This window comes from Streptomyces sp. MMCC 100 (assembly GCF_041538145.2).
Classification (GTDB): domain Bacteria; phylum Actinomycetota; class Actinomycetes; order Streptomycetales; family Streptomycetaceae; genus Streptomyces.
The window spans coordinates 2830568-2888238 of the sequence record NZ_JBGORK020000001.1 but is presented as its reverse complement, the minus strand read 5'-3'; the positions used below and the strand labels follow the sequence as shown (position 1 = coordinate 2888238).

At 70.4% G+C, this 57671-nt stretch carries 40 protein-coding genes and 1 pseudogene (2 of these 41 running past the window's edge); 10 read left to right on the top strand and 31 right to left on the bottom strand.

The annotated features are described in order from the left end of the window. A protein-coding gene (locus tag ABS735_RS13260) for a SpoIIE family protein phosphatase (protein ID WP_373905862.1) crosses the window boundary here: on the bottom strand, positions 1–678 show its start. 1413 nt of this gene lie to the left of the window's left edge; the window shows 678 of its 2091 coding nt (coding positions 1–678); its start codon is at positions 676–678; its stop codon lies beyond the left edge, outside the window. A gap of 117 nt (positions 679–795) precedes the next feature. Between ABS735_RS13260 and ABS735_RS13255 the strand changes: the two genes are divergently transcribed. Continuing rightward, a complete protein-coding gene (locus ABS735_RS13255; protein ID WP_373905863.1) occupies positions 796–2217 on the top strand; it encodes a lipase maturation factor family protein in 1422 nt (473 codons plus the stop codon). A 51-nt stretch (positions 2218–2268) separates the two neighbouring features. On the opposite strand, the gene ABS735_RS13250 is transcribed toward ABS735_RS13255, so the two are convergent. From ABS735_RS13250 to ABS735_RS13230, 5 genes are all read right to left on the bottom strand, one after another. Continuing rightward, positions 2269–5292, bottom strand: a complete 3024-nt coding sequence (locus tag ABS735_RS13250) for an alpha-mannosidase (protein WP_373905864.1) — start codon at positions 5290–5292, stop codon at positions 2269–2271. A gap of 63 nt (positions 5293–5355) precedes the next feature. After that, positions 5356–6648 (bottom strand): glycoside hydrolase 5 family protein, encoded by a 1293-nt coding sequence (locus tag ABS735_RS13245; RefSeq protein ID WP_373905865.1) that lies wholly within the window; start codon positions 6646–6648, stop codon positions 5356–5358. Between the two features lie 31 nt (positions 6649–6679). After that, positions 6680–7600 carry a carbohydrate ABC transporter permease gene (locus ABS735_RS13240; RefSeq protein ID WP_373905866.1) on the bottom strand — a complete coding sequence of 307 codons (921 nt, stop codon included), beginning with the start codon at positions 7598–7600 and terminating at the stop codon, positions 6680–6682. Then, positions 7597–8529 carry a carbohydrate ABC transporter permease gene (locus tag ABS735_RS13235; protein WP_373905867.1) on the bottom strand — a complete coding sequence of 311 codons (933 nt, stop codon included), beginning with the start codon at positions 8527–8529 and terminating at the stop codon, positions 7597–7599. Before ABS735_RS13235 ends, ABS735_RS13240 begins: the two co-directional genes overlap by 4 nt. Before the next feature lie 6 nt (positions 8530–8535). Next, positions 8536–9828 (bottom strand): ABC transporter substrate-binding protein, encoded by a 1293-nt coding sequence (locus ABS735_RS13230; RefSeq protein ID WP_373905868.1) that lies wholly within the window; start codon positions 9826–9828, stop codon positions 8536–8538. Positions 9829–10043: 215 nt separating this feature from the next. On the opposite strand from ABS735_RS13230, the gene ABS735_RS13225 reads away from it, so the two are divergent. Together ABS735_RS13225 and ABS735_RS13220 are read left to right on the top strand one after the other, a co-directional pair. After that, positions 10044–11090 (top strand): LacI family DNA-binding transcriptional regulator, encoded by a 1047-nt coding sequence (locus tag ABS735_RS13225; protein ID WP_373905869.1) that lies wholly within the window; start codon positions 10044–10046, stop codon positions 11088–11090. A gap of 149 nt (positions 11091–11239) precedes the next feature. Continuing rightward, on the top strand, positions 11240–12583 hold the full coding sequence (locus ABS735_RS13220; protein WP_373905870.1) for an amidase: 1344 nt from the start codon (positions 11240–11242) through the stop codon (positions 12581–12583). A gap of 6 nt (positions 12584–12589) precedes the next feature. On the opposite strand, the gene ABS735_RS13215 is transcribed toward ABS735_RS13220, so the two are convergent. Both ABS735_RS13215 and ABS735_RS13210 read right to left on the bottom strand, forming a co-directional pair. Continuing rightward, positions 12590–13072: a GNAT family N-acetyltransferase gene (locus ABS735_RS13215; protein WP_373905871.1), complete on the bottom strand. Its 483-nt coding sequence runs from the start codon at positions 13070–13072 to the stop codon at positions 12590–12592. 55 nt (positions 13073–13127) lie between these two features. Beyond that, positions 13128–13304 (bottom strand): hypothetical protein, encoded by a 177-nt coding sequence (locus tag ABS735_RS13210; protein WP_115740673.1) that lies wholly within the window; start codon positions 13302–13304, stop codon positions 13128–13130. A gap of 476 nt (positions 13305–13780) precedes the next feature. Between ABS735_RS13210 and ABS735_RS13205 the strand changes: the two genes are divergently transcribed. Continuing rightward, entirely contained in the window at positions 13781–14224 is a 444-nt protein-coding gene (locus ABS735_RS13205) for a hypothetical protein (RefSeq protein WP_373905872.1), read from the top strand. A gap of 7 nt (positions 14225–14231) precedes the next feature. On the opposite strand, the gene ABS735_RS13200 is transcribed toward ABS735_RS13205, so the two are convergent. The 8 genes from ABS735_RS13200 to ABS735_RS13165 form a co-directional block, all read right to left on the bottom strand. After that, positions 14232–15779 (bottom strand): SDR family NAD(P)-dependent oxidoreductase, encoded by a 1548-nt coding sequence (locus ABS735_RS13200; protein WP_373905873.1) that lies wholly within the window; start codon positions 15777–15779, stop codon positions 14232–14234. Positions 15780–15882: 103 nt separating this feature from the next. Then, positions 15883–17226, bottom strand: a complete 1344-nt coding sequence (locus ABS735_RS13195) for a WS/DGAT/MGAT family O-acyltransferase (RefSeq protein ID WP_373905874.1) — start codon at positions 17224–17226, stop codon at positions 15883–15885. Positions 17227–17391: 165 nt separating this feature from the next. Continuing rightward, positions 17392–19713 (bottom strand): GH92 family glycosyl hydrolase, encoded by a 2322-nt coding sequence (locus ABS735_RS13190; protein ID WP_373905875.1) that lies wholly within the window; start codon positions 19711–19713, stop codon positions 17392–17394. Between the two features lie 53 nt (positions 19714–19766). Further along, positions 19767–22157, bottom strand: a complete 2391-nt coding sequence (locus ABS735_RS13185; protein ID WP_373905876.1) for an RICIN domain-containing protein — start codon at positions 22155–22157, stop codon at positions 19767–19769. 86 nt (positions 22158–22243) lie between these two features. Further along, positions 22244–24859, bottom strand: coding sequence for a PA14 domain-containing protein (locus ABS735_RS13180; RefSeq protein ID WP_373905877.1), 2616 nt, complete (start codon positions 24857–24859; stop codon positions 22244–22246). A 188-nt stretch (positions 24860–25047) separates the two neighbouring features. Continuing rightward, positions 25048–26268 carry a glucose-1-phosphate adenylyltransferase gene (gene glgC, locus ABS735_RS13175; protein WP_373905878.1) on the bottom strand — a complete coding sequence of 407 codons (1221 nt, stop codon included), beginning with the start codon at positions 26266–26268 and terminating at the stop codon, positions 25048–25050. 47 nt (positions 26269–26315) lie between these two features. Then, positions 26316–27479 carry a glycogen synthase gene (gene glgA / locus ABS735_RS13170; RefSeq protein ID WP_373905879.1) on the bottom strand — a complete coding sequence of 388 codons (1164 nt, stop codon included), beginning with the start codon at positions 27477–27479 and terminating at the stop codon, positions 26316–26318. Positions 27480–27516: 37 nt separating this feature from the next. Then, positions 27517–28416: a (2Fe-2S)-binding protein gene (locus tag ABS735_RS13165; RefSeq protein ID WP_373905880.1), complete on the bottom strand. Its 900-nt coding sequence runs from the start codon at positions 28414–28416 to the stop codon at positions 27517–27519. Positions 28417–28644: 228 nt separating this feature from the next. On the opposite strand from ABS735_RS13165, the gene ABS735_RS13160 reads away from it, so the two are divergent. After that, positions 28645–29856 carry a DMT family transporter gene (locus tag ABS735_RS13160; protein WP_373905881.1) on the top strand — a complete coding sequence of 404 codons (1212 nt, stop codon included), beginning with the start codon at positions 28645–28647 and terminating at the stop codon, positions 29854–29856. Here the strand turns inward: ABS735_RS13160 and ABS735_RS13155 are convergent. Next, a complete protein-coding gene (locus tag ABS735_RS13155; protein ID WP_373905882.1) occupies positions 29846–31138 on the bottom strand; it encodes a transglycosylase family protein in 1293 nt (430 codons plus the stop codon). The genes ABS735_RS13160 and ABS735_RS13155 overlap by 11 nt on opposite strands. A gap of 398 nt (positions 31139–31536) precedes the next feature. Between ABS735_RS13155 and gndA the strand changes: the two genes are divergently transcribed. Continuing rightward, a complete protein-coding gene (gene gndA / locus ABS735_RS13150) occupies positions 31537–32973 on the top strand; it encodes an NADP-dependent phosphogluconate dehydrogenase (RefSeq protein ID WP_373905883.1) in 1437 nt (478 codons plus the stop codon). A gap of 482 nt (positions 32974–33455) precedes the next feature. On the opposite strand, the gene ABS735_RS13145 is transcribed toward gndA, so the two are convergent. From ABS735_RS13145 to panD, 3 genes are read right to left on the bottom strand one after another with little or no spacing between them, the layout of a single operon-like run. Continuing rightward, the gene (locus tag ABS735_RS13145) at positions 33456–34157 is read right to left on the bottom strand and encodes an aspartate/glutamate racemase family protein (RefSeq protein WP_373906213.1); all 702 of its coding nucleotides are present in this window, start codon (positions 34155–34157) and stop codon (positions 33456–33458) included. A gap of 54 nt (positions 34158–34211) precedes the next feature. Beyond that, positions 34212–34556, bottom strand: a complete 345-nt coding sequence (locus ABS735_RS13140; protein ID WP_373905884.1) for a GNAT family N-acetyltransferase — start codon at positions 34554–34556, stop codon at positions 34212–34214. A 49-nt stretch (positions 34557–34605) separates the two neighbouring features. Next, positions 34606–35025, bottom strand: a complete 420-nt coding sequence (gene panD, locus ABS735_RS13135; protein ID WP_373905885.1) for an aspartate 1-decarboxylase — start codon at positions 35023–35025, stop codon at positions 34606–34608. 658 nt (positions 35026–35683) lie between these two features. Here panD and ABS735_RS13130 point away from each other — a divergent pair. Further along, the gene (locus tag ABS735_RS13130; RefSeq protein ID WP_373905886.1) at positions 35684–36817 is read left to right on the top strand and encodes an SAVED domain-containing protein; all 1134 of its coding nucleotides are present in this window, start codon (positions 35684–35686) and stop codon (positions 36815–36817) included. Positions 36818–37018: 201 nt separating this feature from the next. On the opposite strand, the gene ABS735_RS13125 is transcribed toward ABS735_RS13130, so the two are convergent. The 4 genes from ABS735_RS13125 to ABS735_RS13110 form a co-directional block, all read right to left on the bottom strand. Beyond that, complete coding sequence (locus tag ABS735_RS13125; RefSeq protein ID WP_373905887.1) at positions 37019–38758, bottom strand: ThiF family adenylyltransferase; 1740 nt, start codon at positions 38756–38758, stop codon at positions 37019–37021. Continuing rightward, a complete protein-coding gene (locus ABS735_RS13120; protein WP_373905888.1) occupies positions 38755–39759 on the bottom strand; it encodes an SMODS domain-containing nucleotidyltransferase in 1005 nt (334 codons plus the stop codon). Before ABS735_RS13120 ends, ABS735_RS13125 begins: the two co-directional genes overlap by 4 nt. 646 nt (positions 39760–40405) lie before the next feature. Next, positions 40406–40924 (bottom strand): ImmA/IrrE family metallo-endopeptidase, encoded by a 519-nt coding sequence (locus tag ABS735_RS13115; protein WP_263549473.1) that lies wholly within the window; start codon positions 40922–40924, stop codon positions 40406–40408. Further along, positions 40911–41228 carry a helix-turn-helix domain-containing protein gene (locus ABS735_RS13110; protein ID WP_263549472.1) on the bottom strand — a complete coding sequence of 106 codons (318 nt, stop codon included), beginning with the start codon at positions 41226–41228 and terminating at the stop codon, positions 40911–40913. Before ABS735_RS13110 ends, ABS735_RS13115 begins: the two co-directional genes overlap by 14 nt. A gap of 1033 nt (positions 41229–42261) precedes the next feature. Here ABS735_RS13110 and ABS735_RS13105 point away from each other — a divergent pair. Next, positions 42262–43650 (top strand): hypothetical protein, encoded by a 1389-nt coding sequence (locus tag ABS735_RS13105; RefSeq protein WP_373905889.1) that lies wholly within the window; start codon positions 42262–42264, stop codon positions 43648–43650. A 435-nt stretch (positions 43651–44085) separates the two neighbouring features. Here ABS735_RS13105 and ABS735_RS13100 read toward each other — a convergent pair whose 3' ends face one another. The 4 genes from ABS735_RS13100 to ABS735_RS13085 all read right to left on the bottom strand — a co-directional run bounded on the left by ABS735_RS13100 (position 44086) and on the right by ABS735_RS13085 (position 50327). Beyond that, positions 44086–44745, bottom strand: a complete 660-nt coding sequence (locus tag ABS735_RS13100) for a nucleotidyl transferase AbiEii/AbiGii toxin family protein (protein ID WP_373905890.1) — start codon at positions 44743–44745, stop codon at positions 44086–44088. After that, positions 44742–45104 (bottom strand): hypothetical protein, encoded by a 363-nt coding sequence (locus ABS735_RS13095; protein WP_373905891.1) that lies wholly within the window; start codon positions 45102–45104, stop codon positions 44742–44744. The genes ABS735_RS13100 and ABS735_RS13095 overlap by 4 nt, the downstream gene beginning before the upstream one ends. 554 nt (positions 45105–45658) lie before the next feature. Then, positions 45659–47359: a subtype B tannase gene (locus ABS735_RS13090; protein ID WP_373905892.1), complete on the bottom strand. Its 1701-nt coding sequence runs from the start codon at positions 47357–47359 to the stop codon at positions 45659–45661. 274 nt (positions 47360–47633) lie between these two features. After that, entirely contained in the window at positions 47634–50327 is a 2694-nt protein-coding gene (locus tag ABS735_RS13085) for a SpoIIE family protein phosphatase (protein WP_373906214.1), read from the bottom strand. Between the two features lie 468 nt (positions 50328–50795). On the opposite strand from ABS735_RS13085, the pseudogene ABS735_RS13080 reads away from it, so the two are divergent. Beyond that, positions 50796–51683, top strand: a pseudogene (locus tag ABS735_RS13080) (LysR family transcriptional regulator); the annotation flags it as partial. Here the strand turns inward: ABS735_RS13080 and ABS735_RS13075 are convergent. Together ABS735_RS13075 and ABS735_RS13070 are read right to left on the bottom strand one after the other, a co-directional pair. Then, entirely contained in the window at positions 51681–53030 is a 1350-nt protein-coding gene (locus tag ABS735_RS13075) for an MFS transporter (RefSeq protein WP_373905893.1), read from the bottom strand. The pseudogene ABS735_RS13080 and the gene ABS735_RS13075 overlap by 3 nt on opposite strands. 45 nt (positions 53031–53075) lie before the next feature. Continuing rightward, complete coding sequence (locus ABS735_RS13070; RefSeq protein ID WP_373905894.1) at positions 53076–53855, bottom strand: GntR family transcriptional regulator; 780 nt, start codon at positions 53853–53855, stop codon at positions 53076–53078. Positions 53856–54322: 467 nt separating this feature from the next. On the opposite strand from ABS735_RS13070, the gene ABS735_RS13065 reads away from it, so the two are divergent. Beyond that, positions 54323–56239, top strand: coding sequence for a TolB family protein (locus tag ABS735_RS13065; RefSeq protein WP_373905895.1), 1917 nt, complete (start codon positions 54323–54325; stop codon positions 56237–56239). Positions 56240–56333: 94 nt separating this feature from the next. On the opposite strand, the gene ABS735_RS13060 is transcribed toward ABS735_RS13065, so the two are convergent. Continuing rightward, positions 56334–57671: the 3' portion of a TolB family protein gene (locus ABS735_RS13060; RefSeq protein WP_373905896.1), read on the bottom strand. Its footprint extends 657 nt past the window's final position; the window shows 1338 of its 1995 coding nt (coding positions 658–1995); the start codon falls outside the window, past its right edge; the stop codon is at positions 56334–56336.

Here is a 57671-nt window from a genome sequence, read left to right as displayed (position 1 = left end):
GTACGGCTCGTCGATCCGGGTGACCCGGGTGCCGGGGATGAAGCTGTTCTCGGGGCCGTCGGCGACCAGCCGGATGCGGCCGGCCTCGACCAGACCCATCACCAGGCTGGTGGCGCCCAGCCGGGTGAGCCCGTGGGTGTCGCGCAGCACCTCGATGACGTCGTCCACGGTGCGGGCGTGCGCGAGGGCGGCCGTGGCGAGCTGGACGACGTTGGTGAGCCGCCGGCGGGCCTCGTCATGCGCCGCCTGCTCGCGGTTGGCCGCGATGTCGGCCATCTCCTGGGTGGCGTCGCGGACGATGCCGATGATCCGGCGGGGGCGGCCGGTCTCGTCGCGGCGGATGTAGCCCTGGGTGTGGGTCCAGCGCAGGGTGCCGTCGCGGCGGCGCAGCCGGAAGTAGGTGCCGTAGTTCTCGCTGCCGTCCTTCATCGCCCGGGCGACGATGGTGTCCATGCGGCTTCTCTCCGCCGTGGGCACGCGCAGCGCCAGGGACTCGGGGCGCCCGTCGTACTCCTCCGGGCGCAGGTCGAACACCTCGTGGGCCTGGGCGTCCATGTGGAACAGCCCGGCGTCCAGGTCCCAGTCGAAGCTGCCCATGCGGTTGAGCGCCAGAATCGGGTCCGGTTGGGCGGGCCAGTCGTCCGGGAGTGACGGGGCGCTCGCTCCCCGATCAGACATGGACCCCACCTTGCCAGGATTTGTCGGAATCTTCGACTCCTGGTCCCCCGTGCCGGGCAGGAGGAGGGCCGGGCCGCCGGAACGGGTACACGGAGCGGGTACGAGAGGAGCCCGGCCGTGGAGTGGTTCACCGCACCCGACTACTGGCTGGGCCGGCTGGTCTTCCAGCGGGCCCTGGCCGCCGTGTACCTGGTCGCGTTCCTGACGGCCGCCCTGCAGTTCCGGGCGCTGCTCGGCGAGCGCGGTCTGACGCCCGTGCCCCGCTTCGTCGAGCGGGTGCCTTTCAAGCGGGCGCCGAGCCTGTTCCAGTGGCGCTACTCGGACCGGCTCTTCGCCGGCTGCGCCTGGGCGGGCTGCGCGGTCTCGGCGGCGCTGGTGGCGGGGCTGGACTCGCTGCTGCCGCTGTGGGGCGCGATGCTGCTGTGGCTGGTGCCGTGGGCGCTGTACCTGTCGATCGTCAACGTCGGACAGACCTGGTACTCGTTCGGCTGGGAGTCGCTGCTGCTGGAGACCGGCTTCGTCGCCGTGTTCCTCGGCAACGACGAGGTCGCCCCGCCGATCGTGGTCCTGTTCCTGCTGCGCTGGCTGCTGTTCCGGGTGGAGTTCGGGGCGGGACTGATCAAGATACGGGGCGACGAGTGCTGGCGGAAGCTGACCTGTCTGGACCACCACCACGAGACCCAGCCGATGCCGGGCCCGCTGAGCTGGTTCTTCCACCACCTCCCGCGGCCCCTGCACCGCGTCGAGGTCGCCGCGAACCACGTCACGCAGCTGGTGGTGCCCTTCCTCTTGTTCGCCCCGCACCCCGTGTCGACGGTCGCCGCGGCGCTGATGATCGCGACCCAGCTGTGGCTGGTGCTCTCGGGCAACTTCTCCTGGCTCAACTGGATCACCATCGTGCTGGCCCTGTCGGTGGTCCGGTTCCCGTCCGATCCGCCGTCCGTGGCGGCCACACCGCTCTGGTACGAGGTGGTGGTCCTGGCGGTGGCGGTGCTGCTGGTGTTCCTGAGTCACCGGCCGGTGCGCAACATGATCTCCCGCCGCCAGGTGATGAACCGCTCCTTCGACTCGCTCCACCTGGTCAACACCTACGGCGCCTTCGGCTCCGTCAGCCGGGTCCGGTACGAGGTGGTGATCGAGGGCACCGCCGACGAGGTGGCCCGCAAGGACGGGGACTGGCGGGAGTACGAGTTCAAGGGCAAACCCGGTGATCCACGCCGCTGGCCGCGCCAGTTCGCGCCGTACCATCTGCGCCTGGACTGGCTGATGTGGTTCGCCGCGCTGTCGCCCTCCTACGCCGGGCCGTGGTTCAGCACCTTCGTGGAACGGCTGCTGGAGAACGACCGGGCCACGCTGAGACTGCTGCGCCGCTCCCCGTTCCCGCCCGACGCGCCGCCCCGCTTCGTGCGCGCCCGGCTCTTCCGGTACCGGTACACGACGTGGCGGGAGCTGCGGGAGACGGGCGCGTGCTGGGAGCGGACGTATGTGCGGGAGTACCTGCCGCCGACCCGGCTGACCGGGGCGCCGGAGCGGTCGTAGCCGCACGGGCCCGGCTCACCGCTTCCGCGTGAGCCGGGCCCGCCGAAGGTGCTACGCGCGCTTCAGCCGCAGGGTCATCAGCTGGAACGGACGCAGCCGTACGGTGATCCGGTCGCCGTCCAGCCCTGGGGCTTCCGCATCTGCCAGCGGGCGTTCCAGCAGGTCGGTCACCTGCACGTCCGTGGCCGTGAACCCGGTGGTGAGGGTGGCGTGGGCCCGGCCGCCGTGCGCCTCGTGGAAGCGGACCACGACGTCGCCGCTGCCGTCGTCGGCGAGCTTGACGGCGGTGACGACGACCGCGTCCCGGTCGACCGTGACGAGCGGCGCGACGTTCCCGTCGCCGCCCGTGAGGTGTCGCTCGGGCAGGTTGATCCGCCAGCCCTCGCGCACGGCGTCGCCGATGCCCGCGCCGGGCACCAGCGCGTGCCGGAACCGGTGCACGCCCTGGTCGGTCTCGGGGTCGGGGAAGCGCGGGGCGCGCAGGAGGGAGACCCGCACGGTGGTCGTCGTACCGGCGTCGCCGTCGGTGCGGACGGTGCGGGTGACGTCGTGGCCGTACGTCGAGTCGTTGACGAGTGCGACGCCCCACCCGGGTTCCTCCAGGTGGACGAAGCGGTGGTTGCAGGCCTCGAACTTGGCGGCCTCCCAGCTGGTGTTGGTGTGGGTCGGCCGGTGGAAGTGGCCGAACTGGGTCTCCGACGCGTACCGCTCGGCGTGCACGTCGAGCGGGAAGGCGAGCTTGAGGAACTTCTCCGTCTCGTGCCAGTCGACCTCGGTGTCCACCTCGAGACGCCGCTCCCCCGGCGCCAGGGTCAGCACCTGGGTGACCCGGGAGGAGCCGAAGGAGCGGACGATCCGCACCGAGGTGCCGTCGTCGCCGGGAGCGACCTCGTCGGCGCCGGTGAGGTCGGTGACCGTGTGGCGGTAGAACTCGTCGACGTCCCAGGCGTCCCACATGTTCGGGAAGTCGGGGTGGAGCTGGAGCAGGTTCCCCGCGCCGCCCGGCGCGATGGTCTCGCGGTCGGCGGCGATGTCGTACGCCGAGACGACCAGGCCGCGGCCGTCGATCTCGACGCGCAGCAGACCGTTGTCGAGGACGTGGCCGCCGCCGGGGCGGGGAGTCAGGTCCGTCCGGCCCTCCGTGGCGGGAGACGCGGCGGCGCCCGCCGGGACTCCGGCCCGGGCGTGCGGCGCGGAGTTGAACACCAGCGGGGTGTCGCCCTCGCCGGCCAGGGCGCGCTGGGCGGCGTCGATGATCGAGTTCAGTTCCCCGGCGACGCGGTCGTAGGTGGCGCGGGCCTCGCGGTGCACCCAGGCGATGGAGGAGCCGGGCAGGATGTCGTGGAACTGGTGCAGCAGGACCGTCTTCCAGATGCGGTCCAGGTCGTCGTACGGGTAGGGGAACCCGGCGCGCACGGCAGCCGTGGCCGCCCACAGCTCGGCCTCCCGCAGGAGGTGCTCGCTGCGGCGGTTGCCCTGCTTGGTCCTGGCCTGGCTGGTGAGGGTGGCGCGGTGCAGCTCGAGGTACAGCTCGCCGACCCAGACCGGCGGCTCGGGGTTCTCGGCCTCGGCCTTCTCGAAGAAGGCGTGCGGCGTCTCCCACTCGACGGTGGCCGAGCCTTCGAGGTCGCGCAGCCGGGCCGCCTTGGCGACCATCTCGCGGGTGGTGCCGCCGCCCCCGTCGCCCCAGCCGGTGGGGGCCAGGGAGTGCCGGGCGACGCCCTTGTCCTTGAAGTTCTTCGCCGCGTGGGCGATCTCGCTGCCCTTCATCGAGCAGTTGTAGGTGTCGACGGGCGGGAAGTGCGTGAAGATCCGGGTGCCGTCGATGCCCTCCCAGCGGAAGGTGTGGTGCGGGAACTTGTTCGTCTGGGACCAGGAGATCTTCTGGGTCAGCAGGTACTTGGCGCCGGCCGCCTTGATGATCTGCGGCAGTCCGGCCGCGAAGCCGAAGGTGTCCGGCAGCCACGCCTCGTCGTTCTCGACCCCGAACTCGTCGAGGAAGAACCGCTTGCCGTGCACGAACTGCCGGGCCATCGCCTCGGAGCCGGGCATGTTGGTGTCCGACTCCACCCACATGCCGCCGGCCGGCACGAACCGGCCGTCGGCGACCGCCTTCTTGACCCGCGCCCACACCTCGGGCCGGTGGTCGCGCACCCACGCCCACTGCTGGGCCTGCGACATCGCGAAGACGAAGTCCGGCTCGTCCTCCAGGAGGGCGGTCATGTTGGAGGTGGTGCGGGCCACCTTGCGTACGGTCTCGCGCAGCGGCCACAGCCAGGCCGAGTCGATGTGCGCGTGCCCGACGGCGCTGATGCGGTGCGCGGAGGGTACGGCGGGGGCGGACAGCACCTCGGTGAGGTGTGAACGGGCCTCCTCCGCGGTGCCGTTGACGTCCTGGAGGTCGATGGCGTCCAGTGCCCTGTCGACCGCGCGCAGGATCTCCCAGCGGCGCGGCGACTCCACGGGCAGCTCGGCCATCAGCTCGCCGAGCACCTCCAGGTCGAGCACCAGGTTCCACACCGTCTCGTCGAGGACGGCGAGGTCCATGCGGGCGAGGGTGTACTGCGGTTCGCTGCCCGCGGTGTCCTTGTCGCCGAGCTGCGTGGGCACGAAGGGGTGGTAGTCGAGGATGACGGGGTTGGAGGCGGCCTCGACGTGCAGGCGCACCTGTTCGCCGCCCTCGACGGGGGCGCCGATCCGCACCCACTGGTTGCGCGGGTTCAGGCCCTTCACCGGGGTGCCGTCGGGGCGGTAGACCAGGCCCTCGCACTGGAAGCCGGGCATGTTCTCGTCGAAACCGAGGTCGAGGATCGCCTCGACGGTCTTCCCGGCCCACTCCTTCGGCACGGTGCCGGTGACGCGGAACCAGCTGGTGCCCCAGGGCGCGCCCCAGCGGGCGCCGACCTCGATGGGCTCGGGTTCGGCGGCGAGTCCCTCCTCTACGGGGACGGGCTCGCCCGGTGCGTTCCACACCGCGACGTCCAGCGGCACGGACTCCGGGTAGAGGGCGGGGCGGACGCGCTCGTCGAGGACGCGCTTGAGGCGGGCTTCGACCAGGTTGCGGTCGTCATGCATGCGGGTGCTCCGGGGTCGGGGGCGGGTGGTTACCAGGGGTGGGTCACGATGACGGGGCCGACGTCAGGTACAGCTCCCCCGCGGGGCGCGGTCCGAACCGTGCGGGCCGGGGACGGCGAGGACGTCGTCGGGCGTGACGACCTCGGTGATGCCGCGCGCCGCGAGATGCCCGGTGTCGGCGGCGCGCGTGTCGAGGACGGTGGTGGGGCGGGCGCCGTCGGCGACCAGCCGGAAGAAGGCGTCGAAGACGGCACCGCCGGGGGCGCAGGCCGAGCGCGCGGCGGGGTCGGCCGGAACGGCGAGGGCCGTGGTGCGCGGGGCGGGGGCGGGGCGGGCTCCCCCTCGGGCCGCACGCGCCGCACGGGCCAGGACCCGTGCCGTGTCCTTGGGGCGGCGGTCGTTGGTGAGGAGCCCGAGCCCGTACTCCAGCTCGGGGAAGTCGGCCAGCGCCCGGGACACGTCGTGGGAGCACCACCAGGTGACGCCCCACAGGTCGGGGCAGTCCAGGGCGTTCTCGACGGTCGCCTCGGTGAAGGCGGCGGCGTGCTCGGCGGGAACCAGGGGCGCGGGGGCGCCCACCTCCTGGAGCCAGACCGGGCGGTGCGGGTCGTCGGCCCAGGCCTTGCTCAGCTCTATCAGGTAGGCGGCGTGGTGCTCGCTGGGCACGGAAGTGCGGCCGTGGCGCTGGGCGGTGCCGTTGAAGACCCAGGAGTGCACGGCCGTGACGGCGCCCCGCCGGGCGGCCTGGGCCGGAGTGAAGGGCTGGTCGTCCTGGTACCAGGTGGCGTCGTACTCGGCGTGCAGGTGCATGCGGCCCGGGGCACCCTCCTCGCAGGCGGCCAGCATCCGCTCCAGCCAGGCGTCGATCTCGGCGCTGGTGGCGCGGTCCGGGTCGGGGTGGGGTCCGGCGGAGAACTGGTTGACCTCGTTGCCGAGGGTCATGCCGAGGAAGTTGGGCCGGCCGGCCAGGGCGGCGGCGAGGGTGCGCAGGTAGACGGCCTGGCCGTCGATGACCTCCGGGTCGGTGAACAGGTTGCGCCGGTGCCAGGTGCGGGTCCAGGCCGGGACGTAGTCGAAGCTGCTCAGGTGGCCCTGGAGGCCGTCCACGTTGACGTCGAGGCCGCGTTCGCCGGCCGCGTCGACCAGGGCCACCAGGTGCTCGACCGCGCGCTCGCGGATCAGGGCGCGGTTGGGCTGGAAGTAGGGCCACAGCGGGAAGACGCGGACGTGGTCCACGTCCAGGGCGGCGATGGAGTCCAGGTCGGCGCGTACGGAGTCGAGGTCGAAGTCGAGCCAGTGGTGGAACCACCCCTCGCTCGGGGTGTAGTTGACGCCGAAGCGCACGGCAGAAGGCATGCGGTGTCCTTGTGAGGGGGAAGCGGGTGGTTCAGCCCTTGACGGCGCCCTCGCCCACGCCGCGGAAGAAGTACCGCTGGAGGCAGGCGAAGAGGACGATGAGCGGCGCCACGGCGATGATCGTGCCCGCGGCGACGAGGCGTTCGTCATTGGCGAAGGTGCCGTGCAGGTAGTTCAGGCCGATGGTGAGGGTGAATTTGGACGGGTCGCTCAGCACGATCAGGGGCCACAGGAAGTCGTCCCAGGCGCCCATGAAGGCGAAGATCGCGACGACGGCGAGGGTGCCCTTCACCGCGGGCAGCGCGATCCGGCAGAACCGCTGCCAGACGTTGGCGCCGTCGACGAAGGCCGCCTCCTCGATCTCGTAGGGGAGGTTGAGGAAGGCGTTGCGCATGAGGAGCACGTTCAGGGCGCTGACGCAGCCGGGCAGCAGCACGCCGACGAGGGTGTTGTTGAGGCCGAGCTCCCGCATGGTGGTGAACTGGGCGATGATGATGCCCTCCACCGGCACGAGCATGGCCAGGATGAACACCAGGGTGGCGACGCGCCGGCCGCGGTAGCGCAGCCGGGCCAGGGCGTAGCCGGCGAGGGCGGCGCCGACGCAGTTGGTGACGACGTTGGCCGCCGCGACCTTCAGCGAGTTCAGGGCGTAGTCCCACACCGGGATGGTCTCGGCGACCCGCTCGTAGTTGTGCAGGGTGGGATCGGAGGGCAGGAACTTCGGCGGGGAGCTGAAGATGTCCTCGGTGGGACCTTTGAGCGAGGTCGACAGCTGCCACAGGAACGGGCCGATGGTCAGGGCCAGGACGCCGAGCAGGAGCAGGTAGCGCAGGACCAGTTCCCACACGCGTATGCGGCGGCCGTGCTCGTCTGTGATCCGGGGTTCGCGTTCCCGCGTCCGGTCGGCGGCCCGGGTGCTCTCGGCGGGCCGGGTCTTCTCGGCGAGGCTCACGACTCCTCCTTCCGGTCGGCGCGCAGGACGAGCAGCATCAGGACGACGGTGACGACGAAGACGACGACGGAGATGGCGGAGGCGTAGCCGACGCGGCCGGTCAGGCCGGTGCCGGTGCGCTGGACCAGCATCACGAGCGTGGTGTCCTCGCCGGCCGGTCCGCCGCTGGGGCCCGCCATCAGGTAGACCTCCGAGAACACCTTGAAGGCGGCGACCGAGGAGAGTGCCGCGACCAGGACCATGGTGGAGCGGACGGCGGGCACCGTGACGGTGAGGAAGCGGCGGACCGCGCCCGCTCCGTCCACGGCGGCGGCCTCGTGCAGCTCGCGGGGCACGTTGGCGAGCGCCGCCAAGTAAATGATCATGTAGTAGCCGAGGCCCTTCCAGACCGTGACGGCCATCGCGCTGAGCAGGATCAGCCACTGGTCGCTGAGGAAGCCGACCGGACTGGCGCCGAGCGTCTCCAGCAGGGAGTTGACCAGACCGCGCTCGTCGAGGAGCCAGACCCAGATCAGCCCGACGACGACGATCGAGGCGACGACCGGGGTGTAGAAGGCGGAGCGGAAGAAGGTGATGCCGGGGATGTTCTTCTGCACCAGCAGCGCGAGCAGCAACGGCAGCAGGACCAACGCGGGGACGACCCCGAGGACGTACAGGGAGCTGTTGCGCAGGCCGATCCAGAACATGTCGTCGTGGAGCAGCTCGCGGAAGTTGGCGAGGCCCACGAACTCGCCCGGCACCAGCGTGCGGCGGTCGGTGAAGGAGTTGACGAGCGTGGAGACGAACGGGTACAGGATGAACGCGCCGGTGATCAGCAGGCCGGGCGCGGCGAACAGCCAGGGGCTGGCGGGCAGTTGCCGCCGCACGCGCCGGGCGCCGCCGTTCTTGCGGGCGCCCGGGGTGCCGGTGGTGAGGGTGGGACTCGCCATGACGCCTCAGCCCTGCTGCTGAAGGAGCCGGTCGCACGCCTTGACAGCGTTGTCCAGGGCTTCCTCGGGGCTCTGCTTGCCCTGGAGCGCCTTGGCGACCTCGTTGCGCAGCTCGGTCTTCATCTGCTCGCTGAACAGCACGGGCGTGTAGTTGACGGCCGTCTTCAGCGACTTGGCGGCGGCGACCCGGACGCGGGTCTCGTCGGTGCCGTCCTCCTTGGTGAAGTACGGGTCGTCCAGCGAACCGGCGGTGCTCGGGAAGATGGCGACCTGCTTGGCGAACGACATCTGGTGCGCCGCGTCGGTGACGTAGTGCGCGAAGGCGACCGCGGCGGGCTTGCGCTCGCTCTGCGAGTTCACCATCAGGCCCATCACGTACATGTTGACGTGGCCGGTGCTGGTGATCTGGTCGGTGATGCCGATGTTCTTGTAGAGGTTGGGCGCCTGCTTCTTGAAGTTGGCGAGGTCGAGCGCGCTGCCCGGGTTCATGGCGACGGCCCCGGTGAGGAACTTCTTCCCGGTGGACTCGGGGGTGGCCGTCAGCGCCTGCGGGTCGAGGGCCTTGGCGTCGTACAGCTCCTTGTAGTGGGTGAGGAGTTCGACGCCCTTGGCGTCGTTGAACGCGAAGGCGGTGCCCTCCTTGTTCATGAGCGGTACGCCGTAGCGGCCGAAGTCCTCGATGGTGGGCACGTTGGCGAGGGTGGCGACCTCGCCGTCGGTGTTGTCGGCGATCTTCAGGGCGGCGTCGAAGACCTCGTCGTACGTCTTCGGCGGCTGCTCGGGGTCGAGTCCGGCCTTCTCGAAGAGGGACTTGTTGTAGAAGAGCGGACCGGTGTTGAGGTACCAGGGGAAGGCGTACGTGCCGTCCATGCCCGGTATCCGGTGGCTGGCCCAGGCGCCCTCCAGGTACTCCTTCTCGTACTGCCCTGCCGCCTTGTCCAGGTCGAGGGCCAGGCCCGCCTTGGCGAGCGGGGCGACCAGGTCCGGGGAGACGTTGACGACGTCGGGCAGCGTGCCGCCGGCGGCGTCGGCGCTGATCTTGTCGGCGTAGCCCTCGCCGGGCTGGTCGACCCACTTGACGTGGGTGCCGGGGTACTTCTTCTCGAAGTCCGCGATCAGGCCCTCGAAGTAGTCCTTGAAGTTGGCCCGCAGGTTCCAGGTCTGGAAGGTGATGTCGCCCTCGACCTTGCCCGAGGCGTCGGTCGAGCCACCGCCGTCGTCTCCGGAGCCGCAGGCGCTGAGCGGCAGGACGAGGGCGGCTACGGCGGCGACGGCGAATGTTCTGCGCGAGGTGGGCACGGTGACACGTCTCCCTGAAGGACGTCGGCGGTGGGATGTCAGCGACCATGCCCGGCGATTCCTCGGAAAGTCAATGGATTCCGGCCAACTAAAGTGGAAGGTGCGACATTAGTGCAGGTCAGAGTAGCACAGCAGGTAACTTGCCAGGGGCTACTAATGCGCTTTAGGATCTTTCTACTCAAGCGCTTTAGCTCTGATCGAGGAAAGGAGCGCGCATGCCGGCCAAGCGGCCCGCCGCGCGCCGGCCGACGATGAAGGACATCGCGCGGCGGGCCGGGGTCTCCGAGAGCGCGGTGTCGTTCGCGCTGAACGACCGGCCGGGGGTCTCCGAGATCACCCGGGACCGGGTGCGCCGGGTGGCCGAGCAGCTCGGCTGGCGGCCCAGTACGGCGGCGCGCGCGCTGTCCGGGGAGGGTGCGGCGACGGTCGGCTTCGTGCTGGCGCGGCCCGCGCACACCCTCGGTGTCGACTCCTTCTTCCTGCAGCTGGTCTCGGGCATCCAGGAGGTGCTGGCGGGGCGGCACCTGGGGCTGCTGTTCCAGGTGGCGCAGGACGTCGGGGACGAGTGCGCGGTCTACCGGCGCTGGTGGGCCGAACACCGGGTGGACGGCGTCCTCGTGGTGGACCCGCGCACCGATGACCCGCGCCCGGACCTGCTCGACGAACTCGGCCTGCCCGCCGTGGTGATCGGAGGCGCGCCCGACGAGCGTCATCCGGGGCTGTCGACGGTGTGGGCGGACGACGCGGGCGCGATGGCCGCGCTGGTGGACGGGCTGCACGCGCTCGGGCACCGGCGGATCGTGCACATCGCCGGGCTGCCGGGCCTCGCCCACACCGAGCGCCGTATCCGCGCCCTGCGCGCGGAGGCCGGGCGGCGCGGTCTCGGCGAGGTCGAGTCGGTGACCACCGACTACTCGGACGCGGAGGGCGCGGCCGTCACCCGCCGCGTGCTGGAGGCGCCCGTTCCGCCGACCGCCCTGATCTACGACAACGACGTGATGGCCGTCGCCGGCGTCGCCGCGGCGGCCGAACTCGGCTTCTCGGTACCGGCGGACGTGTCCGTGGTGGCCTGGGAGGACTCGGCACTGTGCCGCATGGTCAAGCCGTGGCTGTCCGCCCTGTCCCGGGACAGCGTGGAGTTCGGCCGCACGGCGGCCACGGAGCTGACCGCCCTGCTCGACGGTGGCCCGGCCCGGACGGTGCGCGTGCCGGTGCCGCGCCTGATCGAGCGGGACAGCACGGGGCCGGCCCGGCCGGCCTGAACGCGGCCGGACGGGCCCGCGCTCTCGACATGCGCACCCGCCGGGCGGGCCCGCGCTCTCGACGTGCGCGCCTGGGACGGGCAGAGTGCTGTCCTGGCGTACTCACCAGTAATCCCGAACCCCCGTCACCGCACCCCTAGGAGCCCCCCGTGACCGACTGGGCCGGCCGGACCGCCACCGAGATCGCCGCCGCCGTACGGGAGAAGCGGGCCACGCCCCGCGAGGTGGTGGCGGAGCACCTGGCCCGGATCGAGCGGCTGGACGGCCGCGTCGGCGCCTTCCGCGCGGTGCGGGCCGAGGCGGCGCTCGCCGAGGCCGAGGAGGTGGGTGCCCGGGGTGATCTGGGCGAACTGCCGCTGGCCGGCGTGCCGGTGGCGGTCAAGGACAATCTCGCGGTGCGCGGGGAGTCCACGCGGGTCGGCTCGGCCGCCACGCCGCACACGCCCGCGGACGTCGACCATGTCACCGTGGCCCGGCTGCGGGCGGCCGGCGCGGTGGTCGTGGGGCTGACGAACGTGCCGGAACTGTGCGTGTTCGGCACCACCGAGGGAGTGCTCGGCACGGCCCGCAACCCGTGGGACCCGGCCCGTTCGGCGGGCGGCTCCTCGGGCGGCAGCGCGGCCGCGGTCGCCGCCGGGATGGTGCCTCTCGCGCTCGGCAACGACGGCATGGGCTCGCTGCGCATCCCCGCGGCCAACTGCGGTCTGGTCACCCTCAAGCCGGGCCCCGGTGTCGTGCCGGCCGGCATCGGTGAGGGCGACTGGTTCGGCATGTCCGAGAACGGGCCGCTGGCCACGACGGTCGCGGACGCCCGGCTGCTGCTCTCGGTCCTCGCGGACCGGGCCCTGCCGGACCGCGAGGACTCCGGCGCCCTCCGCGTCGCCGCCTCGCTGCGCAGCCCGCTGGCCGGCGTCCCCGTCTCCCGGCCGTACGCGCGGGCCGTGCGCGAGGCGGCCGGGGTCCTGATGAAGGCGGGGCACCAGGTGCGGCGGGCGGATCCGCCCTACCCGGCGTCGCTGGGCGTGACCGCCCTGACCCACTGGACGGCCGGTGCGTCGGTGGACGCGCGGGACCTCGACCGGCGGCTGCTGACCAGACGTACGCGGGTGCACGCGGCACTCGGGCGGCGCTTCGTCGGCCGGGTGGCGGACGGCGGGGGCCGGGAGCGGCTGCGCGGGCGCCTGGAGCCGTTCTTCGCCGAGTACGACGTCCTGCTCACCCCGGCGCTGGCCCGCCGCTCCCCCGCGGCCGGGCCCTGGCACGAACGGGGCTGGCTGCGCAACGTGGTGGCGAACTCCGCGTACTCGCCGTTCACGCCGCCGTGGAACCTGACCGGCTGGCCCGCGATGTCGGTGCCGTTCGGCACACTGGACTCGGGCGCGCCCTGCGCCGTACAGCTGGTGGGGCGGCCGGGCTCGGAGGCGGCGCTGCTGGAGCTGGCGGAGCGGATCGAGGCGCTGCGGCCCTGGCGGCGGACGGCGCCGCTCGACTGAGGAGGGCTACAGGGCGCGGTGCATGATGTGCAGGCCGACCCGCCCGTGCCGCGGGTGGTCGAAGGCGTCCGGCACCGTGCCGAGGATCGTGAAGCCGAGGGAGGTCCACAGCCGTACGGCGGGGTTGGTCTCGACGACGGCGTTGAAGACCATGCCCCGGTATCCGTCGGCCCTCGCGGCGTCGAGGACGTACTCGGCGAGGGCCCGGCCGGTGCCGCGTCCCGCCCGGTCGGGGTCGACCATGAAACCGGCGTTGGCGATGCGGGCGGCGGGGCCGCCGTAGTTCGGGGTGACGTAGGCCGAGGCGACGACGGTGCCGGTGTCGTCCTCGGCGACGTAGACGCGCTTGGCGGGGTTCATCCACAGGGCCCGGGCGTCCTCCTCGGAGGTGTCCGGGTCCCAGGCGTAGGTCTCGCCGGCGGCGACGATGCGGTGCCAGAAGGGCCAGACGTGCGGCCAGTCGCCGGCCGTGGCTTCCCTGATCAGCATGGGCGTGAGTCTGGCACGCCCATGCGCTCGGCGACCTCGGCGGGTGGCGGGCGGGTCAGTCGACGCTCGGCAGGATGTGCGGCTCGGCGAGGTCCTCCTCGTAGCCCGCGAGGCGGATCGGGGCGGAGCGCGCCCACACGTCGAGGCTGCCGATCTCGCCGGGCCGGCGGCCCGCGCGACCGGTGCGTTCCTCGGTGCGTTGTTCTGGGTTCGTCGTCGTTTCCGGTGTCACCGCGCACTCCTTATGTGTCGGGTCACCCTCGGGGCCTGCCGACGCCAGTCTCCTGTCCGGCACCCGGCGCCCGCTCGGGTGTGGGTCGAATGCAGTTCGGACGCGGTGGCGCCGGTAACTCGTGCGGGAACAGGCCGTTGTGAACCGGCTTGTCCCATGACGGACCTTGGGTGTGGGTAGTGCCCTGTGCTGCCGTCCGTCCGCTCCAGATTAACCAAATGAGCGGGGGTGCGCTCTATGGGGCTCAAAAGATGGGAGAACCATTGCCCTTCGTTCCGTGCGCAGTTGGCCCAAGTGTGCCCCGATTCCTCCGCTTATGCACCGCGCGCAACTCACCCGTTCGGCCTACATCGGCGTCCGCACCTTCGAATGCGGGTGGAAGGGCGCGGGCGTAGTTAAGTTGCCGTTGGCTGGGTCGCAAGCTCGCCATGGTCTGCTGCCCGTCGGCAACGGCTGTCTCGTGGGAGGACCGAGGCATGGAACTGCGCAGCGTCGAGGAGCTGATGGACCTGCTGTACGCCTGCCGGGGCGAGCGGCACGCCGCTGAGTCCGGCGGGGGGCCCGGGGATCCGTACGGGCACGCGCTGCGGACGGCCGCGCTGCTGCGCCGGCGCCGCCCGGCCGACAAGGAGCTCCAGGTCGCCGGCCTGGTGGCGCCCGTGGGCCGGCTGCTGTGGCCGGGCGACCCGGCCGGCCGGACCGCCGAGGCGGTACGACCGCTGCTGGGCGCGCGCGTCGCCCGCCTGGTGCGCCGTCAGGCCCACCCCGAGGCCTGGGCCCACGACGACGACCTGGTCAGTCTGCGTCAGGCGGACGAGGAGGCCCGCACCGCCGTCTTCGACGCCGGGGTCCTGGAGGACTGGCGTACGGTGCTGGAGCTGACGGCGGCACGGAACTCGCGGCTGGGCCTCGTGGACTGAGGCTCCCTCACCACTTGCCGGGTGCGTAGTCCTTGAGGAAGACGCCGTACAGGTCCTCGCCCGCCTCGCCGCGCACGATCGGGTCGTAGACGCGGGCGGCGCCGTCGATCAGGTCGAGCGGGGCGTGGAAGCCGGCCTCGGCCAGGCGCAGCTTGTCGTAGTGGGGACGCTCGTCGGTGATCCAGCCGGTGTCGACGGAGGTCATCAGGATCCGGTCGGTGTCGTACATCTCCTGGGCGCTGGTCCGGGTGACCATGTTCATGGCCGCCTTGGCCGCGTTGGTGTTCGGGTGGCCGGCGCCCTTGTAGCCGCGGGCGAACACGCCCTCCATCGCCGAGACGTTGACCACGTAGGCGCGTCCCGCCGGAGCCTTGCGCGCGGCCTCGGCCATCGACGCGCGCAGCGCGCTGACGAGGATGAAAGGCGACGTGTAGTTGCACAGCTGGGTCTCGAGCAGTTCCACCGGTGAGATCTGCTCGATGGTCTGGACCCAGGTGTTGGAGTCGACGACGTCCGGGACCAGTCCGCCCGCGTCGATGGCGGTGCCCTCGCGGTGGCGGACCACGCTGGCGTTGCCGGCGACCAGGGCGAGGTCGGCCACCTTCTGCGCGTCGAGCCCGGAGGCTCCCAGCGGCAGCGCGGCCAGTGCGTCCACCGCGCCGGAGTTGAAGGCGCCGATGACGTGGTGGGCGGGCAGTTCGCCGGCGGGCAGCGGGGCGCTCTCGCCCTCGACGAGCGCGGCGTACGCGGAGGGCAGGCGCCGCACGGTCTGCGTGGCGTTGTTGATCAGGATGTCGAGCGGTCCCCGCTCGGTGACCTGCTCGGCGAGGGCCACGGCCTGGGCGGGGTCGCGCAGGTCTATGCCGACGACCTCCAGGCGGTGCATCCAGTCCGCGGAGTCGTCCATGGCCTTGAAGCGGCGGATGGCGTCCTTGGGGAAGCGGGTGGTGATCGTGGTGTGCGCGCCGTCGCGCAGCAGCCTGAGCGCGATGTACATGCCGATCTTGGCCCGGCCGCCGGTGAGCAGCGCGCGCTTGCCGGTGAGGTCGGCGCGGGCTTCGCGGCGGGTCCGGTTCTCGGCGGCGCAGTCCTGGCAGAGCTGGTGGTAGAAGTAGTCGACCTCGACGTAGCGCTGCTTGCAGATGTAGCAGGAGCGGGGGCGCTGGAGTATCCCCGCGATCGTGCCCTCCTCGGTGCGCGAGGAGGGCAGCAGGCCCTCGGTCTCGTCGTCGATGCGCTCGGCGGACCCGGTGGCGGTGGCCTCGGTGACCGACTTGTCGTGGGCGGTCTTGGCGGCCCGGCGCTCCTGGCGGCGGCGCTGCTTGACCATGCGGTAGATGTGCGAGGTGGCCCGGCGGACCCGGATCGCGTCGGGGTGGTCGACGTCGAGTCCGTCGAGCTCCTCCAGCACGCTCAGGCAGACGGCGAGCCGCTCCGGATCGATGCCGGGGCCGTACGCGGAGGCGGTCGCCTCTTGCGTGGACACCCCCTGCGTGGACACCTGGCCCGCGGGTGCCTCGTCCGTGGTCGCCGAGCCGTCCTGTGTCACCGTCATCGCCGTTGCCGTTCCCTGGTCACCGTTGCGGCGCTCCGGGAGGCGACCGCTGTCGAACAGCGGATTTTATTCAGCGCGCGGCGCGGATCCAAACCCGCCGGGGTCAGGGACGGCACGCCGTGAGCAAGGTCTCCACCTCCTCGGCCATCGCCAGGGCGAACCGGTCGAGGTCCGGCACCGCCTTCGCGTCGGCGACCAGGCCGTAGTGGACCTGTCCGCGGTACGTCGAGACGGCCACCGCCAGCGAGTGGCCGCGGGCCAGCGGCGCCAGCGGATAGACCTCGGTGAGCGGGTGCCCGCCGAGCCGCAGTCCGAGGCTGGGCAGGGGCACGCTGGTGACCAGGATGTCGAACCAGAGCCGGGCGGCCCCGGAGACCAGCGGCCCGCCGAGCCGGTGGCCGAGCGCCGGCACGTGGTCGGCGAGCAGGGCGACGGCTCCGGCGCCGCGGCCGGGCCCGGCGTCCTTGTTGCGGTCCATGGCGACGCGGACCGTGCCGAGGCGGGAGAGCGGGTCGGGGTCGCCGACCGGAAGCCGTATCAGGTACCCGGAGAGCCGGTTGCCCGGCGGCTGGGCGGTGCGCGGGCGGCGCTTGGACACGGGGATCAGGGCCCGGGGCGCGACGCCCTCGCTGCCGTCGCCGCGCTCGTCCAGCCAGCGGCGCAGGGCGCCGGCGACGACCGCGATCAGTACGTCGTTGACGGTGCCGCCGGTGGTCTTTCGGACGTGGTGCACGTCGTCGAGGTCGACGGCCACGCCCGCGATCCGGCGGGTGCCGGAGGACTCGGCGGTGAGCGCGGGCGAGGAGCGCACGTCGAGGGTGGACAGCGCCGCGGCGGCACCGATGTCCAGGGCGCGCCCCGCGTCGGACAGGACACCGCGCAGCCGGTCGGGCAGCGCGCGCACGTCCGGCACGAGTCCGCGCGCCGGCCGCTCGGGGCGGGGCCGGGGCGCGGGCAGGTCCATCGGGTCGAGGACCCCGGCGGCGAGGGTCAGGGCGCGCAGTCCGTCGGCCAGGGCGTGGTGGAACTTGAAGAGCACGGCGAAGGCCCCGCCGTCCGCGCCGGGAAGCACGTGCGCCTCCCACGGCGGCCGCCCGCGCTCCAGGGGGCGTTCCATGAGGCGCCCGGCCCGGGCGTGGAAGTCCGTGGTCGGGGCGTGCAGGCGCACGTGGTCGAGCGGGTCGAACCGGGGATCGGGCTCGCGGGTGGCGCCGCCGAACGCGAACGGCCGCCGCAGGGCCAGCGGCGGCTGCCAGGTGTCCCGGATCCTCATCCGCAGTCCGGGCACCGCGGGGGCGCGGGCCGCGAGCAGGTCCGCGGCGTGGGCGCCCGCGGTGGGCGAGTCGGCCTCGAAGACGCCGAGCGCACCCAGGTGCATGGGGTGCTCGGCGGACTCGATGTTCCAGAACGCGAGGTCGAGGGGAGCGAGCGGATCGGGCGGAGTCACGGGGCTGCCTCGCATGGACGACGGATGGACAAACAGTCAATCGCCCTTCGCTGATTACGGTCAAGTACGATCGCGCTACGCACAGTTAACAAGAGATTAAAGTCCCGCCCCGGTCGCCCGGGGCGGGACTGCTGTGACTCATGGGGCGTCTGCGCCGACGTCAGCTCACGTGAGCGGCGGCGGTACCGCCTCTGCCGAGGTTCCCCACCCGGACGGCTGCGGGCCGACCGTGAACGCGAGCGACCGCACGGAGCGCAGGGCGTCGGTGGTCAGCCAGGTCCGGGCGTAGGCCGAGCCGTCGGTGCGGGCCGACTGGATGTACCGGTCGGCGTCGGAAGTGCCGGGCGCGGTGATGGTCAGAGCCCCGCGCGGGTAGTAGCGGCGGTCGAGGGTGACGTCGACGCGGTCGAAGACCGGGGTGGACAGGCCCCAGGTGTCGTAGCCGGGCTGGATCGGGAAGATCCCGATCGAGGACAGCACGTTCCAGGCGGACATGGTCCCGAGGTCGTCGTTGCCGGTCATGCCGGTCGGCGTGTCCGTGAACAGGGTGAGCGCCGCGTGCACCACGTCGGTCGTCTTCCAGGGCTGCCCGGTGGACAGGTAGGTGTACGGGGCGATGAGGTCGGGCTCGTTCTGCGGGTTGTACTTGTCGGCGTTGTAGTAGTCGTACGGCCCGTTCACCCACACCTCGCGGGCGGTCTTCGCCGGGTCGGCGAGGAGCTGGTCGTAGGCGAAGAAGGAGTCGAGCCTCTCGTTCGCCGCATCGGTGCCGCCGATGAGGTCGATCATGCCGGGCAGATCCTGCGGCACCAGCCACTGGTACTGCCAGGACGTCCCTTCGTGGAAGCCCTCGCTCTGCGCCGGGTCGGCCGGTCCGGTGAAGGCGCCCTCGGCGTCACGGGCGCGGAAGAAGCCGGTGGAGGGGTCGAAGACGTTGCGGTAGCTCTGGGCGCGCTGGGCGTACCGCTTCGCGTCCTGGTCGTGGCCGAGGTCGCGGGCCATGCGCGAGAGCATGGCGTCGGACAGGGCGTACTCCAGGGTGGCGGAGGCGCCGTGGTCGTAGTCGGAGTCGCCGGGCTTGGCGTGCGGGCGGCCCTTGATGTACGGCGCGAAACCGTCGGCGAGGTACTCCCGGTTGGCCTCCCGGCCGACGGCCGGCGAGTCGGTGGGCGGGACACCGTCGGCGTTCTTCTTCAGCGCCCGGTAGGCCCGCTCCTCCCAGCCGTGCAGCAGGCCCTGCTGGTAGGCGTTGGTGAGGAAGGGGGTCACCGGGTCGCCGGTCATGATGTTGGTCTCGACGGTGCCGTAGCCCCACTTCGGCAGCCAGCCGCTCTCCTCGTCGATCTTGATGACGGAGATGGCCATGTCGCGGGCCTCACGGGGCGCGAGCAGGGACAGGAGCTGGGACTGGGTGCGGTAGGTGTCCCACAGGGACCAGTTCTGGTAGTACGTGAAGCCCTTGGCGCGGTGGGTCTTCTGGTCCCAGCCGGTGTAGCGGCCGTCGACGTCGCTGCCGACGTTGGGCGCGAGGAAGGAGCGGTACAGGGACGAGTAGAAGGTGCGGCGCAGGGTGTCGTCGCCGCCCCTGACCCGGACGTCGTCCAGCCGCTTCTCCCAGGTGCGCTCGGCGCCGCGGCGCACGGAGTCGAAGGAGTGCCCGCCCTCGGCGCGCAGGTTGAGCGCGGCGCCGCGCGCGTCCACGTAGGACAGGGCGGTGGTGGCCTCGACGGTGCGGTCCCTCGTGGTGTCGAAGCGGACGTAGGCGCCGTCGCCGCCGCTCTTCGCGCCCGCGGTCACGGTGCCGTCGTCCCAGGTGCCGTAGGAGGCGAAGGGCCGGTCGAAGCGGGTGATCGTGTAGACGGTGTACGGCTTCGTGTCCTGGCAGAAGCCGCTGCCCGTGATCGCGGTGCGCACGGTGCGGCTGTCGAGGACCTCGACCTTGGTCGAGATGTTCTTGTGCAGCGACTGGCCGGCGTTGAGCAGGACGTTGGCCTTGCCGGTGGCCGGGAAGGTGTAGCGCTGCACGCCGGTGCGTTCGGTGGCGGTCAGCTCCGCTTCGACGCCGGAGTCAAGACCGACGCGGTAGTAGCCGGGGCTCGCCTCCTCGTCGTCGTGGCTGAAGGAGGCGGCGTACTTCGCGTAGTCCGTCTCGGTGACGTCGCCGGTGGTCGGCAGCACCGGCAGGTCGCCGCCGAGACCGCAGCCCACCCCGGAGAGGTGGACCAGGGAGAAACCGCGGATGTGGGTGTCGGAGTGGTCGTAGCCGGTGTTGTGGCCGGTGTCCGGCGAGAACTGCACCATGCCGAAGGGCACGGCGGCGCCGGGATAGGTGTTGCCCTCGTTCTCGGTGCCGATGAAGGGGTTGACCAGGTCGGTCAGCGGTCCGTCGGGTGCCGCCTGGGCGGCGGGGACGGCGACGGCGCCCGCGAGGAGCGCCGCCGCGGCGGCGGCCGTCGCCGCGCCGCGCAGCCGTTGGGTCCAGCTCATGGAAGGTGCCTCCGTCTTTCTTTCTCGTGCTTTTCCGGTGCCGCTCGGCCTTCTCAGACGAAGCGCCAGAGGTGGTCGTCGGTGCCGTTGTCGTCGAACTGCACGACCTGGGCGCTGTCGGCGGTCGACATGCCGTCCACGCCGAGGACCTTGCCGCTGTGCTTGTTGCGGACCAGGAACCAGCCGTCGCCCTGGTCGACGAAGCGCCAGAGGTGGTCGTCGGTGCCGTTGTCCTCGTACTGCACGACGCGGGCGCTGTTGGCCGTGGACATGCCGTCGACGCCGAGGACCTTGCCGCTGTGGCCGTTGCGGACGAGGAACCAGCCGTCGCCCTTGTCGATCCGCTGCCAGGCGTGGTCGCCGGTGCCGGTGTCGGCGAACTGCACCACCCGGGCGCTGTTGGCCGTGGACATCCCGTCGACCGCGAGCACCTTGCCGCTGTGCTTGTTCTGGACGCGCCGGAAGGGCGGCTCGGGGACCCACGGGGTGCCGTCCGGGGCGGCGGTCGGGAAGGAGGCGATGCGCAGCCGGGCGGCGGCCATCGGGATCAGGGTGACCTTCTCGACCGGCGCGGTGGAGCGGGCCGGGCTCGGCTGCAGCGGGGCGACCACGTGTTCGTCGTCCGCGACCCACTCGGGGATGCGACGGGCCTCGGCGGTGAGCGAGACGGGCACGGTGTCGTGGGTGAAGGGGTTGTCCGCGACCCGGGCGCGGGTACGGCGGAAGGCGGGCGCGGCGCCGGGCACGAGACCGTAGTTCCAGGGGGTGGTGGCGTGGACCTCGTACTCGGGGAAGGTGTCGTCGCCCGCGTAGCGGACGTACCGCTCGCCGATCTTCAGGGCGTACGTCAGGGGTCCGCGGTCGACACCGACCGAGCCGTGGTTGCCCGGCCAGGTGCGCAGGGTGGTGCGCTGCGGCAGGCGCAGGGTGACGCGGTCGCCGTCGGACCAGGTGCGCTCGACGCGCACGAAGGCCGGGCCGTCGGACGCGGGCACGGCCCGGCCGTTGACCCGCACCTGCGGCCCCTTGCACCAGCCCGGTACGCGCAGGCTCAGCGGGAAGGCGACGCGGCGCGGGGTCGACACGGTGAGGGTGATCGTGTCGTCGAAGGGGTAGTCCGTGTCCTCGGTGACGGTCACGCGGGTGCCGTCGGCGCCCACGGCCGCCGTGACCTCGCACGGGGCGTACATCGCGGCGGTCAGGCCCCGGTCGGGCGTGCCGAGCCACAGCTCCTCGGTGAAGTAGGGCCAGCCCATGCCGTAGTTGTGCGGGCAGCAGCGGTAGTTGTCGACGCCGGGCTGGTACGCCTGCATGGCGAAGCCGTTCTGGAACTGTCCCTGGGTCTTGCGGACGTTGTCCAGGTCGACGCTGTTGGCGCTGGTGACGTAATGGACGGCACGGCCCTCGGGGTCGAGGGCGGCGGGCAGCGCGTTGAAGGCGAGGTCCTCGCAGCGGTCGGCCCAGACCGGGTCGCCGGTGATCCGGAGCAGCAGCTCGTGGGCGGCCATGAACTCGACGACGCCGCAGGTCTCGAAGCCCTGCCGGGGGTCACCGAACCCGGGCCGGATGTTCTCGTCCCCGGCGAGGCCGCCCCCGGGGAACTGCCCGTACCCGCCCATGACTTGCTCGTACGTGTCATAGGTGGCGCGGGTGTCGGCGGCGGAGCGGGAGAGCTGGGCGTACTGAGCGGGCTCCCGGAAGCCCTGGGCGATGTTGACGTTGTGCGGGCTGGGCAGCGGGCCGGTCCAGTCGGCTCCCCAGGCGTGCATCTTCTCGACGAGGTCGAGCAGGAAGGCGTCGCCGGTGCGGCGGTGCAGCCACAGCGCGAGGTCGATGCCGTCGCCCCAGCGCAGCGACACCCAGCTGGAGTCGAAGGCGCCCTTGCCCTGGGCGTTCATGAACCGCAGGAACCCGGTGAACAGGGGCACGATCCGCTGGTCGCCGGCGTACTCCTCCCAAGTGCGCAGCGCCTGGAGCAGGGGCAGGAACGGCCAGAAGTCGGGGCCGCCGTTGAGCGAGGTGCGCAGCGCCCGGGGGCCGAAGAAGCCGTCGTCCTGGCGGGTGGCGAGGATGGCGTCGATCCAGCGGCGCGACTGGGCCAGCGCCTCGTCGTCACCGGTGGCGATCGCGAGGGGGACGTATCCGCGCAGCCAGTACGGCAGTTCCTCCCACCCTCCGTTCTCGGGGCGGACCCAGCCGGTGGTGGCGAAGTCGAGGAAGTGGGAGCGCTCGGCGTAGCGGCCGCACAACCCGTCGAGCTGGAGGCGGAGTTGTCCGGCCAGCCAGCCGCGCGCGGTGACGCTGCCGGGCGCCAGCCGGGTGAAGGTGTCGGGGGCGAGGTCGCCGGCCGCGGCGGCGGGTCCCCCAAGTGCGGGCACACCGACGGCGAGCGCGCCGACGACGAGGGAGCCGCGGTGCAGGAAGCGGCGTCGGTCGAGAGTCATGGGGCTCCAGACGGGACGTGAGGTGGCAGGGTGCCGAAGTGCGGGGGCGGGGCGCGCGGAGGCGCCCCGCCGTGGGTGTCGCGTGATCAGGCGCAGTTCGCCGGGGTGGCCCGGGAGATGTCGTCGATCAGTTGCTCGTGGGCCGCCTTGAGCCGCCGCACATCGGGCTTGACGACCTTGCGGTCGTACGTCAGCAGGCCGTTCAGCTCGCCCTCGACGTCCGTGATCTGCGTGTAGACCGCGCCGTTGCCGCCCTTGCAGGCGAGGGCGTGCACCTCGTCGAGCTTGGTGAGGTAGTCGTCGGTGTACGTCGCCGGGTCGACGTCGACGTAGGACTGCTGTACCGACCAGGCGTGGCCGGGCACGGCGAGGCCCAGGCCGCCGTACTCGCCGCTGACCAGGGCGCGTTCGCCGTCGGGCGACGGTGGCAGCGCGGGGCTCGGATAGCCGTGCTCGTCCATGATGTCGCCGGCGTGGCCGTCGGCGCCGAGGTTGAGTCCGGACTGGTTGTTCACCAGGCGGGTCGGGTCCCAGGCCTTGGCCTGCTCGGCGACGCGGCCGATGTCGTACTGGCCCCAGCCCTCGTTGAAGGTGACCCACATGATCACCGAGGGGCTGCTGATGTGTTCGTCGATGATCTCCTTCATCTCCCGCTCGTACTCGGCGCGGGCGGCGGTGGACGGGTTCACGCCCGCCGTCATGGCCGGCATGTCCTGCCAGACGAGCAGGCCCAGCCGGTCCGCCCAGTAGAACCACCGGTCGGGTTCGACCTTGATGTGCTTGCGCACGGAGTTGAAGCCCATCTCCTTGTGCGCCTTCAGGTCGTACGCGAGGGCCTCGTCGGTGGGGGCGGTGTGCAGGCCGTCGGGCCAGAAGCCCTGGTCGAGGGTGGCCATCAGGAACGTGGGCTCGCCGTTGAGCAGGGTGCGCGGTACGCCGTTGACCTTCTCGACGGCGATGGAGCGCATCCCGAAGTAGCTCTCGACGTGGTCTCGGCCGACGGTGACCTTCAGGTCGTACAGGAACGGATCGTCCGGCGACCACAGGCGCGGGTCGCGGATCTTCAGGGTCAGCGGCTCGCCGGTGCGGCCGCTCACCGTGGCGACCTTGCGGTGCCCGGCGTACGCCGTGGCCGTGATCCCCAGTCCGTCGCGCACGCCCTTGGGCTCGACGGTCAGGGTGCTCGCCGCCCCGTCGAGGTGCGGGGTGAGCTTGAGGGAGTCCACGTGGTCCCGGGCGACCGGCTCCATCCAGACGGTCTGCCAGATGCCGGAGCTGGGGGTGTACCAGATGCCGCTCGGGTCCAGGCGCTGCTTGCCGAGCGGCGGGTTCTCGCCGTTCGCCGCGTCGGTCGGGTCGTAGACGCCGACGATCAGCTCCTGGGTGCGGCCGGGCTTGAGGGCGTCGGTGACGTCGGCGCTGAACTTGTCGTAACCGCCCTTGTGGTCGGCGACCTCGGTGCCGTTGACGTACACCTCGGACTGCCAGTCGACGGCGCCGAAGTTGAGCTTCAGCCGCTGGCCCGAGCCGATGTGCCAGTCGCGGGGCACGGTGAAGGTGCGGCGGTACCACATGCGGTCCTCGTGCCGCTGGATGCCGGAGAGCTGGGACTCCACCGGGTACGGGACGAGGATGCGCTCCTTCAGGTTCTTGCCGACCGGCGGCTGCTCGCCGGCCTCGGCTGCCGCGAACTGCCAGCGGCCGTTGAGGTTCTGCCAGTCGTCACGCGTGAGCTGCGGGCGCGGGTACTCCGGGAGGGCGTTGTCCGGCCCGACCTCGTCGGCCCAGTCGGTGCGCAGCTCGTAGGTGGACTCGTTGCCGCCGCTGCTCCAGAAGGCGCTGACAACGTTGCCTTCGGTGTCGGTGAGGCCGCCTTCGCCGTCGTAGCGGACGTCGGCGGTGCCGGGAGCGTCGCCGTTCTTGTTGCCGACGACGGGTTCGTCGAGGGCCACGAGCAGGGCGCTCGGGTCGGCGGGGTCGACCTTGGTCTCGCCGAGCGGCCAGGTGGCGCCGCCGATCACCGCTTCCAGGTGGTCGGTGAGACCGGCCGGGGGCGCGGCGAGGGGGTTCGCGAAGTCGAGCCTGAGGGTGCGGCCGGTGGACTGGACGGTGGTCGCCGTCGCGCCGTTGTAGTCGAAGCCGTCGGGCAGGCGGAACGCCGACTGCGGGATCGCCTCCTTGCTGCCGCCGGGCTCCGTCCAGCGCAGGTGGAGGTTGGAGCCGCCGTAGTGCTCGAAGTACTCCAGCTTGATGTCGTAGGACTGGCCGGCCGTCAGCTCGATGGGCTGGGCGGTCTGTTCGATGTCCCAGTCGTCGACCCAGTGGTCGATGGCGAGTTGTCCGCCGACCCAGAGGCGGAAGCCGTTGTCGCCGGTGATCGAGAAGGTGTGGGCGCCGGTCTTCTCGGGGACGAGTTTGCCGGTCCAGCGGACGCTCACGTCGTCCGACTGCCCGGTGACGAAGGCGAGTCGCGGCTCCAGGGTGCTGAAGTCGAGCTGCGGGTCGAATCCGGTGGCCTTGAGTTCGTGGAAGTCGAAGGCGCCGGGGGCGGACTGGGTGTAGTACTCGCCCTTCAGGCCGTGGATCTCCGCGGCGTCGTTGTCGTCGGCCGCGTTCGCGGCCGGAACGGCGGCGAGGCCCGCGACGCCGAGTGCGGCGGCTAGCAGCAGCGCGAGTCTGTCTCTGAGTCGTTTGGTGCGCACTGACCCTCTCCTCGAGAACGGGTGGTGGCTGATCGCTCAGACATCGATGTCATACAACGATGTAACTGCAGAGGTGCAGAGGCATGACAACACGGATTCCGCTTGACGTCCAGGGACATGACAACGGCCCCGGACTCAACGCGCGTATCGCGCGGCCCGGGGCCGTCTTCCGTCGGGGCGTCCGTCCGTCACGGCACCCGCTGCCCCTTGCCCAGCGCGATCACGCCGCCCTTGGAGACCGTGTACAACTCGCCGTCCCGCTGCGGGTTGACGCCGATCGTCGCGCCCGGCGGCACCTCCACGTTCTTGTCCAGCACCGCCCCGCGCACCACCGCGCCCCGTCCGATGTGCACGTTGTCGTGCAGCACCGAGCCCTGCACGACCGCCCCCGGGTCGACCACCACGCCCGGTGAGAGCACGGACCGGGTGACCTGCCCACGGATCAGGCAGCCCGCGCTGATGATCGACTCGCCGGCGATGCCACCGCCGTTGAAGCGGGCGGGCGAGAGCTGCGTGGAGTGGGTGTAGATCGGCCAGTCGCGGTTGTAGAGGTTGAACGCGGGCCGCTCGGCGATCAAGTCCATGTGGGCGTCGTAGTAGGCGTCCAGCGTGCCCACGTCCCGCCAGTAGCCCTGGTCCCGGGAGGTCTCCCCCGGCACGTGGTTGGCGCTGAAGTCGTACAGCGCGGCCTCGCCCCGGTCGGTGAGCTGGGGCAGGATCGAACCCCCCATGTCGTGCACGGAGTTCTCGTCCTCGGCGTCCCGGTGCAGGGCCTCGACGAGGGCCTTGGTGGTGAAGACGTAGTTGCCCATCGAGGCGAAGACGCACCCTGGGTCGTCGGCGAGCCCGGGAGGGTCGACGGGCTTCTCCAGGAAGCCGGTGACGGTCTGCCCGTCGGAGCCCGGGGTGATCACGCCGAAGGACGGCGACTCGGCGCGCGGGACCCGTATCCCGGCGACGGTGACGCCCGCGCCGGACTCGATGTGCTGGGCGAGCATCTGGCGCGGGTCCATCCGGTACACGTGGTCGGCGCCGAAGACCGCGACGTACTCGGGCTGTTCGTCGTACACCAGGTTCAGGGACTGCAGGATCGCGTCGGCGCTGCCGAGGAACCAGCGCGGGCCGAGACGCTGCTGGGCGGGGACCGGTGTCACGTAGTTGCCGAGCAGGCTGGACATCCGCCAGGTGGTGGTGATGTGCCGGTCCAGGGAGTGCGACTTGTACTGGGTGAGCACGCAGATCCGCAGGATGTCGCCGTTGACCAGGTTGGACAGCACGAAGTCGACGAGCCGGTAGGTGCCGCCGAAGGTGACCGCGGGTTTGGCGCGGTCCGCGGTCAGGGGCATCAGGCGTTTGCCCTCTCCGCCCGCCAGCACGATGCCGAGCACCGAAGGACCTCCACGACGCATGGCCGCTCCCCTCACCCTCGTTCTCGGCCGCCCCGGGGCGGGGCGGCTCAAGCCTGCTGGAGGACCTCCTCGTACAGCCGGACCGTGCGGCGCGCGACCGCGTCCCAGCCGAACTCCTCCACCGCGCGGGCCCGGCCCGCCTCGCCCATCCGCCGGGCGGCGACCGGGTCGCCGAGCACGGAGTCCAGTGCGCGCGCGAGACCCGCCTCGAAGTCGTCGTCCCGAACGTCCTCCCTCCGCACCAGTACCCCCGTTTCGCCGTCGGCCACGACCTCGGGGATACCGCCCACCCGGGAGGCCACCACCGGGGTGCCGCAGGCCATCGCCTCCAGGTTGACGATGCCGAGGGGCTCGTACACGGAGGGGCAGACGAAGACGGCGGCGTGCGTCAGGAGCTGGATCACCTCGGGGCGCGGCAGCATGCGCGGAATCCAGTGCACGCCCTCGCGGGCCCGGCTCAGCCCGGCGAAGAGGTCACGGAACTCCTGGTCGATCTCGGGGGTGTCCGGGGCACCGGCGCACAGCACGACCTGCGCGGCCGGGTCGATGTCCCGTACGGCGCGCAGCAGGTGGGGCACGCCCTTCTGCCGGGTGATGCGCCCGACGAACAGGACGTAGGGGCGGGAGCGGTCCAGACCGATCCGGTCCAGTACGTCGGTGCCGTGGTCGGGCCGGTAGAGCCGGGTGTCTATCCCGTTGTGCACGACGTGGACCCGGGAGGCGTCGAGGGCCGGGTAGCAGCCGAGGATGTCCTCGCGCATCGCGCCGGACACGGCGATCACCGCGTCCGCCGCCTCGACCGCGGTGCGCTCGGCCCAGCCGGACAGGGTGTAACCACCGCCCAGCTGCTCGGCCTTCCAGGGACGCAGGGGCTCGAGGGAATGGGCGGTCATCACGTGCGGGACTCCGTACAGGAGCTTGGCGAGGTGGCCGCCGAGGTTGGCGTACCAGGTGTGGGAGTGCACCAGTTCGCGCCCTTCGAGGGCGGCGGCCATGGCGAGGTCCACGGAGAAGGTGCGCAGCGCGTCGTTGGCGCCGTCGAGCGCGGACCAGGGGCGGTGGCGCAGCAGGCCCTCGCTGCGGCCCTCGCCCCAGCTGTGCACGTCCAGCTCGACGAGACGGGCGAGCTCCCGGGCGAGGAACTCGACGTGGACACCGGCGCCGCCGTAGACGTCCGGCGGGAACTCACGGGTCAGCAGTCCCACGCGCACCCGGAACCTCCCGTCTCGGCGGCTGGTTCCCTCATGGTCACCCAGAGCGGGCGCCTGGGGAAGACCGCGGAGGGCGCGGGGAGCGGACGGGCCCCGGCGGGCGCGGCGGACGGGCGGCCCCGGGCGGGCGCGGGGAGCGGGCGGTTCCGGGTGGACTCGGGAAACAGCAGTCGCCGCAGACGCCCCCGCCAGGCACCCGGTAGTAGAGGCAGCAGCTGCGGCGCCGGAAGGACGTGCCGGTGAGGGTCCCGGTTCCGGCGAGCAGGGGGTGGGCCAGCAGGTCGGCGGTGAGCGACCGGGCGCGGGCGGCGGTGTCCGTACGGCCGTGGCGGCGGGCCCAGCGGTCCAGTTCGCGTCCGGCGCCGGCCAGGGCGGAGGCCGCGTTGCCGCGCAGCAGCCCGGCCGCGACGCCGTAGCGGGCGTGCACGGCCTCGGCGAGGGGCGCGAGGTGGGTGGTGAGCACGACGTCCGCGACGGTGGCGGCGTCCCCGGGCAGGGCGCTTACCTCGGGGAGCCACAGGTCGTCGGGGGCGGTGGCCTCGGGGTCCCACTGCAGCAGGCGCGGGTCGAGGTCCGGGACGTGCCCGTAGAGGGCGGCGCAGGCCAGGGTCACCGACCAGAGGCGGGCCGCGAGCCCCTGCTGGGCCACGGAGGCGGCGACCCGGGTCTCGGGGGTGCCGAGCGCGGCGGCGACCTTGCGGACGCGGAGGCCCAGCGGGTCGGGGCGCTGAACCGGAACGTGAACGTCCGCCGCCGGGTCCGCGTATCCCGGTGTGTAGGCGTCTGCGAGCGGCGCGGAGGTGGCGGACCGCCGCGGCGGCCCGTCTGCGAGCGGCGTGGAGGTGGCGGTCCGCCGCGGCGGCGCGGGCCGTGAGACGCGCAGGACGGAGAAGCCGCCGAGCGGGTGGAGGGCGGAGAGGCCGGGGTCGAGGTCCACGGAGAGCAGTAGTATCAGGGCCCTCAGGGGGCTGGTCCTGGGGTCCGGGGTCGGAAGTCGCCCACCCTGGGGAGGACGGCGGCCCCGTCGTACTCCATCGGTAGTAGGACCCAAAGAATGCTCAGGGACGACGACGGGAAGACCCTGGGACGGCATCGTGTTGTCCATGGATGACGACCGTTCGCCGCGCCGGGCCCAGCGCCCCCGCCTCACGCAGAGGAGCTGCCGATGAGCGCCCTCGCGTTGTCCGTGCTGCTGTCGCTCGTCTCCGCAGTGGCATACGCGGGCGGAGCGATCGTGCAGGAGCAGGTCGCGGCGTCGTCCCCGGGTGCTCAGTACGCTCCTTTGCGCCGGCCCGCCTGGTGGGCGGCGGTGTCGCTCAACGGCCTGGGCGGTCTGCTGCACGTGGTCGCCCTCGCGCTCGGCCCGCTGAGCCTGGTGCAGCCGCTGGGAGCGCTCACCATCGTGTTCGCGCTGCCCATGGCGGCGTTCTTCGTGGGGCGCAGGGCCGGTGCGACCGCCTGGCGGGGCGCGCTGATGGCCACGGTCGGTCTCGCCGGTCTGCTGTCCCTGGTCGGCGCCTCCGACGCGCAGTCGCTGGACACGGCGCAGCGGGTCGGGGCGGCGCTGGTCACCGGCGGTGCGGTCGTGGCGCTGATGATCGCCGGCCGGGCCGCGCACCGGCACCCGGCGGTGCGCAGCATCCTGCTGGCGACCGCGTCCGGCATAGCCTTCGGCATGTCCTCGGTCTTCACCAAGACGGTCGCGGTCGACTGGACCGGCGGGGTGACCGCCTCCGACCTGCCGTCGCTGACCGTGATCGGTGTGCTCGCCACGGCCGGCATGGTGCTCTCGCAGGCCTCCTACCGGGGCGCCGGTCTCGCCGCCCCGCTGGCCACGCTGACGGTCGTGAACCCGGTGGTGGCCGCGGTGGTCGGCATCACGATGTTCGGCGAGACGTTCCGCTACGGCACGACCGGCACGGCGCTCGCCCTGAGCTGCGGTGTGGTGGCCGCCGGCGGACTGATCATGCTGACGACGGAGCGGATCGCGAGGGAGGGCACCGCGGCGGCTCAGGTCCGGGGCGGGGAGCGGGGTCAGCGCGGCAGTGCGGTGGCTGTCGAGCCCGCGGTGCCCGCGTCCGCGGTGGTGCCGGAAGCTCCGGTGAGTGCGGTGGTTCCGGAAGCTTCGGTGGTTCCGGTGGATCTGGAAGCTCCCGCAACGGTGCCGGCAGCTCCGGTGGCCCGGCTGTCCGCCAAGGTCCTCGTGCCCTCCCCGGTGGCACCGCCGGTTCCGGACGCCGCCCCCGCCGAGGAGGCGTACGACGTCCGGACACCGGCGGAGAGCGACGACACGACGCTCTCCTACGGCCCCTTCTACGGCGGTCCGTTCATCCCGCCGCCCATGCTCAGCCGCCGACGGGTACGGATCAGATCCTGACGCCGCCGGCCCGCAGGTACGCCAGCGGGTCGACGTCCGAACCGAAGCCGGGCCCGGTCCGCACCTCGAAGTGCAGATGCGGGCCCGTGACGTTGCCCGTGGCGCCGGAGCGTCCGAGGCGCTGACCGACGCCCACCGACTGACCGGCCTTCACGGAGATCGCCGAGAGGTGTGCGTACTGGGAGTAGCGGCCGTCACCGTGCCGGACCACCACCTGGTAGCCGTACGAACCGCCCCACCCCGCACTGACGACCCGGCCCGCCGCGACCGACTTGACCGAGGTACCGGTGGGGACGGGGAAGTCGACGCCGGTGTGGTAGCCCTTGGACCAGGAGGAGCCCGCCTGGTGATAGGGCGTGCCGGTGGCGGCGTCGACCGGGGCCACGACGGCTCGGTGGGTGGTGGCCTTGCCGGCCTTGCTCTTGCCGGCCTCGGCCTTGCCGCTGTCGGAGGACGACTTCTTCGGCGCCTTCTGCCGCTCTTGCCGCTTCTGCTGCGCCGGCTCCCGCTTCTGCTCTTTCTGCTGCTTCTCCTGCTTGTCCTGCTTCTCCTGCTTCCCGGCCTGGGCGCCGGACGTCTTGGTGGCCCCGTCGCCGCGCAGTGACAAACGCTGGCCGGGCAGGATCAGGTCGGGATCGGATCCGATCGCGCCGCGGTTGGCCTCGTACAGGCGCTGCCAGCCGCCCCGGACCTCGTGGGCGTCGGCGATGCCGGAGAGGGTGTCGCCGGTGACCACCGTGTACATCCGCGCCTTGCCGGCCCGGGACTGCGGTGTGGTCTGCGGCTGGACGTCCTTGACCGAGCCGGCCTTCTTCACGGGGGTGACCGCGGGCTTGTCGGCGGACTTCTCGCGGGTTTTCTCGGGCCCCGCTCCCCCGGCCGGCCGGATGTCGGGCGTGTCGCCCCCGCGGGTCAGTCCGGCCCGCTGCGAGCACACCGGCCAGGCACCGGGGCCCTGCACGTCGAGCACCTTCTCGGCGACGGCGATCTGCTGTTCCTTGGTGGCCAGGTCGGCGCGCGGGGCGTACCGCGTGCCGCCGAAGGCCTCCCAGGTGGACTGGGTGAACTGCAACCCACCGTAGTAGCCGTTGCCGGTGTTGATGTCCCAGTCGTCGGTGGACTCGCAGGCGGCGACCTTGTCCCAGGTCGCCACGTCGGCCGCGTGGACCGTGCCGGTACCGACGAGGGGGAGGGCCAGTCCGGCGCCCCCCGCGGTGACGGTCAGTGAGGCGCGGTTGATCCTGTTCGGCTGATACCGGCGGTGCCGGCCGCGTACGGCCATGGAGGTCCCCCTCGACATTGCGTCAGGAGCGGCAAAAGTAAGCGCCGCGAACAGGCCATGACAAGACGGCAACCGGCCGGTTGGTCGCCCCGAGTGGCCGGGATCGGGCGGCCGTTGACCGGATGGTGCGTCGGCCCACTGAGGCGCTGGGCCCCTTCCGCCCGTACTGAAGTCCCGGAAGGAGAACGGGAAGCCGAAAGTGCGACCGGTGTCTCGGCACGTCAGCATGGTCGAGCGACGAAACCGGCGATACTGGCGGGCACCGGCCGCACGGACACCACGCACCACCGGCACAAGGCATCACGAACACAGGGCACCACAGACACAAGGCACCACAGATACCAAGGCACCCCAGACACAAGGCACCACAGACACCAAGGTCACTAGGAGCCAACGCAATGAGCACTACAGCGCAGATCGGCGTCACGGGTCTCGCGGTCATGGGCCGCAACCTCGCCCGCAACTTCGCCCGCAACGGCTACACGGTCGCGGTGCACAACCGGACCGCGTCGCGCACGCACGCGCTGGTGGAGGAGTTCGGGAGCGAGGGCGACTTCGTCGCGACCGAGACCGCGAAGGAGTTCGTGGCAGCGCTGGAGCGGCCGCGCCGCCTGGTGATCATGGTGAAGGCCGGTGACCCGACCGACGCCGTGATCCGGGAGTTCGCCCCGCTGCTCGAGCCCGGCGACATGATCATCGACGGGGGCAACGCGCACTTCGCGGACACTCGGCGCCGGGAGCGAGAACTGCGCGAGCAGGGCATCCATTTCGTGGGCACCGGCATCTCGGGCGGCGAGGAGGGCGCGCTGCACGGCCCGAGCATCATGCCGGGCGGCTCGAAGGAGTCGTACGAGTCGCTGGGCCCGATGCTGGAGAAGATCTCGGCGAAGGCGGCGGACGAGGCGCCCTGCGTGACGCACGTGGGGCCCGACGGCGCCGGGCACTTCGTGAAGATGGTGCACAACGGCATCGAGTACGCCGATATGCAGCTGATCGGCGAGGCGTACCAGCTGCTGCGCGACGTCGCCGGGTACTCCCCCGCGCAGATCGCGGAGATCTTCCGCACCTGGAACACCGGCCGCCTGGACTCGTACCTGATCGAGATCACGGCGGAGGTGCTGTCGCACGTGGACGCGACGGGCAAGCCGTTCGTGGACGTGGTGGTCGACCAGGCGGAGCAGAAGGGCACCGGCCGCTGGACGGTGCAGATCGCCCTGGACCTGGGCGTGCCGGTGTCGGGCATCGCGGAGGCCGTCTTCGCCCGTTCCCTCTCCGGGCACGCGGCGCTGCGCGAGGCCTCGCGCGGCCTGGCGGGCCCGAAGGCGTCGCCGCTCGGCGAGTCGGAGGCGGCCGCCTTCGCCGACCGCGTCGAGCAGGCGCTGTACGCGTCGAAGATCGTGTCGTACACACAGGGCTTCCACGAGATCGCGGCCGGCAGTGAGGAGTACGGCTGGGACATCGACCTGGGCGCAGTATCCGCGATCTGGCGCGGCGGCTGCATCATCCGGGCGGCTTTCCTGGACCGCATCCGCGCCGCGTACGACGCCCGGCCCGACCTGCCGAGCCTGCTGTCGGACGAGACGTTCGCGCAGGAGATCGCCGCCGCGCAGGACGACTGGCGCGAGGTCCTGGTCGCCGCGACCCGGCAGGGCGTACCGACGCCGGGCTTCGCCGCCGCCCTCGCCTACTACGACGCCCTGCGCGCCGAGCGGCTCCCCGCCGCGCTGACCCAGGGGCAGCGGGACTTCTTCGGGGCGCACACGTACCGCAGGACGGACCGGGACGGCGCGTTCCACACGCTGTGGGGCGGGGACCGGTCGGAGGTCACCGCGTAGTCCCTCTCCCGGGGCCCGCCGCAGGCGCGTCCCGCCCGTCACTCAGGTGAGCGGTGGCCCCGGCTCGGGGCTGGGTACGGGCTCGGGCCCCGGCGGAATCGGAGACGGCGAGGGCCCGGGAGGCCCGGGAGGATCGGGCGGCGGCTGCGGGCCAGGGCCAGGAGGCGGAGGCGTCGGCTGCGGGCCGGGCCCCGGAGGCTGGGGGGTCGGCTGCGGACCGGGCCCCGGAGGCTGGGGTGTGGGTTCCGGACCGGGGCCCGGGGGCGGAGGCGGAGGGGTCGGCTCCGGGCCGGGGACCGGTGGCGTCGCCGGGTCCGGGTGCGGCTGTGGGGGCTCCGGGTCCGGGCCGGGCGTGGGACCCGGGGTGGGCCCGGGCGGGACGGGATCCGGATAGGGGTTCGTCATGGCGCTGTCCTCCGGCCAGTCGGTCGACGTCGGCTCTCTGGACTTGTCCCCCGCCTACCCGAGGGCCGCCTCCCCACTCACCCGGCCGTACGAACCCCCGGGCCCGGGTGGCCCAGCGGGTGCAGCGGGTCCAAGCGACCCAGACGTGCCGCCACCGCCGCGGCGGCCAGTCCGGGCGCGGGGCTGGCCAGCACGGGAACGCGGGCCGTCGTCGTCTTCCCGGCAGACGCCATGGACGCCTGGGCCAGGACGATCACGTCCGCACCGGTCACGGAGTCGGCCGCCTCGGTCACCCGTCGCAGGTAGCCCTCGGTGTCGCCGGCCTCGAACCGCGGCCAGGCGTCGTCCACCAGCCGGGTCCGCGCCGTCACGGGGCGCCCCGTGCGCCGGGCCTCCTCCTCGATCAGGGCCGCCGTCGGAGCGAGGGTGCTCTCCAGGGCGGCGAGGACGAGCACACGCGGACCGATGGCCACCGCGGCGGCGGCCATCGGCCGGTCGACGCGCAGCACCGGTACTCCGAACCCGGCCCGGACCCCGGCTTCCTCGGCGACGCCGCCAATGGTGGAGCAGGTGCACAGCACGGCGCCCGCCCCTTCCGCCACCGCCCGCCCCAGCACGGCCGCGACGGCGTCGGCCACCGCATCGGGTCCTTCGCTCCGCGCCCGCTCCAGCAGCCCGGCGTCGACGTGATGCCGCAGTTCCAGCCCCGGATGCGCCGCGTCACGCAGCGAGTCGAAGACGGGAACGTGAACGGACGAGGTGTGCAGGAGCGCCAGCACGCGGGTCCCGTAGGCCTCTCTGCCGTCACCGTCGGATGCTGTCACCGTTGGGTGTCAGAACAGCCCGGGGTGCGCCACGAGCCACTCCTTCGCCGCGCGCAGCAGCTCCGGGTCGGCGGCGGGCGCCTCGTCCGGGTGCCGCTCGGCCCACTTCACGACGTACGGGCACAGCGGGGCGACCGTGACGCCCTCCCGCCGCGCGATCCCGTACAGCTCACGCGCCAGGGAACCGGCGATGCCCTGACCCTCGTGGGCCGGTTCGACGATCGTGTGGACGGGGACGAGGGCCCGCTCGGGAGCGTCGAGCACGAAGTACTCGATGCGGCCGACGACCTCTCCGGACGTGATCGCCTCCAGCCGTCCGGCCGCCCGGTCGTCACGGATCTCGATGTCACTCACGGCCACGCTCCTCGTCCCCGCGGGATCAGCAGGTCAGTACATCGGTACGTCAGGCCGACACGGCCTGAGGGCTGCGTTCCTGGTCCGAGCCCGGCACCGGCTCGGACGCGTCGGCACCCAGGGCGACGATACGGTTGTCGCCGTCCACGTGCACGACCCGGGGCCGCAACGACCGTGCCTCGGCGTCGGTGACCTGCGCGTAGCTGATGAGGATGACCAGGTCACCGGGGTGGACGAGGTGGGCCGCGGCCCCGTTGATCCCGATCACCCCGGATCCTCGCTCCCCCTCGATGACGTACGTCTCGAGCCGGGCCCCGTTGGTGATGTCCACGATGTGCACGAGCTCACCGGGCAGCAGATCGGCGGCGTCCAGCAGATCGGCGTCGACGGTCACCGAGCCGACGTAGTGCAGGTCGGCCTGGGTGACGGTGGCGCGGTGGATCTTGGACTTGAGAACAGTGCGCAGCACTTTGGACTCCTAGATGACGGCTCCCTGCCCACTTTCTGCAGGTCAAGGGCGGTATCACTCTACAATTGGCACGCGCCTGAGTCGAAGATTGTGAGGAACATCGCGTCACTTCGGTGAGCCGGCTCCCTGCCTGGGCTTCCGTACGAACCAGGCTGTTGTGGCTCGTCGATCACGCCCCTCCCCGAGCACTCTTCGCGGAACACGCCAGGACCGATGCTGACGAAACGCTGACTTACCTGACGGCATATCAGAAGCGTGAGGGCACGGCCACGAGGTGATCGGTGTCAGTGAGCGCCGCGGACGCGATGAGGACCGGCACCCCGGGGCTCGGTGAAGTCGAGGCGCAGCTAGCGTCCAACCGCCCGCATGACTTGCAGGTGCAGCAGGGACTGGATACGCCGGCAGCTCTGCTGAGGCTTTCGACGACGCCCACTACGGGCGCGTATCGGTCCGCCACGGACACGCCCTCGTGCGGAGCCGCACTTCCAGGGTACGCCGCGCTTTGTCAAATCCCCCTGGTGTCAGGGGAGGTGTCGTCTAGCGTCTGGTCTGTCGCGAAAGGATGGAGGCAGCGCTGATGAGCGGGAGCGATGGGAAACGGAGCCGTCTTTCATCCAAGGCGGTTCTCGCCGTGTGGGTGCGCAGTGGAGGCAGGTGCATGCTGTGCAACGCGTACCTGCTGGAGGGGGCGATGTCGGGACGGACGCTTCCTTTGGGGGAGGTTGCGCACATCGTTGGGCAGAGCACTGATCCGCGCTCGCCGCGCGGCGGGGATCTGTTGGAGAAGGCGTTGCGGGATGAGGCGGACAATCTGATGCTGCTGTGTGCCCAGCAACATATGGAGATCGATGCGAAGGCCGCGCTGGACGTCTTCACCGTCGAGTGGCTGCGCCGTGTGAAGCAGGAGCATGAGGACCGTGTCAGGCACTTGACCGCGTTGGGGCCGGAGAGGGCCACCACGGTGGTGCGGATGGTGGGGTCGGTACACGGAAATGCCGTTGAGCTGTCGCGGGAGACCGCTGCGGACGCTGTGACGGCAGGCCGCCGGTTTCCTTTGTATCTGGAGTCCTACTCCCGGCACGGTGTCGAGATAGATCTGCGGCACATTCCCGGCGAGCAGGCAGCCGCTGCCTGGGACGCGGAATCTGCCGCCGAGGCCAGCCGTCACTACTATGGGCAGGCGACCAAAGTCATCGATGACGTGGTCCGAAACCGGCTGCGACCAGGGATAGAGCGGGAATCCGTGCAGCATCTGAGCGTGTTCGGATTCGCGCGTCTGCCATTACTGGTCTATCTCGGGTCGCTCTTGGACGACACCGTGCCGACGCACATCTACCAACGCCACCGACACGAGCAGTCCTGGGTGTGGTCTGCCGAGAGCGGCCCGGTGACCGAGTTCGCCGCGCATGCGGTTCAGGCCGGGCAAGACCGGGACGAGGCTGTCGTCGTGATGAACATCTCCGGGATCATCGCGCCTTCGGAGGTTCCGCGGGACCTTTCGGCGCTGCGCCGCTACGAGATCAGCCCGATGGGCACGCAGGCCGGTCCGGACATACTGCGGTGCCGGGCGTCACTGCAACAGATGGAGGAAACGCTACGGACGCTTCTCGCGCGGCTGGAAAGGGAGGCTAAGTCGCTGCGCCGCCTGCATGTCCTGCCTGCCGTTCCCCTCTCCGCGGCTATCGCCCTGGGCCGTGCTCACCATCCACAGGTGCACCCGCAGCTCGTGATCTACGAGCGCTTGGCGGGCAGCTACGTGCCCACCTTGGAGGTGGGGCAGGTTCCCGGCTGACCTGCGCACGGCGGCCCGCCGTGCGGCGCCGTGCAGCGCCTTCTCATCAGGGCTTGGAGGTGTGTAGCCGCGGCCAGGTATGCCGAGTTCTGCCCGAGCGGCGCTGGGGGTGCGGGTCTTGCCGACGCCGGGCAGCCTCAAGGGGCTGGCGGCCCTGCCGGGGATGCAGGGCCGCAGGTCCAGAGACGCGGGGAGTGCTCCCTACTCGCTGTGAGGGATGAAGCGGTGTGCCGGGGCTGTCCCGGTGTGGGGCTGGGCGCACAGGTGGGTCCCGGATACAGGGTGGCGCATTTGGATGCCCAGCAGGGTGACCAGGGTGGCGGTGGTTGCCATCAGGTCGGCGGCGGAGCCGTGGAATGTGGGAGTGGAGCAGCCTCTTGTGGGGCGCAGTTCGTCGTCCGGAGAGGGTTCGGCCCACAATGCTTGGTACGCCTCAAGGTTCGGGGCGTTAAGGACGTGGCCGCCAGCGGTGTGATCGATGCTGGACAGGGGGGTGTGGGTGCCGGGGGCGGCGATGGTGAGGATTCCTAGGCTGGCGGTGAGGCTGTCCGTGGCGAGCTGGGCCAGGACGGCTTTGCGGTGGGGCTGCTGGGCAAGGAGGTCGAGGAAGCGTCCGGCGGTGATGCTGACGGTGGCGTCGATGATGAGGTCGGCTTGGTCCGCGGCGGTCAGGAGGGCGGGGTCGGGGGGCGGGGTGGCGATGTCGATGCGGATGTCGTCACGGATGGCCCGCAGGTGGGAGGCCAGTGCTGTCGCCTTGGTCATGCCGATGTGGTGTTCGGTGTAGTTCTGCCGCACCAGCAGGCCGCCGGTGACACGGCCGGGGTCGCTGAGGGTGAGATGTGAGGCGCCGGCCCGGGCCACCATCTCGGCTGCCCAGGAGCCGATGCCGCCGCAGCCCCAGATGTGGATGTGACAGTCCTGGAAGGCGCGGACGGGGCGGAGGGTGTCACGGCGGGTGGTGACTTCGACGCGTTCGTCGGAGAGGTAACACCATGCGATGGGGGCGTGGGCCAGGTCCTCGGGCAGGCTGCCCAGGCGGCTGGGGGTCGCGCGGCGTGCGAGGCGGCGCAGCGTGTCGCCGGCCTGGGGCGGCAGGCGGCCGGCGAGGAGGAAGGGGGACACTGCGGGTGTGGCGGGGTGTCGGACGGCGAGGACGAAGTACTGGGCGGTGCCTTCGGGGTTACGCAGGGCGCTGGCGGCGAGTGCGGTCAGCAGCGCCGGGGATGGGGCGTCGGCCGGTTGCGGGGTGTGGGCAGCGGCAGAGTGGGTGAGGGTGAGGAGTTCGGCAAAAGTGCTGCCCGCGCCCAGGGGCAGCGCGTCCGCTGGCAGGATCGGGGTGCGGTGGCTGTGGGAGTCTGCGGGGGCGCTGGTCAGGTCGAACCGGTCGGTGGTGCGCTGGGTGAGCCATGCCGTGGCCGACCGGTGGGAGACAGGTTCTCGTACGACGACGGTGGGAGTGCCCGGGGTGTGGTGCAGGACCCCGCCTACGGGGTGGTAGAGCGCCGTGGCGGGATCGAACCTGCCGGCTGCGGCGTCGGTGAGCCACTGCCACAGGCGGTTGATGACGGGGGCGATTCCGGCAGCGGGGTCCCATTCGCGGGCCGGGTCGAGGTAGAGGCACAGTCGATCACCCTGCAGGACGTGCGGGGTGCCGGCGAACCGAATGTGGGGGGTGCGCACCTGGGGCGGCATCATCGGGGTGGCGGGCAGAGTGAGGAGGAAGTCCTCACTCTCCTTGAGCTGCAGTCCTCCTGGAGCATGCGGCATGCCGCCGGTGCAGACACTGATGGGGATGGTGACCAGGCCGTCAGTGTCGGTACGGGGGCGGCCGGTGATGCGCAGGTCCGGCTCGTGCGCGGCCGCCAGCGCGGTGAGCTCCTCCAAGAGGCGACGCTGGGAGAGGCTGGGGCGGGCTGCGGGCGACTTGTGCTTGGTCATCCGGCACGTCCGGTGCGGGAGGTCGTGGTGATGAGCAGCGGGGTGGCGAACTTGGCCACCGTGGGTGTGGGGGAGGCGGCAGCACGCGGCTGGCTGGGGAAGGCGTCGCCGAACAGCTTGCGCCACAGCCGCACGCTGCGGTCGTAATCCGGCTCGTCGTAGGCTTCGCGGATCTCGCGGGCGTGGGCGTGGATTCGGGCCCGGAAATAGCTGTAGGTCGTCTGGTCCCAGCGGTGGTCGAAGGTGACGCCCGATCCGGAAGGGTCGGCGATGGAGGGCTTGCAGGGGCGCTCCTGCAGCCATAGGTCGAGGTCCTCGACGATGGTGAGCAAGGTAGTGGGCACGTCGCTGTAGCAGCCGGGGTCCATGAGCTTCTTGATCTCCTCGACGCGTTCGCCGAGCAGGGTGGTAAGGATGATGGAGCGAGTGCCGGTGAAGGAGCCGCGGTGGTTGCGCAGGTACTTCATCAGGCGGATGACCTTGCGCAGGTTGTTGTTCGCGATGCCGTCCTTCTTCTGCATCCAGGCGGTAAACCCGGCCGGGTTGGTCTGCTCCCAGGCGTTGGCGTCGCGGTTGACGATCACCTCGCGGCCGTCGGCCAGCTGAAGGTAGGGGACGATGTCGACGTGCATGGAGTTGGCGTAGCTGAGCTGCACGCAGCGGCACTTGCGGGTGTGAGGCATGGCGCCGTAGATGCTGTGACGGTGGAGCGCGGCGTAGACCTTGTCGATGTAGGTCTTGGGGCTGTCGGCCCACTCGGTGTTCTCCATGAGGTGGAGCATGAAGTCGGCGTCGAACTCGCTGTCGCCGACGGGGTTGATGATGGTGCGCTGTGCCCAGGAACCCTGAGGCTTCTTACCGCGGATGAGCGAGCCGAGTTCGGAGTCGGCCTTTAGGGCCTGGTAGATGGCCTCGACGCGTACGTCGAGGAGGGTGAGCTTGGCCTGGCTGAGGTTCACGGTGTTCTTGAGGAAGGCGTCGAAGTTCTTGCGGCACTGCATCGCGAGGAGTCCTTTCTGCGGCGAGCCGGCTTAGGGCTCAGGGTGACGAAATGGGTGTGCGGGCATGCCGACGGGAGACGTGACGGAATGGGGCATGAAGGGACCGCGAAGGCATGTGGGCTTGCCCGCGATGGGGCGCGGGGGTGCGCACATGTGCGTGCTTGCGCGAGGGGCCTGGAGTGGGCTCGCGGAGGGGGCCGGCCATGGCACTGGGCAGAGGGTCGGCCGATGCACAGCATCAGCGGATGGCCTTGGGTGACGGCTGACCATCGGGGGGGGAGCCGGTGCAGTCCGGACGACGATGCCAGCCATCGTGGCCAGGCACGCGTACTCGGTACTGCCCGGGGGTGGAATATCCCGTCAGCCTCACGCCGAGCAGGAGCCACCCGTTATGCACAGAGACCCGTCACTCTCTGCGGTAACAAGTACACCACGCGCAGCGACACTCACGCAATACCCTTTTTGAAGGTCAGTCTGGCTGACAACCCCTCACTGCGGGCCAGACAGTGGTTGGTTCGACTCCTGCCCCTCAGCCTTCGGCCTACCTGGGCAGGAGGGCCACGGTTCCCAATCGGGCGTGGCAGGCGGCGCCGGGAACGCGCAGCGCACGGCAGAGGGTCGGGCCGACGGCCGGGTACAGATGGTGTCAGTGAGCGGGACCGGAGACGATGCCGAGGTTCATCAGGCGGTAAGTCATGGCCACCTCACTCAACTGGAAACGCTTGGCCAGGACCCGCACGAGGTCGCCCGTCGTGCGGAAGCTAATGTGCTGTGCCGCCCGGCGGACCATGTCCTCCGGAGCCAGCAGCGCCGCAGCGAATCGGTTGGCGTCGACCTCCTCGCGGTCCGTGGCCATGCTCGAGACCGCGTTGCGGTAGTTCACGCGCGCGTCGGTGTCCAGAATAAGCGGGCGTCCTTCGTGCAGGCGCAGGTGCCCCAGTTCGTGCGCCACCGTGAAGCGCCGCCGTTCGAAGGGGTGCGCCTCGTTGACGCCGATGACGCAGGCTCCATCCTTGCGCAGGAGCATGCCAGAGACGTCGTCGTCCATGTGCTGCGGGACGACCAGGACGCCGAGGTGTTCGGCCAGGGCGAAGGGGTCGACTGGCGGGGCGTCAATCCGGAATTCCCGCAGCAGCCCGCGGGCCGCCAGGTCAGCCTTCGCCACGGGCACCCCTCCTCTTCGAGGCCTGCGCCCACACTGCGGCAACATCGGCGGCATGCCGCGCGGCAAGTCCGGACGCTTCGTTCAAGTGGAGCGAGGGAAGCAGGTCGGCAGGGTCCGCGTTGACCGCTGCGGCAATCAAAGCAAGCCGGTAAAGAGGTGGGGTCTGGGTTCCGGACTCGATGTTCGTGATCGAACCGCGCGTCAGCCCCGCCTGACGCCCTACGTACTCCTGCGTCACCCCGGCCCGTATCCGCGCCTCACGGATCAGCCGGGCAACGGTCTCGTTGAACTCCCGCTCGTCCACATATCCCCCAAGCGCTGCCAGTCTCACTGACAACCTAGTTCTCTGCCCTGCCCCCGACCAGCCCTGGGCGGTGACACGCTGACCGGTCCGGCCTGCTTCACCTGGCCGCCGGACGGCAAGGCTTGTCTGGGAATGGCGGGATGTCGTCAATCCACAGAAGGCGCACGGTACCTGCGGTGACAGGAGCACTGTCGAACGCCTACCGGGGCAGGGGTACAGCCATGCAGCGCGCCCGCGCACTTCTATCCCGCCGGGTGGTTCTGCGATGGCCAGCGCGCACCAAGATCCGGACCATTCCCGGACCAGCTCACGCCAGGAGGCCACACCGGCTGCCGTCTTGCCAGGTCAGCATGGGCACCCCGCTGTACTACCAGCGGGCGAGCAGGTCGAAGGTCAGTAAGGGGAAGCACGGCAGGACGCATGCTGACCATCTTGCTGACCTGAGAGGGGCATGTGATGCCAACTGACCTGCGGCGACGCCAAATAGTCAGACGGCTCGCTGCCTGCATTATGCAGGTCAAGGGCAGTCTCGACCTTACACCGGGACACGCCGGTCGAGGATTGTGAGGATTATTGCTCCGCTCGGACGGGATAGCTTCACGCCTGGGCTTTCGCGCCGCGCCGGCGCCTGTTCGGGCAATTGTCCGGGAGAGCTCAGCAACTCATGCTGACCGGATGCTGACTTGCCTGATGAGCCATCAAAGGTGCAGGAGACCACTCAACACACGGACGACGTGCGTCCACGCGCCGACCAGTCGGGCACCCGACATCGCTGTGGTTCGTGGGACACTGTTCCTTTTGGTCATCACCCGGTCGGCGCTCGACCGCACGGAAACCTGCTTGCTGCCTGCCGCCCGCCCGAGGCTCCTCGGCAGCGTGGACCTCGCGAGTGAGGCGGGGCCAAGGCGCTGACACCGGACCGCCCGGGCCAGAGTCCAGCTCACGCGCCCCTGCGCACTTGCGTGCGCCGCTCCTCCCTTCCGTACGGTCCAGCCGATGGCGAACCGCCCTCGCACACCGTGAAGGAGAGCTGTTGAAGCCGCCCGAGGAAGTGCTCCAGGACCTGACCCGGCCCTCGAACGTCTCCGTCCACTCCGACGACGCTCTCATCGGGAAGGTGAAGGCCGCCATCACGGCGGACGACGAGAAGCGGAAGGAAAACGAGGACGAGCCGCTCCGCCGGAAGCCCGCCATCGTCCCGATCCTGCCGACAGAGCTACCCCGGCAGTTCGAAGTGACCCTCTGGGACGTGCTCCACACCCTCGCCCGGGCCACTGCCCTGTCGTGGCGCGGTGCGGGCCGGGGGCTGGCGGAGCACTGGGGCGCACTCAAGTACACCCAGGCCCTGGCCGGCGGTCGTGACTCCTTCCTCGGCCTCACCGATGAAGGCCACCGCATCGCGGACCACTACAAGTCGCTGCAGTCCAGCGAACTCGGCATCGGCTTCGCGCTCACGCTTAGCGAGCACATGCTGCGCAGCCGTTTCCCCGACCATTCGGTGACGATCGCCCCCGCAGACACGACGTTACGCGCGGGCTGGGCCCTCACCAGCAGAGACAAGGGCGAGAAGGTGAAGTACCGGTATCGTCCCCAGTACTTCGCCGAGGTCTGGCGGCCGGGCGAGCCGTCCCTCGCCATCCCCCTCGCCTGCAAGGGCAACCACAGCGACTCCGCCACTTCCGCCGAGCAGCTGGCCTCCGCCTCGGCCCACGCTGAAGCGGTCCACATCGGCGCGTGGAACGAGACTCCCGGCCTGCTGTTCAGCACACAACTTCCGACGGACGGCGGCACGATGACCGTCTACGCCCTCCAAGCGCCGGGCAGTGGCGGTCGGCTGTCCCCGGCAGAGGGACGGGAAGCGAACCGGAACGCCCCGCCCCTCCAGGCGAACGTGATGCCGGACATCCATCCGCCGGCCGAGGGCCTGCTGGCACCGGAGACCGTACGGGGCTGCCACGTGCAGCCGAAGGACTACGCCTGGTTCCAGGAGTCCCTGGCCCACACCACCGCGGCGGGCCTCATGGCCTTCACCGGCTCCGGCCACGCCACCGCCCGCCACCTGACCGACCGACAGGGCCGCAAACGCTACACCGGTCTCGAACACGCGGCCAGCATGAGCGTCCAGGACGCCGCCCACACCCTCTTCGGCAACGAGTACGTCGGCACCGACCACGTCTTCCGCCTCAACGGCCCCCGCGTCGAGGCGTTCTCCGGTGTGGACGAGGGGGTCTTCCGACTCCTCGCCAGGGGCGACATCGAGCAGTACCGCGCCCTCGTCCACGCGACCCGCCATGTCCGCCCCCGCCTCACCATCGACGAGGACTGGGGCGGTCCGGTCTCAGTCCACGCCGACGGCTCTGTCTTTGCCCTGCGACTGTTGCCGGGGCAGAACGAGGAACCCTGCGCGTCGTCGGCTCGCTGACGCACCGCTGAGACGACAGTTCCGTCCAGACGGCCTCTGGGCGGACGACCAAACCACATGACGGCCAGCAGCGTGGGCCTCGACTCGCGGTGACGGTGTAGGCGCGGGCGATGCAGAGCATGGTCTTGCTCACCCGCCCCGAAGGACGGCAGCGGATCCAGCCGGAAGCCTTCCGACCAATTCTTCAAGGTGGCCGTTACCGAGTTCCACCGTTGAAGCCCGGACTGGACCTGGGAATGCGAGCGGGTGCAGTGTTTGACCGTTACCGCAGCCCGGTTTCGCCGTGAGTCCACTGCGGGGTATCGCGCGGCCGCCATGCACATCCGTCGTGCAGGGCAGCCACCCACCGTGGACGGCTCCGGGTGGGAACCTACTGGCTACACCGCATGCTCTCGCTGCAACGGCGGTGGAGGGGATGGACGCGATGACCGCCTCTCAGGCGTTCTCGTCGTGGATCCGCGCGCCCAGATCCTCCGCCCACTCCAGCGCCCACGCCTTGAGTTCTTCGATCTGCCGAGAGGTGAGCCCGTACGCGGTGTAGTCCTCATCCTCGTACCAGTCCGCGCCGATCAGCCGGTCCCGGAGGTCTTCGAGGCTGAACTCGTCGTGGGCGCGACGGCGGCCCAGGGATTCGAGGTCGGCGGTGGAGCGGTGGCGGGAGGCAGCCTGGACGTCGATGAGGTCGCGGACGGTGCCGCGGTCGGCGAGGGCCCGGACCTTGGTGCCGATCACGTCGTCGAGGGAAAGAACGGGGCCGTAGGGGGTATGGGCGGGCGGAGCCCAGAACGCCTCCTTGAGGACGTCGACCTCACACTCCTCGCCGGTGTCCGGATCGGTGACGAGGAACCGGCCGCTGAGCGCATCTGTCTGGACGTGCGTGGTCCGCCATCCGCGCGTGCTGAGCCCTGCTGTGAGTGAGGCGACGATCTCCTCCATCGGAGCGGAGTTCTCGGTGGCGACGTCGAGGTCACGGCTGAAGCGTTCGACCAGGCCGTGGGCCTGCACGGCGTATCCCCCGGTGAGGACCAGAGGGTAGGGGGAGCCGAGGTCGAGGATGTCGGCGAGGAGACGCTCGTGGAGCGGAGTGAGCTTCACGCGGCGGTCGTGTCGGCCGGAGCGGTGCGGAGCAGCTCGGGGAAGGCGTCCTCCCAGACCTCGCGGATGTAGGGGCTGATCAAGCGCCGCAGCACGGGCCACTGCTCGGTGAGCAGCCGGTGGTGCAGGAGGGTCACCAGGTCCTCTCGCAGTCCTTCGGCGAGGACGGTCCGGTAGAGCGTCATGCGGGACTTCGGACGGTCCAGGCTGTAGCTCGTCCGTCCGGACCAGACGATGTGGAGCGGCAGGTCCACGTTGCCCTCGACGGGGCCGGTCAGTTCCTGCAAGCGCTCGGGCAGTCGGCTGCGGTAGCGGTCCCGCAGCACCTCGGCGCGGGGGGCGGTGATCGTCGCGTCCATGCATCCAGTATCGCTGCTCGGAGGCGGCGGCATGGCGGATACGGGGGTCTCCTGTCGTACGTACGTACGTCGGGCGGGCGCCCGCCCTTCCCTCGGGCATCTCACCCAGTGGGCGCTTGGCGCATCATCGCCTACCCGTACAGGCCCACAGGTGGCGCGGCAACCGGCTGCCCTGCAGGCCCGGGACCAGCCCCGCTCGGGGCGCGGGTGATCATGACGCAGCAGGTCACGCGGAGGGCCGCCACGGCGGGTCCGGCTGCGGCCTGGTGGGAGTAAGAGACCTGTCGAGGTCAACCATCATGGCGGCCACCCGTCAGCAAGCTGGGACGCTCCCGCGCCTGATGCTGACCGTTTGCTGACCTCAGCGGGGTCATCAAGCCTCTGACCTGCAAAAACACCCAGATGCTAGATCTTGGACTTGAAGACTGTACGAAACATGAAGGAGCTCCAGTTTTGTCGGCTCCCTGCCTGCCGTGCAGGTCAAGGGCTGTGTCCGCAGCGTACCGGACGGGTCGCGACCGGCGTCTGGGCGTTGGCCGCCGCGGACCGCCGTCCTATCCCTTGTGCCGGGAGGCGAGCGGGTCGCCGGCCTTCTGCACGGCCCTGGCGATCCAGGCCATGGCTTCGGGCACGTCGTAGTTGCCGGCGTGCGGCTGGTTCCAGGCGAGCCGGTAGTCCAGGTCCTCGACCTGCGGGTCCGCGGCGAGCGCACGGTCGAGGTTGACCGAGACGGTGAACGCGGTGTCGCGGTCGCGGGTGCCGTGACGCACGTACCAGTTCGGGGCGGTGTCGGCACCGGTGCCGACGAAGTCCATCGGGTTGATCAGGTGGACCTGGTCGTCGACGGTGGTGCTCTTCTTCGCGGTGTACCGCTTCCAGGTCAGGCCGGTGTCGTCGAGGCCGCTGCCGTCGCCCGCGACGTCGTTGTGGTTCCAGCTGTACTCGGTGTAGTTGAGGTACTTCTGCGTCGGCGGGCCGAAGAGGTCGGTCTCGGTGCCGCTGGTGGTGTTTCCGTCGACGCCCACGGCGTCGAAGGCGGGGGTCGTCTTCAGGGTGGCCTGGGTGGCGACGAAGACGAGGTACTTCGTCATGTCGACGGAGCGCACCGTGCCGGTGGCGGTGTCGACGTCGATCCAGTCGTTGACGTACGACTTGGTGGTGGGCGTGCCCCCGGGGGCACCGGAGGTGATCTCAAAGGTGCCGCCCAGCGGCGGGATCGTGTGGGTGGGGTCCGCCTTCAGGTAGGTCTCGGCGGAGCGGACGACCTCCTTCTTGATGGTGTCGAGCAGGGTGGCGGTGGTGAGCCGGGAGCCATCGGGGTTGCGCAGTTCGAGGCTCCTCTCGTAGGCGGCGAACCGCTCCGCGATCGCGGCGGCGTCCTCGGGCGAGGGGTTCGAGCCGGTGGCGTCGCGGGTGCCCAGGACGCTGTACAGCCACTCGTAGGCGATGTCGGCGTTGCCGAGGTCGGTGATCGGGCAGTACGCGTTGACGGCGAAGACGTCGTCCCGCAGGGTGCTGCGGCCCTTGGCGTCGATGCCGGCGGCGCCGATCGCGGCGAGGTAGGGGTGGTACTCGGCGCTGTTGCCGGACGCGCCCAGGATGGACACCAGGGCGCCGCCGCCGCTGGTGCCGTTGACGACGATCCGCTCCGCGCTGCCGGGCATCGTGGCGTCGTTGAGGCGCAGGTAGCGTACGGCGGCCTTGGCGTCGGCCACCGCCGCCGGAGCCTTGCCCGGGGCCGAGCCGTCGGCGCCGACCAGGCCACGGCTGCGGTTGGCGACGTCGACGAAGACGTATCCCGCCTTCAGGGCGGCGCCGACGTTGCTCGTCGCGCTGTTGTAGGAGGCGCCCGCGCTGACGCTTGCCCGTATGTAACTCGCTTTCCAGCCGCTGTTGTTGACGGCGAAATAGATCGGTGCCCGCTGGTCGCCGAAGGCGCTTTCGGGGACGAAGACGTTCATGCTCTGGTAGCCGCAGGCGGTGTTGGGGATCGTGGTGGTGCCGCCGCCGGGCCCGCCGGGCTGCTGGGCCGCCGCAGCGACAGGGCTCGCGACGTAGCAGATCTCCTTGTACCAGCGCACGTTCACCGGCCGGCCGTCCACCACGACGGTGATCGTCGTGTACGCGGCCGAGTCGAAGTCCAGCGCGGCATCCTGCGGGTCGACGGCGTGACCGCGGCCGGCGGCGGGCGCCGCCCCGGCGACGGAGGTCGGCACCGCGACCGCCGCCAGCACCAGGGAGCCCGCGAGCGCCACGCTTCCGAGGAGGCGGCCTCGGAACGCGGGGCGTCCTGTGCCTGTACCCGCCGGGTGAGTGAACGCGTCCCGTCCGACGGACGCCGAGAGCCTCTGCATGGGTCTCCCCTCATCGAGCACCGAGTGCTTCGCCAAGGCCCCGGTCCGGGGCGTGACGCACGCTACAAGATTGTTGACAATATGCCCAGCAATCTCGCAGGCATTTTCCGACTGGCCGGTGCCGGGACGTTGACGGAGCCGTCGCAGCGCTCGAAGCACCGGGTCGGCTTCCTCCTCAGAGGACTTCGTCGCTCCACTGGTCCAGCAGGGCATCGGTCGCGTCCTCGCTGGGCTCCGCGGTGCCGTCGACCAGGGCCTGCTCGGACCAGATGACCTTTCCGCGGGGCAGGTAGCGCGTCCCCCAGCGCTGTGCGAGGCGGGCCACGAGGTACAGGCCCCGCCCGCCCTCGTCAGTGGTGGCCGCCCGGCGCAGATGCGGTGAGGTGCTGCTGCCGTCGGCGACCTCGCAGATCAGGGTCCGGTCGTACAGGAGGCGAAGGGTGACCGGCGGGCTCCCGTAGCGGATGGCATTGGTGACCAGCTCCGAGACGATCAGCTCCGTGACGTAGCTGATGTCGTCGAGCCCCCACGCTTGCAACTGCCGCCCGCACGCGGCACGGACCTGCGGCACGGCCGCAGCGTCGGGAGGGACCTCCCACTGAGCCATCTGATCCGGCGGGAGCATGCGGGTACGGGCCACCAGCAGCGCGACGTCGTCCCGGGGTTCGACGGGAAGCGCAGCGGCCATGACGGCCCGGCAGGTCTCCTCGGGGTCCTGGTCCGGATGGCCGGACAGCGCGTCGAGCAGCAGATCGAGGCCGAAGTCGATGTCGTGCCCGGGCCTCTCGAGCAAACCGTCGGTGTACAGCACCAGCCGGCTTCCCTCGGTGATCTGCAGCTCGGCGGTCTCGAAGGGTTCCGCGCCTCCCAGGCCCAGGGGCGGGGAGACGGGCACGTCGGGCAGGTGTACCGAACCGTCCGGGCGGACCAGCACCGGCCCCGGGTGCCCTGCCCGTACCATGCCGGCCCGGCCGGAGGCGGGATCGTAGATGGCGTACAGACAGGTGGCTCCGCTGACACTCTGGCCGCTGTCCTCGCCCACTTCGCTGTCGTCCATGCGGGTGACGAGTTCGTCCAGGTGGGCCATGAGTTCGTCGGGTGCCAGGTCGAGCGCCGACAGATTGTGCACCGCGGTGCGCAGCCGGCCCATGGTGGCTGCCGCGTGCAGCCCGTGGCCGACGACGTCACCGACCACCAGGGCCACGCGCGCGCCCGGCAGTGGAATGACGTCGAACCAGTCGCCGCCCACGCCCCCGGACTCCGTGGGCAGGTAGCGATGAGCCACCTCCACGAAACTGGAGGCAGGAAGGGAACCTGGGAGCAGACTGCGCTGGAGCGTCACGGCCATGGAGTGCTCACGGGTGTACCGGCGGGCGTTGTCGATGGCCACCGCAGCCCGGGTGGCCAGCTCCTGGGCCACTTCGAGGTCGTCCTCCTCGAAGGGCTCGGGCTTGTGCGCCCGCCAGAAGCCCGCGACGCCCAGGAGTACACCCCGAGCACACAGCGGGACCGTGATGAGCGAGTGGATTCCGTGCTCGACGATGCGCCGCCCACGCTCGACATCCCGGAAACCGAAGCCGGGCACGTGTCCGGGCACGTGCCCCACCACAGCGCGCAGGTCGGGATCGATCAGTCCCCGGCCGGTCTTCAGGTCACCCGCCCCGGACTCCGGCGGAACGAACACGACGCTTTCGCCCACGGGAGTGAACGGAGCGTCCTTGCGGATGCCGGCAGCGGCAACACGGCGAAGAGACCGTTCCGCACCGGTCGGTTCGTCACCCCGCAGTACCGGCTCTGCGAGGTCGACGGTCACGTAGTCGGTGAAGTCCGGTACGGCCGCCTCTGCCAGTTCTTCCGCGGTCCGTGTGACGTCCAGGGTGGTGCCGATGCCGATGCTCCCGCCGTACAGCACGTTCAGACGTTCCCGCGCTGCCTCCGCCCGGCCGGAAACTGCGCTGAGTTCTGTGGAGTCCCGCAGGGTCGCGACGCTCCCGGACGCACCGTCGTACCCGTCCAGGGGCCTTTGGTTCACTGCCAGCACCCGGCCCTCGGACAGGTGGACCTCATCGGTGGCCTCCCGCCCGGATGCCAGCAGATCGGAAATGGGCGGTGCAAGATGAAGCTCGCTCACCCGGTGGCCCTGGGCATCCGCAGGCAGGTCGAGCAACCGCTGCGCCTCCTCGTTCACCAGCAACAACCGGCGATCGGCGTCCACGATGGCGATGCCTTCCCGGGCCGCGTGCAGGACCGCGTCGTGATGTCTGTACATGCGCGTGATCTCGGCGGGACCCAGACCGTGGGTCTGGCGCAGCAGACGTCTGCTGACCACCACAGCACCGGCGGTGCCGACGATCACGGCGGCGGCGGTGACACCGAGCAGCGCGGGCAATTGCTTCATGGCTTCGGCGCTGATGCTCGTCACCCTGACACCGACGGCGACTCCGCCGATCACAGAACCGTCGGTGTCCCTGATGGGCATGAAGGTGCGCATCGCGGTGTGGCTCCCCGTCTCGTTGCGCCCCCTGACGGTGCGGCCTTCCCGCAGTGCTTGGAGGTCCTGAGTGACGGGGATGCGTTCGCCGATCAGGCTGGGGTCGGCCTGCGTGTAGCGGATTCCTTGCTTGTCGACGATGACGACGAAATCGAGATCGGCGGCCTCACGCACCTCTTCGGCCCGGGGCTGCAGTTCGGCGGTCGGATCGGGTGATTTCAGGGCGGTGACGATTCCCGGAGCGTGGGCGAAGACCTCCGCGGCGGCGAAGGACCGATCGGCTGCGGAACGGGTGGCCTCGCGTTGCACGGTCATCACCAGCAGTACGACGGCCACGACCGCAAGGAGCAGGACGATCGCGACCTGAAGTACGAACATCTGACCGACGACGCTGCGTGTACTCAGGAGCGATCCGAGACCGCTCCACCGTCCGGGCGGAGTCGGCTTCGTACGCCGAGTGCCGGCCGAATCTCGCAGCCGACTGAACGAGTGCACATCCACCCTTTTCACCTGCGCAGCAGGAATATGGATGAGAAGAGTAACGAGAGTTCGAGGAGTGATCGTCCCGCGACAAATACCCAGCGAAGATGCTATCCACATACCGGTGACCCCGCCATTCCTCCCCTCTCGTCCGCGCGACAACCCGAGGCGGCCGGCCACCCACGAACTCAGCTCTTCCCGCTTCTCCTGCTATCATCACTAAAACGATCTGGTTGTCCGGGCGGGACTGCGCCGCCGAGGCCGGTCGATCAGCCGGCGGCCCCATCAGGTCAAGGCAGCGATCATGTCGCCTGACCTCGCAAGACCCTCGTACGGCTCCGAGGCGAGGAGGAGGGGAGAAACCCCATGGACCGTCTCCTGCTGATGCGCACGTTCGTCACTGTCTCGCAGCTCGGCAGCTTCAGCGCGGCCGCCAGAGTTCTCAACTCCTCGGGTTCGCTCGTTTCGCGTCACGTCGCGGAACTGGAGCGGCAGATCGGTGTGCGACTCGTCAATCGCACGGCCCGCTCCGTGACTCTCACCGAACCAGGTGTGCGCTACTCGGATTTCGCCACTCGCATCCTCAAGGAGATAGAGGCAGAGGACGCCAGCATCGCGGATCTGCATGATCGGGCGGAAGGAAGCCTGAGCGTCATCTCCCCCAAGTGGATCGGAAGTCTTGACGTCGGCGACGCGATCGCCGCGTTTTCCGCCGCGCACCGCAAAATTGCCGTGCGCTTCGAGATGGGCGGCATGTCGGACCGAACCTACGACTTCCTGGACAGCGGCTTCGACGTCGCACTGCACACCCGGGACCTGCCGGATTCGGGCGTCCGGCTCAAGAAGATCACTTCCCTCCCGTTCGTCCTGTGCGCCTCCAAGGACTACATCGACCGGCACCGCTCGTTGGCACACCCGAACGACCTGGCTGCACATGACTGTCTCGTCCACGTGAACGAACCTGTCTGGCGACTGGGCCATGGCCCGGGGTCCACCCTGCACAAAATCCGCAACGTGGTGTTCTCCTCCAACTCCTACTCCGCCCTGCAGAAGGCGGCGATCCACGGTCGCGGCATTGCTCTGCTGCCGCTGCGGTCGGCCTGCGACGATCTGCTCGCCGGCAATCTTGAGATACTGCTCCCCGGCCACGCCGTCCCCGAACGCTCGCTGTACGCGATCTACGGCCCCGGACAGCCCGCGCCTCGCAAGGTCACCGTCTTTCTGGAATTCCTCAGCGAGTGGTTCAAAGGCTCACTTCACCAGGCCGCGGGCCCGCAGCCCCAGGTAGGTCAAGGATGTGGCGGCGACCACGCCGGACGAGGCGACGAAGACACTGCCGATGCCGGTGAGACCCGCCAGTCCGCCCAGCGCCACCGCGCCGAACGCTCTGGAGAGGTCCATGGCCATGAACAACGTGGCGTTCGACCGGCCCCGCCTCGTCCTGTCGGCGGACAGGACAGCGAGCGCGTTGATCCCGGGATGAGCCGTGCCCATGCCCCAGCCGTAGCAGGCGCCGGCGGCCATGAGCACCACCAGGTTCGGTGACCAGCCCACGAGCGCGAGAGCGACGGCGACCGACCCGATGCCCGGGGCGATGGTCCATGCCGTTCCGAAACGGCGCTGCATCCGACCGGTGCAGAGCCGGGCGGCCGCGAGCGTCACCGCGCTCGCGGTGAAGAAGGAACCGGGGTTGGAGATGCCGCGCCCGACCGTGTATGCCGCCATGAACGTGTTGATGGACGTCGGTCCCAGCATGAGGAAAAACATGATCATGGCAGGGCGCCACACGTTCCGCTCTATGACCCTGCTCCACCAGGGCTCCCGGGCTCGGACCGCCTCGGCCCCACTCGACGGGGGACCGCCCGTTTCCGGTTCTGTCCCGGCCGCGGCGGGTACAGCGCGGTCGTCCCTGCTCTGGCCGGCGCGCACCTGCGCCGCCACGCGCTTCAGCGGAATACGGAGGACCAGGTTCAGCGTGGCGAACCCAAAGACGAGAGCGAACACCGCGCTGTACCCGTAGGCGTTCTTCACCGCAAGGGCGAGCCAGGGAGCGAAGAGTTGGGCGACCGTCTGCTCCATGCCCAGGTAGCCGATTCCCTCCGCCATTCGGCTCTCCGGAATCAGATCCGTGGCGAGCGTCATCACGGCCGTGCCGTTGAAGCTGAAGCCCAGCCCCTGTATCACACGAACCGCCAGCAGCATCCACACGGGCATCGCGAGCGCGTACAGGCCGGTCGCGACGCAGAACAGCAGGGAACCGAACACCATCACGGCGAAGCGGCCACGGGTGTCCACGAGTCTTCCGGACAAGGGCCGCACGACCATCGCCGCCATCATGTAGACCGTCGTGGTCAGCCCGGCCACCGTGGTGGAGGCGCCGTGCTCGAGGACGTAGAGCGGCACGAGTGTGATGAGCATGTTCGTGCAGATGCGCAGCAGTCCGTTGGACGTCATCAAACCGATGAAGGGAAGCGTGAAGATCGGTTCCTTCGGCTTCTCCGCCCTCGCGGCATGCGTATCTGCTCGGCTCTGCGCGTCCGTCACTTGAGTTCCGTGCCTCCGTCCTGTGTTTCGCAGCCGCGGGTGGGCCACGCCCCGCATCGAAGTGGCGCGACGATGGCACGGACGGGCTGACGTCGGGGTTCCCTACACTTCCGACGTCTGCAGTGGGTCGGCCGTGTTCGTGGCCAAGTCGCCGCCCGTGACACCGGATCCGGATTCGGATTCGGATTCGGATTCCGCGCCGTTGCGGCCCGCCCGCAGCAGCAGGGCTCTGCGTGCGGAGCCGACGTGGTGACGCATCGCGGCGACGGCCGCGTCGGGGTTGCGCGTGAGGATCGCGAGGAAGATGGCCTGGTGTTCCTCGAGCGAACCGGAACGCGGATGCGGCGCGGAGAGGTTGCGGTACTGCCGCATCACGAGGGGGTAGAGGAGTCTGTCGTAGGCCAGGGCCAGGGTCTGCTGGTGAGCCGCGAGCTTCACTTGCTGGTGGAAGGTGCGATTGCCCTGGGAGTATCCCGCCTGATCCCCTCGTGCCTGACAGTCCGACATGGCGTCCAGGGTTCGGCGCAGCTCCTCGGTCTCCTCCTCGGTCGCGCGTTCGGCGGCCTTGCCGGCCAGAGCGGATTCCAGGGTTTCGCGTGCCTCCAGGATGTCCATCGCCTCCTCGACCGAGAAGTGGCGTGTGCGAACACCTCTGTTGACTTCGCTGGTGACGTATCCCTCCTGGGCCAACTGGACCAGGACGGCTCTCATGGTGGTCCTCGAGACGCCGAACCTCTGGGTCAACTCCGCCTCGGTCAGCCGCGTGCCCGGTTCGAAGCTCCCCGACAGCAGCAGCGAGCGTAGGCCCTCGTATGCCCGACCGTGCCGGTTCGAGGCGGCTTTGCCGGTGTCGACCGCCCTGTCGTCGGAACTGGCGTTCACATGATCACCTGTAACTCTCGAAGAGGAGTGCTGGCTACCGAGCAGTATGTCCGGCACTCGCGGCGGTGCCCGCCCTCGTTGTAAGGGAGTTGCGGGGCCGGCCACCGCCCGTTCGCACGGCTGACGCAGTCCGACAACCGGACTCCTTGAAGTTTTGTCCAACAATACCCGAGGCACCCGCGAGAGGTCACCGGTTAGCCACACACCATCTCGTGCAGACTTCTTGTCGGTCTCTTACGGCGGTGTTACGGTCGCTCGCAAGTTGTTCGACAATCTGCACAACGGCGCGTGACCGTACGCACCACGTACCACCACGCAGCCGCTGGGGCACGAACCGAGCCACAGCCGACGGACGCGCGGCCCGGGCCTGCCCACCCCTCTCACCGGCAGGACGACGGCCTCCGCCGAACAGCACCCCCTTCCCCTGAAGTTGCACGCACAACAACAACGAAAGGCTTGACGCAGACATGACACACAAGCTCAATCGTCGATCGTTCCTGGCAGCCAGTGCGGCAGCTGCCACCGCCTTACTGCCCAGCTCCTTCGCCGTGGCGGCCGCGAGCGCCGGCAAGAAGGGTGTGATGCTGATGAACCGCATCGGCCCGTCTTCGTCGACTCTGTACATCGCCAAGATCGACGGATCGAACGAACGCAGGCTGCTGGACAGCAAGAGCGCCGCGTTCGACCGCCACGCCAACTTCTCCCCCGACGGCAAGAGCGTGTTCTTCACCTCGGAACGCACCGGAGACGGCAACTCCAACATCTATTGGGGCAGCCTGAACGGATCCGGTCAGGCGGTGGGTGTCCAGCCCCTCGTCACCGGGCCGTCGGTGAACGACAGCGCCGTCCTTTCGCCGGACGGGCGCACACTGGCCTTCTCCTCCACCCGCTCGGCCGATCACCTCTCGAGGATCTGGCTGAGGGACATGAAGACCGGGGCCCTGACCAACCTGACCGGTACCGCGGCACTCGCCGGCGACCCCAGCAGTCCCGACTGCCACTTCCGGCCTGTCTGGTCGCCGGACGGGCAGTGGATCGCGTTCTCCTCCGACCGGAACACGGCCTGGCGCGGCCACGACGACGGCAAGGGCTGGGAACACACCCAGGAGCTGAGCATCTACGTCATCCGGCCGGACGGTACCGGCTTCCACCAGGTCGCGACCAAGCCCGGGTACTGTCTCGGCTCACCGAAGTGGTCGCCGGACGGCCGGCGGATCGTCTACTACGAGATCACCACCGAAGGAACCTGGGGCGCCCACCGCCCGGAGGACATCGGGGTCGTCGAGTCCCAGATCGTCTCGGTCGACGCCGAGACGGGCGCCGACCGCGTCGTGCACACCTCCGGGCCCAACCTGAAGGTCTCGCCCCAGTACGTGACCAACACCGAGATCGGCTACCTCGTCAAGGGCGGAGCCGACGAAGGCCTCGCCTACACATCCGGCAGGGCTCCCCTCAAACGGTCGCTGCGCTCCCCGGTCTGGTCACCCGACGGCAAGTCGGTGATCTACGAGAAGCAGGACTTCACCAGCCGTGAGCTCGACCAGGCCCTCTACACCTGGGACTCGGACTGGGAGTACCGCTTCTGCGACGTCTTCCCCATCGTCTCCCGGCAGGGCCGGCTCGCGATCACGGAGAAGCAGACCGGCTTCGCCAACTCCTCGATCGTCACCCTGAAGCCGGACGGCTCCGACCTCAAGGTGGTGTTCAACACCGCCGACAGCGGACTCGATCCGGAACTGCTGGCGAAGGGCCTGGCCGGCGCGTTCCGGCCCGCATGGTCGCCGGACGGAGAATGGCTCGCGTTCGGTCTCGGCGGATGGTTCCAGGAGCGCGCGACCATGGCGGCCGCGATCTGGCGGGTGCGCAGTGACGGCACGGGAGCGGAGGCGCTCACGGACGACTCCACCAACGCCGGCTTCCCGAGCTACTCCGCGGACGGCAACAGGATCGTCTACCGCGTGTGGGGACAGGAGAACGGCCTGCGCATCCTCGACCTCACCACCGGGTCGACGACCGTACTGACCACCGAGTCCGACAACCTGCCGGACTGGTCCCCGGACGGCAAGCTCGTCCTCTTCACCCGCAAGACCAGCGCGACCGACTTCGACGTGTGCACCATCCGGCCCGACGGCAGCGACCTGCGGGTCCTCACCAGCAGTGGCGCCAATGACGGGCACGCCGTCTGGAGTTACGACGGGAGCATCCTCTACAACAGCGGAATGTACGGCTTCCGGGAGGAGGCGGCGCTGTACGACAACACCTTCCAGCCCTACGGCCAGATCATGAGCATGAAGGCGGACGGCTCCGGCAAGCGACTGCTCACCGACAGCCAGTGGGAGGACTCCATGCCCATCTACCTCCCGCAGAGTGTGCTGTCCCAGTGAGGTGACACGACCCGCCCACCGCCTGGAGTGCGGTCGCCGTGTCGCGGGCAATGGGTGTCGCCCATGACCACGACACGGCGACTGCTCAGGATTCCTATGCCTGCCGGCGGAGCACGTCCTGGGTGAGGAAGAGAGGCATCGAGTCCTCCCACAGGCTGTCGGTCAGCATCCGCTTGCCGGAGCCGTCCGCGTTCATGCTGAAGATCTGGCCGTACGACTGGAAGGTGTCGTCGTACAGGGCGGCTTCTTCCCGGAATCCGTACATGCCGCTGTTGTACAGAATGCGCCCGTCGTGGTTCCAGACCGCGTGGGCGTCATTGGCGCCGCTGTCGGTCAGGCACCGCAAGTCGCTTCCGTCGGGACGGATGGTGTACACGTCGAAATTGACGCCGGCCGTCTTGCGGGTGAAGAGGATGAGCTTTCCGTCCGGCGACCAGTCGGGGAGATTGTCGTAGTCGTCGGTGAGCACGCGCGTCGTGCGGGTGCGTAGGTCAAGGATGCGCAACCCCTTTTCCTCCCCGCCCCATACGCGATAGACGATTTCGTTGCCGTCCGCCGAGTAGCTCGGAAAGCCGGAGTTGGATGTACCGTCCGTCAGTGTCTCCCACTCCGACCCGTCGCTGCGCACCCGTATGACGACGTTGCTCGGAGCGTCTTCCCGGAACCAGGTGCCCAGGCCGGACACGATCCACTCGCCGTCCGGTGACCACGCGGGCCGGTAGGCGCCGATCGAGCCCGGTAGCGGGTCGCTGATCTTGCCCGCGGGGTCGAAGACGACGCGGCGGTCGGAGCCGTCGGGGAGCATGGTGACGATCGAGGAGTTGCCGAGCTGCTTCTCCGTGATCGCGATGCGGCCCTGCCGGGACAGCACCGGGAAGACGTCGCAATGGCGGTATTCCCAATCCCGGTCCCAGCTGTACAGGGGCGAGTCCAGCGGTCGGGTCGTGAAGCCGACTTTCTCGTAGATCACCGACTTGCCGTCCGGCGACCAGGCGGGCGAGCGCAGGGACCGTTTGACGGCCGGCCTGTCCGTTGTGTAGGCGAGCCCCTCGTCGGGACCGCCCTTGACGAGGTATCCGATCTCGGTGGCGTCGATGAACTGGGGAGCCAGTTTCAGGCCGGGGCCGGTCGTGTGCTCGACACGGTCCCCGGTGGTGACGTCGACGGAGACGATCTGGGACTCGACGCGACCGATGCCCTCGGGACGGTGGGCGTTCCAGGTCCCTTCGGTGGTGATCTCGTAGTAGACGATCCGCCGGCCGTCCGGCGACCACTTCGGCGAGCCCAGACAGTATCCAGGCTTGCTCGCGACCTGACGGAAGCCGGTGCCGTCCGGCCGGATGACGTAGATGCTGAGTTCTTGCGTGTGCTCCCAGCCGACCCCGTTGTCGTGGCCCCGCCAGATCGTGTTCCGGTCGCTGGAGAACGCGAT

Bases quoted from the DNA above. Each gene is read 5' to 3' on its own strand.
- ABS735_RS13130 (WP_373905886.1), top strand. From the start codon at position 35,684: ATGCTGTGCAACGCGTACCTGCTGGAGGGGGCGATGTCGGGACGGACG.
- ABS735_RS13225 (WP_373905869.1), top strand. From the start codon at position 10,044: ATGCCGGCCAAGCGGCCCGCCGCGCGCCGGCCGACGATGAAGGACATC.
- ABS735_RS13245 (WP_373905865.1), bottom strand. From the start codon at position 6,648: ATGCCTTCTGCCGTGCGCTTCGGCGTCAACTACACCCCGAGCGAGGGG.
- ABS735_RS13215 (WP_373905871.1), bottom strand. From the start codon at position 13,072: ATGCTGATCAGGGAAGCCACGGCCGGCGACTGGCCGCACGTCTGGCCC.
- gndA (WP_373905883.1), top strand. From the start codon at position 31,537: ATGAGCACTACAGCGCAGATCGGCGTCACGGGTCTCGCGGTCATGGGC.
- ABS735_RS13085 (WP_373906214.1), bottom strand. From the start codon at position 50,327: ATGTTCGTACTTCAGGTCGCGATCGTCCTGCTCCTTGCGGTCGTGGCC.
- ABS735_RS13250 (WP_373905864.1), bottom strand. From the start codon at position 5,292: ATGCATGACGACCGCAACCTGGTCGAAGCCCGCCTCAAGCGCGTCCTC.
- ABS735_RS13125 (WP_373905887.1), bottom strand. From the start codon at position 38,758: ATGACCAAGCACAAGTCGCCCGCAGCCCGCCCCAGCCTCTCCCAGCGT.
- ABS735_RS13155 (WP_373905882.1), bottom strand. From the start codon at position 31,138: ATGGCCGTACGCGGCCGGCACCGCCGGTATCAGCCGAACAGGATCAAC.
- ABS735_RS13065 (WP_373905895.1), top strand. From the start codon at position 54,323: ATGACACACAAGCTCAATCGTCGATCGTTCCTGGCAGCCAGTGCGGCA.
- ABS735_RS13075 (WP_373905893.1), bottom strand. From the start codon at position 53,030: ATGCGGGGCGTGGCCCACCCGCGGCTGCGAAACACAGGACGGAGGCAC.
- ABS735_RS13185 (WP_373905876.1), bottom strand. From the start codon at position 22,157: ATGACTCTCGACCGACGCCGCTTCCTGCACCGCGGCTCCCTCGTCGTC.
- ABS735_RS13235 (WP_373905867.1), bottom strand. From the start codon at position 8,529: ATGGCGAGTCCCACCCTCACCACCGGCACCCCGGGCGCCCGCAAGAAC.
- ABS735_RS13160 (WP_373905881.1), top strand. From the start codon at position 28,645: ATGAGCGCCCTCGCGTTGTCCGTGCTGCTGTCGCTCGTCTCCGCAGTG.
- ABS735_RS13200 (WP_373905873.1), bottom strand. From the start codon at position 15,779: ATGACGGTGACACAGGACGGCTCGGCGACCACGGACGAGGCACCCGCG.
- ABS735_RS13120 (WP_373905888.1), bottom strand. From the start codon at position 39,759: ATGCAGTGCCGCAAGAACTTCGACGCCTTCCTCAAGAACACCGTGAAC.
- glgC (WP_373905878.1), bottom strand. From the start codon at position 26,268: ATGCGTCGTGGAGGTCCTTCGGTGCTCGGCATCGTGCTGGCGGGCGGA.
- ABS735_RS13205 (WP_373905872.1), top strand. From the start codon at position 13,781: ATGGAACTGCGCAGCGTCGAGGAGCTGATGGACCTGCTGTACGCCTGC.
- ABS735_RS13190 (WP_373905875.1), bottom strand. From the start codon at position 19,713: ATGAGCTGGACCCAACGGCTGCGCGGCGCGGCGACGGCCGCCGCCGCG.
- ABS735_RS13095 (WP_373905891.1), bottom strand. From the start codon at position 45,104: ATGGACGCGACGATCACCGCCCCCCGCGCCGAGGTGCTGCGGGACCGC.